The following is a 57,671-nucleotide window of genomic DNA, read 5'->3' on the forward strand; positions in this document are numbered from 1 at the left end:
CGAGCGAGACGGTCAGCGACTTGGTCGGCTCGATGACGATACCGGCACTGAAGGTTTTCGATTTTTCCGGGCCCACATCCGGATTGCCGCCCGAACGGATGTACTGCTGCGCGCCGCAGGCCACGTTGCTGTTGGCGCCAGGGATCGCTACGCCGCCTGGGCACAGGCGTGGATCGTCGTACTTGTTGGCAGTGAAGGTCTTGGTTTGCGGACCATGCAGGTCATACAGCGTTGGCGCACGGAAACCTGTGTTGTAGGAGCTGCGCAGCAGCACCTGGCTCGTTGGTTGCCAGCGTACGCCGACTTTCGGGTTGAAGCTGCCGCCGACGTCGTTGTAGTGATCATAACGGGCTGCCAGCGACAGTTCCAGGTCTTTTACGACAGGAATGCTCAGTTCCGAGAAGATGGCGGAGATGTTGCGGCTGCCCGACTGGTTCTGCGCTTCGGCGTAGCCGGAGCTCGATGCCTGGCCGGCCAGGTCGCGGTTTACGTTGTATTCGGCCTTGTCGTTGCGGAATTCCGTACCGACGGCGAAACCGACTGCGCCAGCCGGCAGGTTGAACAGCTCGCGGCTGATCTTCGCATCGACTGCGGTGCTGGTCATCTTCGCGCTCAGGTATTCGCCTTTCAGGACGGAATCCTTCAGGTACGCGGTGCCAGCGGCGCTCTGCTCGCCGAACGGATTCAGGATGCCATTGCCGATGCCGTCAATGATGCGCTGGTCATTCAGGTAGCCGCCCGTGAAGGCGCTGGTGGCCTTGCTGACGGAGTAGCTCAGGCCGACGTTGTAGTCCCACGCGCCCAGGACGCCTTCGGAAGCCAGTACCAGGCGGTCCGAGGTGCTGGTGTCGAAGCCGCTGCGCTGGCCCGACGCCACTGGACGCCAGCTGATGTCCAGCGGCTCGCCCGACAGGCCTGCCACGGCTGGCACGCCGCCGCTGCCGCCCGGGTAGTACGGCGAGCTCGACGACATGAGGATGCCGATGTTCGACATCGGCGGCGGCGAGATGCGCGCTTCGTTGGTGCTGCGCGAGTGCAAGTACTCGATGGTGGCCAGGTGATCCTGGTTCAGCTTGAAGCTGGCCTTGCCCAGGAAGGATTCCTGCTGGGTTTTCGGAATAGCCTGGATGAATGGCGTGACATCCATGGCGCAGGTGCTCTTGCCCGAGGTATTCTTGTACAGGTTTTCACCCACGCAACCGCCGGCGAAGGCCGGGTTGCCGATCAGGCCATTGCCCGTATCGTAGAAGTTGGCCGGGAAGGTGGTGCCGCTCAGGTTATCCACGCCCTTGCTCGGGATGTAGCCGCTCTTCGAGAAGGAACGGTCGGCCGTGCTCAGCGCCGACTGGCGATGCACGTCAACAACGCCGAAGACGTTGAAGCCATCTTTGTTCAGGTCGCCATAGCCGCCGGACAGGTTCAGGCGCGACTCGTCGCCGCCGCCCGCTTTTTGCGGCTCGTAATGTTCGACCGTGACGGAACCGCCTTTGACGGAACGCTTGGTGATGAAGTTGATCACGCCGCCGATGGCGTCCGTGCCGTAGATCGCGGAGGCGCCGTCACGCAGCACTTCGACACGTTCCAAAGCAGAAATAGGGATGATGTTCAGGTCGACGGACGAACCGTTGAACGGGTGGCTGGCGATGCGGCGGCCGTTCAGCAGGACCAGGGTCTTGTCGCCGCCGATGCCGCGCAGGTCGGCGACGGACTGGCCGCCCGTGCCCGAACCGACGGATTGCGAGCTGCTTTGCGAACTCTGATTCATGGAAATGGTGGACAGGACTTCCTGCGCCGTCGTCAAGCCTTGCTTGGCGAAATCGTCAGCCTTGATCGAGGTGATCGGCAGCGCTGTCTCCGATGCCAGGCGCTTGATGCTCGAACCCGTGACTTCCACGCGTTGCATGGTGCCATCTGTTGTTTCTTGTGCGTACGCGGCGTGCATACTCAGGGCCATGCCGCCTGCAAACATCAGGCGCAGCGACCGCGATATTACATTTTCTATCATCATCTGAAATTCCTTGTTATTGTGATAAAGGCGGCAATTATTTTGAAATAACTTGTTGCTTGCCAACAATTTATTTGCCTTTTTGAAAATCCACCAATGAAAATTCTGTAAATTTTCTGGGCCCTCATCAAAACATTCACGATTCAGATTGTCAATTTCACGCGGACTTTTTGGACGAAATGCAACATTTCCCTGTTTTTTTTGTAATCCTTCAGCAATAAAGTATCGTGAACCCTTGTCAGCCTTGCTCAGATGCGTAAAATAAAACGGCGCACATCATCGCTGATGGCGCCGCTTTTCTGTTGCTGGCACGCTGTTGCCAGCGCTGCCTGTTTTATCTATTGACCTGAAAATTCCCCTTAAAACGTATAGCTGCCGCGCAGGTACCAGGCGCGCCCGATCGGGTCCGTGTAACGCGGGTCGTAACCTTTCTGGAACAAGGTGCCCTGGTTCGAGAACGGCGGTTCCCTGTCGAACAGGTTTTTCACGCCGGCCGTCAGCAGCACGCCTTTCCACGCGTAGCTGCCCGACACGTTCAGCAGGCTGTACGACGGCACATCGTGGCGGAACTGCGGATCCACCAGATTCTGATCCGTGTAGCCGGACTTGAACGATTGCGACACGGTGGCGCCCCAGTTGCCCATGCGCCAGTTCAGCGCGGCCGTATGTTTCCAGCGGAACACGGGATTGTTGTCCGCGTAGCGGCCCACGTTGGCAATGAAGGCGCCGCTCCGTTCGTTCTGGTAGTCATACTTGTGGGTCCACGTGCCATCGACCGACACGCTGACATCGCCATACGCGCCACGGGCCAGGCGCGCATTGAGGCTGACGTCGATGCCGTCCGTTTTCACTTCGCCGAGATTGTCGTTCAAGTCCAGGATGGCGTAGGGCGAACCATCGGGATTGCGCAGGAACAAGGCCTTGTATTTCTCGTAGTTGCCGAAGATCGATTGCTCGGGCAAGGACGAAATCTTGTCCTTCAAATGGATGTTCCAGTAATCGATGGCGAGCGTGACTTCCTTGACGGGTTCGAGCACGAGGCCGAGGGCAAAGGTCGTGGATTTTTCCGGTTTCAGCTTTTCATTGCCGCCCTGTAGCTTGAACTGCTGCAAGTCGCAATCGCGCAAGGGGTTGGCACCGGGCTGCGGCACGCCGCCGGGGCACAAAATCGGGTCATCATAGGTATCGTTGGTATCGTTCTTCGACGGCGGCGCATTCTTTTCAAACAGGGTGGGCGCGCGGAAACCCGTACTGGCCGAGCCGCGCAGCACCAGCGCGCTGCTGGCCTGGTAGCGCAGGGCCAGCTTCGGATTGGTGGTGCTGCCCACGTCGCTGTAATGGTCGAAGCGGGCGGCAAGCTGTACTTCCAGGTCCTTGATCAGCGGCAAGTTGACTTCGCCGAAGACAGCTTCGATGGTCCGCGAACCGCTCTTCGACAGCGAGCCCGACAGACCGGAACTGGCAGCCTGGCCGGCGATGTCGCGGTTGACGTTGAAGTCGGCCTTTTCGCGCCGCGCCTCGCCGCCCAGCGCGATGGCCAGCGGGCCGCCGGCCAGCTGCATCAGTTCGCGGCTGCCCTTGATGTCGAAGCCCGTGTTGGTGACCTTGGCGCTTTGCACTTCGCCGCGCAGTGCCGTGCTGGCCAGGTAAGCCTTGCCGGCCGCATCCTGCTCGCCAAACGGGTTCAGAATGCCGTTCAGCACGCCAGCGGCAAAACCCGCATCCTGCACATAGCCGTTCGTGAATTTTTCCGACGACTTGCTGATGGCATGGCTCAGGCCCGTCTTGTAGTCCCAGCCGGCCAGCTCGCCTTCGAGGGCCAGCACCAGGCGGTCCGCCTTGCCGTCCGAATCGATCTGCCGCTGGCCCGCTTCCACAGGGCGCCAGTTGACGCTCAGCGGCTGGCCCGACAAGCCCGGCTGGGCCGGTACGCCGCCCGCATTGCCCGGATAATATTTGCTGCTGATGGGCAGAATCAGGCCCGTTTGCGGCGGCGGCGCCGTGCGTGCCTTCACCTTGTTTTCCGAATGCAGGTATTCCACCGTGGCCAGGTGGCCGCCGCCCAGCTTGAAGGCGCCCTTGCCGAAGAAGGCTATTTGCTGCTGTGCGGGCAAGTCGTCGATCTGGCGCGTGTAATCCTGGCGGCAGGTGCCGTTCGCCGGCAGGGCCGGCACCGACAGCGGCGGCAGGCAGCCGCTGGCCGCGTAGGGGTTGCCGGCCAGGCCATTGCCGCCGTTGGCCGCCGCATCGAAGTAGTTGCCAGGAAACGTCGTGCCGCTGGTAATGGACAGGCCGCGCGAGGGGACGATGCCGGTGGCTGAAAAGGCGCGGTCCTGCGACGTGAGCACGTTTTGCTTGTGGTAGTCGAGCACGCCGAAGATATTGTAGCCGTCCGTGTCGAGCTTGCCGAAACCCGTCGACAGGTTGATGCGGTGCTCGCCGCCGCCCTTGTGTTCGGGGGCGACCACTTCGGCCGTGATGTTCGTGACGTTGACCGAGCGCTTGGTGATGAAATTGATGACGCCGCCGATGGCGTCCGTGCCATAGATGGCCGAGGCGCCGTCGCGCAGCACTTCGACTCTTTCCAGGGCCGCGATGGGGATGATGTTCAGGTCGACGCTGGCGCCGTCATACGGATGGTTGGCGATGCGCCTGCCGTTGAGCAGGACCAGGGTCTTGTCGCCGCCCAGGCCACGCAAGTCGGCGCTGGCCTGGCCGCCCGTGGGCAAGCCGCTGGTATTGCCGCCGACGGCATTGCCGCTGCCCATGCTGGACGCATTCGAGGGGATCTTGCTGAGAACTTCCTGGGCTGTCGTCAGGCCCTGTTTGGCGAAATCCTCGGCCTTGAAGATGGACAGGGGCGTCGCCGTTTCCGAGACGAGGCGCTTGATCGAGGAACCGGTGACTTCGACGCGCTGCATGGCGGGAGGCTCGCCGGCGGCGCCGGTGTCCTGCGCCATGGCCGCATGGCCATACGCGCCGAGCAGGGCAGCGCACAACAGGCGCAAGGTAGGGGAGGGACTGCGGGTTTGCGTCATCTGACACTCCTGTGGCTTGGTCATGGGCCAAGTGGCCTGCAAGGGAGTTTTACAGGCGCACAGCAGGTAAGGTTTGCGCTGGCGCAATAGGCGTGTGGATGAGTGCCTTGCGCCACAGTCGCGGACGAAAAAAAGGCGGTGATTGCTCACCGCCTTGCGCCAGGATACGGGTGTCAGCTTAGAAGAACTTGTAGCTGGCGCCCAGTTTGAAGTAGCGGCCGATGGCGCCGCTGGCATCCATCGGGTTATAGCTCATGCCGCCGTAGGTCAGCGGGTCGAGCGGGGCGATCTTGTCTGTCACGTTGTTGATCGAGGCAAACAATTGCAACTGTTTGTTGACGTTCCAGCGGCTCGACAGGTCGAGCGTGGTGAACGAGGCGAGCTTGCAACCGTTCGGCGCCGGCGTGCCGTTCGCCAGTTTGGAGGCGCAAGGATCGCCTTCAAACTTGATATTTTTCATATCCGAACGGTAGTTCAGCACGCCGCTGACGTTCCAGTTGCCCAGGTCCCACGAGCCGGTCAGATTGATCTTGTCCTTCGGCGTGCCGGCACAGTTGGAGGTATCGCAATTGCCATGCGTGCCGGCGAACTGGTAGCGCACGGTGGCCGACTCGGCGCGCACCCACGAGGCGATGTGGGTCCAGGTCAGGCCGAACGTGGCGCGGCCGTAGTCGCCCAGGCGCACGCGCTGCTTGACGTCCAGGTCGATACCCTTGATCTCCGTGTAGCTGGAGTTGCGGTACGGTGCCGTGGTGATCAGCAAGGTGCCCGTGTTCGGCACCACTACGCCATTGATGGTCAGGTTATTGTCGGCGCGCACGGCCGTCGGCAGGGCGGCCGCTTCGTTGTACGGCAGCGGGTTGATCTCGTTTTCGCGCTTGATCTTCCAGGCATCGAGCGACAGGCTGGTATCGTTGAACGGATCCCACACGAGGCCCAGGGTGTAGCCCTTGGACTTTTCCGGCTTCAGGCTCGGGTCGCCGATCTTGACGGCCGCCACCTGCAGTTCGCAATCGCTGGCATTGGCGCCCGGCAGGCGGGTGCCGCCCGGGCAGCGCACGGGATCGCTGACGGTCGAGGTGCCCGTCGATTGCGAGTTGGCATTGCTTTCGGCCGGTCCTGGCGCGCGGAAGCCTTCCGAATACGTGCCGCGCACGGCGAAGGTTTTCACCGGTGTCCACTTGGCGCCCAGTTTCGGCGTGGTCGACGAGAAACGGTCATATTTGTCGTAACGCAAGGCGCCCGATAGCTCCACCGTCTTGATGACGGGCGCCAGCACTTCGAGGAACACGGCCGAGACCTTGCTGTCGCCCTTGGCCGCCACATAGCTGGAGTTGATGGAACCGTCCTGCGTGCCCGACAGCGAAGGATTGTCGAGCTTGTCGCGGCGGTGTTCCGCGCCCACGGCCAGGCCCAGGGCGCCGCCCGGCAACTGCATCAGCTCGCGCGAGGCCTTGAAGTCGATGATGTCGAGCTTGGTGGTGGAATCGGAGGTGGCGTTCGTCACCATGGCCGCGTACAGCGAGGCGGGATTCTTGCCCGCCTGCGCGCCGATGTAGTACGGGAAATATTGGCTGTTCGGATTGCCCAGGGCATCCTTGACGACGGCCATGTTCAGCATATTGCTGTAATCGAGGTGCAGCTTCGATTCCGAGTGCGTATAGCCGGCATCGTAGTCCCAGCCCATGGCGTTGCCCTTGACGCCGAGCACGATGCGGTTGAACTCATTGTTGGCCTGGCGCGTGCTGGCGCCCGCATCGAAAGCCTGGTAGCGCACGCGCACCGGCACGCCATACGGATTTTGCGGATGGTTGGCGGCCAGCACAATGGTGGTGCCGGCGCCGGAACCGTAGTTGACGACGCCAGTCGGGCTGGTGGCGTTCGGCGGGAAGGCGATGGTCGGCGTGATCGAGGGCGGGATCAGGGTGAAGGCCGTATCGCGCTTCGAGTAGCCCGCTTCCGCATACACCTGGGTGTCGGCATTGACTTGCCAGGTGCCGCGCGTGTACAGGTTGATCGATTCGATCTTCGGCTGCATCGAGCGGAACTGGTCGTGGTGCCACAGGCAGCCGCCCTTCGGATCTTGCGGCGAAGACACGGACAAGCTGGAGCAGCCGGGCAGGGACACATAGTTGTTGGTGACGGGGTCGCGGATCAGGCCCGTCGGCGCGGCATTCGCATCGTTGTTGCCATTGATGTAGCCGCCGGCGAACTGGGTGTTGATCGCATAGCCATACGGACGCAGGTCGGCCTTGCCTATCCATTTGCGGCCGGCGCGGTCATTGTTCATCAGCATGTCCGATTTGCTGTACTCGGCATTGAGGACGAAGTTGAATTTATCCGTATCCAGGTTGCCCTTGCCGAAGGTCAGCGAGGCGCGGTGCTGCTTGGCGTCGCTGTCGCCGGAGATGCCCGTGTCGCCTTTCAGGGTCAGGCCTTCGAAGTCCTTGCGCAGGATGATGTTGACGACGCCGGCGATGGCGTCCGCGCCGTAGGTCGACGAGGCGCCGTCCTTGAGGATTTCGATGCGCTCGACGATCTGCATCGGCACGGTGGACAGGTCGGTAAAGCTCTTCTGGCCGTCATCGGCGCGCGCGAACGGCGCCATGCGGCGGCCATTGAGCAAGACCAGGGTCGAGGTGGCGCCCAGGCCGCGCAGCGAGATGGCCGTGGAGCCGGCGGCAAAGCCGTTGCCGAAGCCCGTCGGCAGGGAGCCGGCGCCATCGGCGGTCAGGGTTTGCAGGTATTCGGCCACGGTGGCCTTGCCCGATTTCATCAAGTCGTCGCGGGTGATGAGCTGTACCGGCGACGCGGTCTCGGCCGTAGCCCGTTTGATGCTCGAGCCTGTAATTTCCACACGTTGTACATTGGCGTCTTGCGCCATTGCCGGCGCAGCCATCATGCCCAGGCTGAGCGCTGCTACGCTACCCGAAAAAATCAGGCGTACGGAGCGGGACATCACTGTTTCCATCATCATTCTCAGAACTCCGAAAGTATGCTCGGCCGGCCCTTGTGCGGCACAGCTTTGCCAGGGTGATAAAGATTGCTGCGTCGGCAATCGCTATGGATCAAACGGCATATCGTGTGAGCCGTCGTGATCGATAAGACCATTTGTCGAGAAACCTTGTCAACGCACACACACCCGCTTTCAGCATGGAAACAACAGTGTTTTTTATAATGTTGACGTGTTTCAATATTTGCAATTATTTTAATGTTGCACTGCGATGCGCATTTTCCGTACTGCGATAAAAACGGCTGTCATTCGAAGCCGTAAGGGTTACTGCCAGGCCGGTTTTTCATGGCGGCGACCTGTCTTTGTTGCGCTGCGCAAGATTCTCCCGGCGAGGCAGGTGAGCGTGGCGCCACGCCACGCCAGTGCTGCGGCTTTTCGCCCGGCGAACGGAATATGCGTTATCGTTACGCCTTTTTCCGGCTCGCCTGCTTGCAGGTCCGGCTGGCGATGAACAAGGCATAGATCTTGCGAGGATGGACTGGTTTTGGCGGTGGAATCCTGTATCCCAGGGGGAAGCCAGTACAAGCGCACCAATACGGTGCGACAGATAATCGAGATGAAGGGTATTACATGAAGTCACCATGGATGCGGCGCATGGCGCTGCTCGCCTGCCTGGCCACCCTGCCGCTGGCGGCCGTGGCCGTTGACGCTGCCCCCGCGGCCGCGCCGGTCAAAACCTTGCGCTATATCCTGCCGGCCGCCGAGACGGGCTTCGATCCGGCCACCGCGCGCGACCTGTATTCGAACCACATCACGCAGGCCGTCTTCGACACCCTGTACACCTATGACTACCTGGCGCGCCCCGTCAAGGTGGTGCCCGGCGCGGCGGCCGCCATGCCGGAAGTGTCGGCCGACGGCAAGACCTATACCATCCGCCTGAAAAAAGGCATCCTGTACACGCCTGACGCCGCGTTCGGCGGCAAGCGCCGCGAACTGACGATGGCCGACTACGTGTATTCGTGGAAGCGCCTGTTCGATCCGCGCCTGGCGTCGCCGCACAGCTGGCTGTTCGAAGGCAAGGTGGTGGGTCTGGACGACCTGGCCAAGGATGCGGCCAAGTCGAACAAGCTCGATTACAGCAAGAAGGTGGCGGGGCTGGAAATCCTCGACCCGTACACCCTGCGCATCTCGCTGACCAAGACCGATTTCAATTTCCCCATGATCCTCGCCTACGTGCCGACGGCCGCCGTGGCGCGCGAAGTGGTGGACAAATACGGCGACGTGAAGGGCGAAGTGGGCTCGAATCCCGTCGGCACCGGCTACTACACCCTGGGCGAATGGACGCGCGGCAACCGCATCGTCCTGAACCGTAACCCCCAGCATTTGCCCGAGACATGGAATTTCATGGCCGGCGACGACCCGGACGACCAGCGCATCGTGCGCCAGATGCAGGGCAAGCGCATTCCCGCCATCGACCGCATCGAAATTTCCGTGATGATCGAAGACCAGTCGCGCTGGCTGTCGTTCCAGAGCGGCGGCACGGACGTGTTCTGGCTCGACGGCCCGCTGGCGCCGAAGGCGTTGCTGAATGGCAAGCTGCGTCCCGAGCTGGCGGAGAAGGGCGTGCAACTGTCGCGCCTGCTGGACCCGGAAATCAGCTATTACTACTGGAACATGGAAGACCCCACCCTGGGCGGCTTCAGCAAGGAAAAGATCGCCCTGCGCCGCGCCATTGCCATGGCGCACAATATCGATGAGGAAATCCGCATCATCTGGAATGGCCAGGCCAAACGCCTCGACTATCCGATCCCGCCCGGCGTCGTCGGCTACGATCCGCACTATAAATCCCTGCTGCAATACGATCCCGTGCTGGCCAACAAGCTGCTCGATAAATTCGGCTACAAGAAGGGCGCCGATGGCTGGCGTACCTTGCCGGATGGCAAACCGCTCTTGATCCGCTACGCTTCGCGCAACGAAGCCAACGGCGTGCTGCAGGCGGAAATGTGGCGCAAGACGTACAACTCGCTGGGCATCCGCATGGAAAACGACCGCATGATCTTTTCCGATATCTTGAAGACGGAAAAGCAGTGCAAGATGCAGACGCGCACGGCGCCGTGGCTGGCCGACTATCCGGACGGCGACAACTTCATGCAGCTGTTCTACGGCCCCAACACGCACCAGAACAACAACGGCTGCTACCAGGACCCCGAGTACGACAAATGGTACGCGGCCAGCCAGGCCATGCCGGCCAGCCCCGAGCGCGACGAGCTGTTCCACAAGATGGCGCGCCGCCTGGAAGTCAATGCGGGCGCCCTGATCGGCTACGCGCGCTACCGCAACATGCTGGCGCAAAAGTCGGTGCTCGGTTACAAGAAGCACCCTATCCTGTTCCAGGAATGGGCGTATATGGATATCGACAGCACGGGCGCGCCGGTGGCACCTGCGGCTGACTCGGCTAAAAAATAAGCGCGGCCGCTTTTAACACCATATACGACAAGGAATCATTATGTTTGCTTATATCCTGCGCCGCTTGTGGCAGATGCTGCCCACCATGCTGGGCGTCGTCCTGCTGGTGTTTATATTGTTTAACTGGGTGGGCGGCGACCCCGCCTACATCCTGGCCGGCAAGATGTCGAGTGCGGAAAGCATCGCCAACATCCGCCGCCAGCTGGGCGTCGACCAGCCGTACTACGTGCAGCTGTGGATCTTCATCAAGCAGATCGTCACCTTTGATTTCGGTCAAAGCTGGGCCACGGGCGAGTCCGTGTCGCACATCATCACCTCGCGCCTGGGCCCGTCGATGATGGTGCTGATCCCGCTGACCGTGCTGGAAACCTTTTTCGGCGTGGCGCTGGCGCTGGCCATCGCGTTCGTGCGCGGTTCGCTGACGGACCGCATGGTGATGATCGCCTGCACGGTGGGCATGTCGATTTCCATCCTCGTCTACATCATCGTCTTCCAGTACGGCTTTGCCTACAAGCTGGGCCTGTTCCCCGTGCAGGGCTGGGGCGACAGCTTCTGGGAAAACCTGCTGCGCTATTCGACCCTGCCGATTCTGATTGGCCTGGCCGTGTCGATCGCGCCGACCCTGCGCCTGTTCCGCACCTTCGTGCTGGACGAGGCGAACCAGGATTACGTGCGCACGGCGCGCGCCAAGGGCCTCAAGGAAGGCCGCATCATGTGGGTCCACGTGCTGCGCAACGCCGGCATTCCCATCATTACCTATGTGATGTCGAACTTGCCGGCCCTGCTGATCGGCGCTTTCCTGCTCGAGCGCTTCTTCGGCATTCCCGGCATCGGGCGTGAAGTGATTTTGGCCGTCGAGCGCAGCGATTTTCCGGTGATCAAGGCGATCACCGTGTATGTTGCCGCCGCCACCATGCTCTTCAACCTGCTCACCGACCTGCTGTACCAGGCGGTCGATCCTCGCGTACAACTGAAGTAGAAAGAGACGATGTCGAAACCTCATACATCGCCCGGCCTGTGGGCCCTGGCGTGGCGCCGTTTGCGCGGCGACAAGATTGCAATGGTATCGCTGGCCGTGGTCGGCGCATTTTTCCTGCTGGTGCTGGCGTCTGCCAGCGGCCTGGTGGCGGCGAACTGGGAAGACGAAGTGGCCGTCAGCTATGCGCCGCCCACGTTTGTCGGTGCCGACAAGGATGCGGCCGGTGCCGCCGACGGCGCCATTCCCCTGGCCGACGAGCGCAGCGCGCCGACACCCGTCAACGTGCTCGACCCGCTGGCCGACGATATCGCTGAACTGCGCGCGCAGATGGGCAGCAATCCTTCTGCCGGCGTCGAGATGTACGGCGTCACCGACCCGCTGGCCGACGACTTGACGGCCTTGCGCGCCGGCATGGGCAAGACGAAGAAGCTGATCGCGCACAAGGCGGCAACCTTGCCTTTCGGCGCCGACAAGTGGGGCCACGATATCGTGCAGAAAACCATCAAGGGCGGCGAAACGTCGATCGTCGTCGGCCTGGTGGCGGCCTTGCTGGCCGTGGTGCTGGGCACGATCTTTGGCGCCGTGTCCGGCTACTTCGGCGGCATCGTCGATGATTTCTTCAACTGGTTCTACAGCATCTTCACGTCGATCCCGTCGATTTTGATGATCTTGACGGTGGCGGCCGTGCTGCAGCAGAAGGGCGTGCTGACCATCGTGCTGATCCTCGGTTTGACGGGCTGGACGGGGCCATACCGCCTGATCCGCGCCGAATACATCAAGCACAAGGCGCGCGAATACGTGATGGCGGCCGACGCCATCGGCGCCTCGCACTGGCGCAAGATGTTTTCGCACATTTTCCCGAACGTGAGTCACGTTGCTTTGGTGCAAATGTCGATTCTCGTGGTGGGCTTCATCAAGGCGGAAGTGATCTTGAGTTTCCTCGGCTTTGGCGTGCCGGTGGGCACCGTCTCGTGGGGCAGCATGCTCAATGAGGCACAAAATGAACTGATCCTGGGCAAATGGTGGCAGCTGACGGCCGCCGCCACGGCGATGGCCGTGCTGGTGACGGCGTTCTCGCTGTTTACCGATGCCTTGCGCGATGCGCTCGACCCCAAAGTGAAATAGGAGTTGCTCATGGACCAGAATAACCTGTTGGAAGTGCGCGACCTGCGCGTCACCTTCCGCCTGGACAAGAAGACCACGTTCGAAGCCGTCAAGGGCATCTCGTTCAACGTGCCGCGCAACAGCACCGTGGCCCTGGTGGGCGAATCGGGCAGCGGCAAGTCCGTCAGCTCGCTGGCCGTGATGGGCCTGCTGCCGCCTGACAGCACCATCATCGATCCGCAATCGCGCATCCATTTCGGCGGGCGCGATTTGCTGCAACTGTCGATCGCCGAGCGCCGTACCATGTGCGGCAAGGATATCTCGATGATCTTCCAGGAGCCGATGTCGTCGCTGAACCCCGTCTTCACGGTCGGCTTCCAGATCGCCGAGGTGTTGCGCCAGCACATGGGCATGAACCGCAAGCAGGCGCGCGCGCGTACCTTGGCGCTGCTCGAAGAAGTGGGCATACCCGATCCAAACACCAAGATCGACGCCTACCCGAGCCAGATGTCGGGCGGCCAGCAGCAGCGCGTGATGATCGCCATGGCGATCGCCTGCGAACCGAAACTGCTGATCGCGGACGAACCGACGACGGCGCTCGACGTGACGATCCAGAAGCAGATCATGGACCTGATCGCGGCGCTGCAAAAGAAACATCAAATGTCCGTGCTCTTCATTACCCACGACCTGGGCCTGGTGGGGGAGATCGCCGACCAGGTGATCGTCATGCGCCACGGCGAAGTGCGCGAGACGGGCGAGGTGCGCCAGGTATTCGAAGCGCCGCAAGACAGTTACACGAAAGCGCTGTTGCATTGCCGCCCCTCGCTGGACGAGCGCCCATGGCGCTTGCCCGTCATCGCCGATTATATGGAGGGCAAGGCCGGTCCCGGCGTTGAGGTGAAACAGCGCACGCGCGGCTATACGCCGGGCGACGAGCCGGTGCTGGTGGTGAATAACCTCAGTAAAAGCTTTTATACGCGCGAAGGCCTGTTCGGCAAGCGCGAATTCCAGGCCGTCAAGGATGTGTCGTTCACTTTGCCGCGCGGAAAAACCCTGGGCGTGGTGGGCGAATCCGGCTCCGGCAAGACGACGGTGGGCCTGACCCTGCTGCGCCTGCACCAGGCCACGGGCGGCACGGCCATGTTCCACGGCAAGGACCTGATTGCCATGCCGAACAAGGAATACCTGCCGTATAAACGCCGCATCCAGATCATCTTCCAGAATCCGTATGCGTCCTTGAATCCCCGCTTCACGGTGGGGCAGATTTTGCTCGAACCTATGCGCATCCACAAGATCGGCGCCGATGACAAGGAACGCATCGCCAAGGCCTACTGGCTGCTCGACAAAGTCGGCTTGCCGGAACAGGCTTTCCACCGCTATCCGCACGAGTTCTCGGGCGGCCAGCGCCAGCGCATCGCGATTGCCCGCTGCCTGACCATGCAGCCGGAGATTCTGGTGTGCGACGAATCCGTGTCGGCGCTGGACGTGTCGGTGCAGGCGCAGGTGCTCAACCTGCTGCAGGATTTGCAGGATGAATTCGGCCTGTCCTACATCTTCATTTCGCACGACTTATCAGTGGTGAAATACATCGCCGACCAGGTGATGGTGATGCACAAGGGGCAAGTGGTGGAACTGGCCGATTCGGATGAGCTGTACCGCAATCCCGTGCATCCGTACACGCGCACCTTATTGAGCGCCATACCGAAGGGCGTGCAAATCTAAACACGCTTTTACGGTAAGATAGCGCCCATGCCCAACCTCATTTACCTGCTCGAACATTACGGTGTCCTGATTGTCTTTGGCATCGTGCTGGTGGAGCAGCTCGGCCTGCCGATTCCCGCCTTTCCCATCCTCGTGGTGGCGGGGGCGCTGGCCGTCGATGGCGACATGAATGGGGGACTGGTGCTGGCCGCCGCGCTGGGCGCCTGCCTGATCAGCGACTTCACGTGGTTCCGCGCGGGCCGCCATTTCGGCAAGCGCATCCTGCGGCTGCTGTGCCGCATCTCGCTGTCGCCCGATTACTGCGTCAGCCAGACGGAAGACAAATTCAAGCGCTGGGGCCCGAAAGCCCTGATCGTCTCCAAGTTCGTGCCGGGATTCAATACCGTGGCCGCGCCCATGTCGGGTGCGCTGGGCACGCCGCCGCGCCTGTTCTTCCTGTATGCGGGCCTGGGCGCCTTGCTGTGGAGCGGCACCGGCATCGCCGTCGGCGTGATCTTTCACGCCAGCGTGCAGCAGGTGCTGGACTTGCTCAGCACCATGGGCAGTACGGCCTTGCTGATGCTGGCCGCCTTGCTGGGCTTGTTCCTGCTGTACAAATTCCTCGAACGCCGGCGTTTCCGCCAGGCCTTGCAGATCGAGCGCATCGGCATCGATGAATTGCTTGAACTCATAGAGCAGGGCGAGGAGCCGCTGATGGTTGACGCGCGCAGTGCCACGGCGCAAGCGCTGGAACCGGCCGTGCCGGGCGCCTTGTTCTTCAATGGCAAGGAGCCGGTGCCCGCCATGATCGCCATGGACAAGGACCGCCACATCATCGTGTATTGCAGCTGCCCCAACGACGTGACGGCCGCGCAAGTGGCCAAGCTGCTGCACCAGCACGGCTTTCACAGGGCCAAGCCCCTGCATGGCGGCCTCGACGCGTGGAATGCCGCCTACCGCTCGGACCAGCCGGCACCCGCCAGCCTGCTGGGCGAAGGCTTGCCCTCCTGAGCAGTAAAAACCGGTAGTAATAATACGAAAATACTGTCGCCGGGCCACCGGGACGGCGCCGCCACGCCTGGGCCGCCCCCTACAAAGCGGCTTTGCGCAAACTGCGGCATACTCTTGTTTTTACGCGATTCCTGCTGCTATGCAGCATGATTTTGGTGCGTCTGACGAGTGTAGGTACTTACTATAAATCATTGTTTTCGAGCAACTTTGGCCTTGCCTGTTGCATTTGGAGTGGAACTACCAATAAAGGCTTGTTTTGATGTACTTAAACTACAAACTTTGCTTGCCTCCGGGCGCATTCATCCTTTAAGCTTGGCGTCCCATGCGTCCCACTTCATCATTTAAAATCATGAGCGCTTCGTCTTCTCCCGTACTGCCGACTTCCGCCTTTGCCGATGGACCGCGCCTGCTGGCCGACGTGGGCGGCACCAATGCCCGTTTCGCCCTGGAAGTGGCCGCCGGCCACATCACCCTGGTCGAAGTGCTGCCCTGTGCCGATTACCCGAGTCTGTCCGCCGCCCTGCAAGCCTACCTGGCCCTGCCGCACATCGCTGCCGCAGGCGGGCAAGCCGTGCGCCATGCCGTGATCGCCATTGCCAACCCCGTCGACGGCGACTTCCTCAGCATGACGAACCACCACTGGTCGTTCTCGATCCGCGCCATGCGCGAAGAGTGCGGCTTCACGACCCTGGACGTGGTCAACGATTTCACGGCCCTGGCGCGTTCCTTGCCGCAGCTGTCGAGCGAACAGAAGCACCAGGTGGGCGCGGGCACGGCCCGTCCGAACACGGCCATCGGCCTGATCGGCGCCGGCACGGGCCTGGGCGTGTCGGGCCTGATTCCTTCGCACGGCGGCTGGATCGCCCTGCAAAGCGAAGGCGGCCACGTCAGCTTTGCGCCGTTCAATGAAACGGAAGTGAGCATCCTGCAATTTGCCTGGCGCGAATACGAGCACGTCTCGGCCGAGCGCCTGATTTCCGGCGATGGCCTGGAACTGATCTACCGCGCCCTGGCCGACCGCGCGGGCGTGCCCGCCGAAGCCTTGCCGGCGGCGGAAATCACGCGCCGCGCGCTGGCCGGCGAATCCCAGCTGTGCGACGATGTCATCGAAGCGTTCTGCTGCATGCTCGGCACGGTGGCGGGCAACGTCGCCGTCACCCTGGGCGCGCTCGGCGGCATTTATATCGGCGGCGGCATCGTGCCACGCTTGGGAGCGCGTTTCGACCGTTCCGGTTTCCGCGCCCGCTTTGAGCGCAAGGGCCGCTTCGCCAATTACGTGTCACAAGTGCCGACCTTCGTCATCACGGCGCAGTATCCAGCTTTCCTGGGTGCATCGGCCATTCTTTCGGAGAAACTCGCCTCCCTGTGATGCGCGAGGTACGGGCGATGTGTCGCGCCAGGGCCGGGTAAAACGCGTGTTTTGCCCGGTTTTGCGCTTTTCCGCTTTTTATCAGGTACAATTGGCATCGTTGGATGAAACGACGACTGTCGCTCTCCTGTCTGGCTGGTTCGCCGCCACGGGAAAAGCAGCTGCTCCGGAGATCGTTTCATTGCTGGTTACTTAGTGAAGGTTAATTAAGGCCAGCACCATGGATGGCAGGACTTTCACTGCATCCGCTTTAATCCCGCTTTGCGCGCATCGGCCAAGGCGTCGGAAAAACAGCCTCAACTAGTAACCCAGCACGGCGTCATTATCGATGTCTGCCATCTGTTACGTTGAAATGAACGTTTTTGATTTCTTTCTCTGCATACGAATTGCAACACACATCCGCACAGAATTGCTATGAATACAATTGAGGCTAAAAAAGTCCTCGAAACCGCGTTGCTGTGCGCTCGTGAATCGCTGACGATCCACAGCCTGAAAAAGCTGTTCGTCGATGCGGACGAGAATGGTCGTGTGCGCGGTGTCGGCGTTGGCGCCGACACGATCAAGCAATTGCTGGAAGAGTTGCGCGACGAGTGGGAAGGGCGCGGCATCGAGATCGTCAGTCTGGCTTCGGGCTGGCGCTTTCAAAGCCGCCCGGAAATGAAGATGTATCTCGACCGGTTGACGCCCGAGCGGCCGCCCAAGTATTCGCGGGCGACCCTGGAAACTCTGGCCATCATCGCCTACCGCCAGCCGGTGACGCGCGGCGATATCGAGGAAATTCGCGGCGTTGCCGTCAATTCGCAGACGATCAAGATGCTGGAAGACCGTGGCTGGGTCGATGCCATCGGCTACCGCGACGTGGTGGGGCGGCCGGCCTTGCTGGCCACCACCAAGCAGTTTTTGGATGATCTGGGTTTGCAATCGCTGTCCCAGCTGCCGCCTTTGCAGCAAATCAGCGAGATGCAGGGCAACGGGCTTGAAGCCCTGGAAGCGGCCCTGCAGGAAAATTTTGACAAGGCAAGCAATGAGCTTGTCCCCCAGCTTGGTGCAGGTAGCAATACGGCTGTGACAGATGTAGATGTGACAGCAAGCCTTGATGCCGGCCCCGATGCTTCGCCCATGGACGAAGCCTACACTCACGACCCTGCGCCAGAACTAACGGTTGACGCTGCGCCAGGTCAGCACAGCCAAGAAACGAAGAATGAATAATCCGAACACACCCGAGACAGTAACCGCCAGCGACGAAGCCATCGTTGCCAAGCCCAAGCGCCGCACCAAGGCCCAGATCGAAGCTGACGCGGCTGCTGCCGGCACGGCTGGCGACGCGGTCGCCGCCAAGCCGAAGCGCCGCACGAAAGCCGACGTGGCCGCCGATGCGCCCGTCGCTGAAGCTGTCGCTGCCGACGCTGCGCCCGCCGCCAAGAAAACCCGCGCCAAGCCGGCCCTGAAGGCCGTGGCCGACGCCGCTGAAGCGGCTGCCGAAGCCGTCGCTGCACCTGCGCCGCGTCCGCCGCGCGCCCGCGCCGCCGCCAAGGCCGCTGCCGCCGTCGCTGAAACGGCGCCGGAAGCCGTCGCTGACAAGCCGGCCGAAGCACGCCCGACCCGCGGTCCGCGCCAGATGCGCGGTGTGCAGGCGGAGCGCGCGTTGCGCCAGCCGCCGCGCGCCGAAGCGCCGCAGGCGGCCGATGCCGTTGCCGCAGCGCCTGCCGCAGAGCAAGCTGCCGCGCCTGTCGCCGACGTGTTCGATACCGAAGGCAACCTCGTGTCCGGCCCGCGCCTGCCGCGCGGTCCCCGCAACGACGTGCCGGGTGCCGGCAAGAATGCCGGCAAGAGCCGTAAAAAGGGCAAGGGCCGCCAGGCTGCGCCAGGCAAGCTCAGCGACGCTGATGCCGTCTTCTCGTTCGTTACTTCCGACGCCTTCGACAGCGAAGAAGGCGGCACGGGCCGTGTACAGAAAGCGGCCGTGCGCCGCGACCTGACGTCCGACGACGATGCGCCGAAGCTGCACAAGGTACTGGCCGAAGCCGGTCTCGGTTCGCGCCGCGACATGGAAGATCTGATCATTTCGGGCCGCGTGTCCGTGAATGGCGAGCCGGCCCACATCGGCCAGCGCATCTTGCCGAGCGATCATGTGCGCATCAACGGCAAGTTGATCCAGCGCCGCGTCAGCAAGAAGCCGCCGCGCGTGCTGGTCTATCACAAGCCGGCCGGCGAAATCGTCAGCCACAACGACCCGGACGGCCGTCCATCCGTCTTCGACCGCCTGCCGACCATGAAGGCGGGCAAGTGGCTGGCCGTTGGCCGCCTCGACTTCAACACGGAAGGCTTGCTGTTGTTTACCACGTCCGGTGACCTGGCCAACCGCCTGATGCACCCGCGCTACGGCATCGACCGCGAGTACGCCGTGCGTACCCTGGGCGAGCTGGAAGAGGGCATGCGCCAGAAACTGCTGGCCGGCGTCGAGCTGGAAGACGGCCTGGCGCAGTTCTCGAAGATCGCCGATGGCGGCGGCGAAGGCATCAACAAGTGGTACCGCGTGGTGATCGGCGAAGGCCGTAACCGCGAAGTGCGCCGCATGTTCGAAGCCATCGGCCTGACCGTTTCGCGCCTGATCCGTACCCGCTACGGCGCCATGACCCTGCCGAGCGGCCTGAAACGCGGCCGCTGGGAAGAGATGGATGAAAACACCGTGCGCGACCTGCTGACCGCCTACGGCATCGAAAAGAAAATGCCGGCATCGGGCGACCCCCGTGCCGCTGGCGCCGCCAAGGGCCGCGAAGCGCGCAAGGCCAGCCGCGATGACGAGCCGAATGGCAACCGCATCGATGTGAGCAACCGCAACGCCGATCCGTTCCCTGTCGCGCCGCGCCGTGGCCAGCCGCAAGGCCAGTTTGCCCGTCCGCAAGGCCAGGGCCGCCCGGGCGGCGCCGGCCGTCCAGGCGAAGCGCGTGGTCCGGGCCGCGGCCAGCCGCAAGGTCCGTTCCAGGGTGGTCAGCCCCGTTCGTCGGCATCGTTCGAAGGCGCGCAAGGCCAGGGCCGTCCGCCGCGTGCGGCAGGCCAGGGCCGTCCGGGTGGCGAAGGCCGCGCGCCGCAGCGCGGTCCGCGCCAGCCCGATCCGCTGCAAACGGCCTTCGGCTTCGCCAACACGGGTCCGCGCCGCAATGCCGGCGGTGGTGCCGGTGGGCAAGCACGTTCCGGCGGCCAGCCGCGCGGCGGCATGGATCGCGGCGGCATGGATGGCATGCCGCGCCGCCGCAGCAAAGGTTAATCGGGAAGAGTTTCTTCTTGCGCGCCCGCCGATCTGCCGCGGGTGCGCGCTCTTGTAACTGTTGTAAGCCGGGCCGCTCCTCGTGTGCGGCATTGCGGCGAAGTTAATAAGAGGTTATAATCTGCAGCCTAATAAAAGTTCTCCGCAGGGTTGTTTGGTGGGGAGTGCTTTCATCTGGTTGGGAAAATACAAGAAGATGGGCAGATGCCCATTTTTTTTTTGTTGAACCGTTTGTAATGGCTCCGCAAGGGGCCATATATGACTTGAATGCGTGTTTTTGCATGTTGTCGGCGCTTATTGCGGCGCTGTCATGCTGAAAACGGGCCTTATTTCTGGAGAATTTCTTGCAGCAGTTGGGATTAATTGAAAAGACAGTTACAGGTCTGGGCTATGAGCTCGTTGATGTCGAACGTGCCGAGCGCGGGCTGCTGCGCGTCTTTATTGATTTCAGCGCCGCCGATGCCGCTGAAAAAGGTCCGATCACGGTCGAAGACTGTGCCACGGTCAGTCACCAGTTATCGCATGTGTTGACGGTAGAGAACGTTCCTTACGAGCGTCTCGAGATTTCTTCCCCGGGTCTCGATCGTCCGGTGCGCAAGCTGGAAGACTTTGTCCGTTTCGCAGGCCAGGAAATCATCGTCAAGCTGATGGTGGCGATGCCGGGTACGAACAACCGGAAATCGTTCCAGGGGATCTTGCAAGAACCCGTGGGCGATAAATTGTCGTTGGAATTTGAAGGTAAGGATGGTCCGGCGATGTTGGAGTTTACGCTCGCCGATGTGGATAAGGCACGCTTGGTGCCGCAGGTGGTTTTTAAGGGACGCAAAGCATGAGCCGCGAAGTTTTATTATTGGTTGACGCGCTGGCGCGCGAAAAAAACGTCGATAAAGATGTCGTCTTCGGCGCCCTCGAATTCGCGTTGGCGCAAGCCACGAAGAAACGGTATGAGGGTGAAGTAGACATCCGCGTTTCGATCGACCGCGAAACGGGCGAATTCGAATCGTTCCGCCGCTGGCACGTGGTGCCCGATGAAGCGGGTCTGCAATTGCCGGATCAGGAGATCCTGCATTTCGAGGCAAAAGAACAGATTCCCGATATCGAAGTCGATGACCACATCGAAGAACCGATCGAATCCGTTGAATTCGGCCGCCGTTTCGCCCAGGATACCAAACAGGTCGTCCTGCAGCGCGTGCGTGACGCCGAACGCGAACAGATCCTGGTCGACTTCCTGGAGCGCGGCGATTCGCTCGTCACCGGCACCATCAAGCGCATGGAACGCGGCGACGCCATCGTCGAATCGGGCAAGATCGAGGCACGTCTGCCGCGCGACCAGATGATCCCGAAAGAGAATCTGCGTATCGGCGACCGCGTGCGTGCATACATCTTGCGCATCGACCGCAATATGCGCGGCCCGCAAGTGATCCTGTCGCGCACCGCGCCGGAATTCATCATGAAGCTGTTCGAGCTGGAAGTGCCGGAAATCGAGCAAGGCATGCTGGAAATCAAATCCGCAGCCCGCGATGCCGGCGTGCGCGCCAAGATCGCCGTCTACACGGCCGACAAGCGCATCGACCCGATCGGTACTTGCGTCGGCATGCGCGGTTCGCGCGTGCAGGCTGTCACCGGCGAGTTGGGCGGCGAACGCGTCGACATCGTGCTGTGGTCGGAAGATCCGGCGCAGTTCGTCATCGGCGCCCTGGCGCCGGCGAACGTGTCGTCGATCATGGTCGATGAAGAAAAACACGCGATGGATGTCGTCGTGGATGAAGAAAACCTGGCAATCGCGATCGGCCGTTCCGGCCAGAACGTGCGCCTGGCCTCGGACCTGACCGGCTGGAAGATCAACATCATGACGGCCGAAGAATCGGCCGACAAAGCTGCCCAGGAAACGGCTGCCGTGCGCATCCTGTTCATGGAAAAGCTCGATGTCGACCAGGAAGTGGCCGATATTCTGGTGGAAGAAGGTTTCGCCAGTCTGGAAGAAATCGCTTACGTGCCAATTTCCGAAATGCTGGAAATCGAATCGTTTGACGAAGATACCGTCAATGAACTCCGTACCCGTGCGCGTGATGCGCTCGTGACCGAAGCGATCGCTTCGGAAGAGGGTCTGGAAGGCATGGACGAGGCGTTGGTGAATCTGGAAGGCATGGATCGCATCACCGCCGGCAAGCTGGGTCTGGCTGGTATCAAGACCGTAGAAGCATTTGCAGCACTGGCATACGACGAATTTGGCGCAATCCTGGCCTTGTCTGCGGACCGTGCGCGTGAACTGATTACAAGTGAATTTAAAGATGTGACCGACGATGAGATGAAGTTGGTTGACTCGAAATACGACGATCGTGCCAAGGCGTTGCAAGCCAAGGCATGGAGTCTGGCCGAATCCGCAAAGGCTTAATTTGAGTATCTTTATCATCTCCGCGACACATAGAAAAGAGGACTGAATGGCGAGTAACAACGTAGCCCAATTTGCCACCGAACTGAAGATGCCTGCAGATTTGCTGCTGACGCAGCTGCGTTCTGCCGGCGTCGAGAAAAGTTCGACGTCAGATCCATTGTCGAAAGATGATAAGGACAAGCTTTTGGATCATCTGCGCCGCACACACGGCGCAGCGGCTGACACAGAAAAGAAAAAAATCACCGTGACCCGCAAGGAAACGACTGAGATTAAGCAAGCAGACGCCACCGGCAAATCGCGCACGATCCAGGTGGAAGTGCGCAAGAAACGCACTTTCGTCCAGCGTGACGAAGCTGCGCCGGTCGCGGCAGAACCGGTCGCGCCTGCCGCACCGGTGATCGATCCCGCCGACGTGGCGCGCCGTGAAGAAGAAGCCCGTAAACAGGCTGAACTGATCGCCCGCCAGGAAGCCGATCTGCGCGAAAAACAAGAACGTCTGGCCAAGCTCGACGCGGAAAAAGAAGCCCAGGCGAAAGCCACGCAACAGGCTGAATTGGCTGCGAAGAAAGAAGCGGAAGCGGAAGCGAAGAAAGCGGCAGCCAAAGCTGCCGCCGCGCCTGCCGCCAGCGCCGCTGCGCCTGTCGTTGACGACGCCGCCGCCGAAGCGAAAAAAGCCGCTGCCGCTGAAGAAGCGAAAAAGAAAGCCGCCGCCGCTGCTGTTGCCGCCAAGGAAGCCGCTGACAAAGCGGAAGCCACCGAGCGTGCACGCAAGGCCGTTGCCGACGAAGTCGCCCAGATCAAGGCCATGATGAACGCGCCACGCCGCGCCATCAAGGCACCGGAACCCGTACCGGTTCCCGTCAAGCCAAAGGCGCCGGAAGGCACGCTGCACAAGCCTGCTGACAAGAAACCTGGCGACAAGCCGGGCGACAAGAAGCCTGCTGTCGCAGACAAGAAATCCATCAAGTCGGCCAATGTGTCGTCCACCTGGTCCGATGACGCGAAAAAACGCGGCACCACCGGTGGTCCCAAGCCACGCGGCAATAGCGGCCCAGGCGGCCGTGACAGCTGGCGCGGTGGCGCGAAGGGCCGTCGCCCGACGCACCATGACGACCGTGAATCGAACTTCCAGGCACCGACGGAAGCCGTCGTCAAGGACGTGCACGTACCGGAAACGATCACCGTGGCCGAACTGGCGCACAAAATGTCCGTCAAGGCATCCGAAGTCATCAAGCATTTGATGAAATTGGGCCAGATGTGCACGATCAACCAGGTGCTGGATCAGGAAACCGCCATGATTCTGGTGGAAGAAATGGGCCACAAGGCGTTCGCCGCCGAACTGGACGATCCGGAAGCGCTGCTGGCCGATGTGGGCGAACACGCGCACTTCGAAACCAAGCCACGCGCACCGGTGGTCACCGTCATGGGTCACGTCGACCACGGCAAGACCTCGCTGCTCGATTACATCCGTCGCGCCAAGGTGGCATCCGGCGAAGCGGGCGGCATTACGCAGCATATCGGCGCTTACCACGTCGATACGCCACGCGGCATGATCACCTTCCTCGACACCCCGGGCCACGAAGCGTTTACCGCCATGCGTGCCCGTGGCGCCAAGGCAACCGACATCGTGATTCTGGTGGTGGCCGCCGACGATGGCGTGATGCCGCAAACGAAAGAAGCGATTGCCCATGCGAAAGCAGCCGGCGTACCGCTGGTGGTGGCGATCAACAAGGTCGACAAACCGGGCGGCAACGTGGACCGCGTGACGCAGGAACTGGTCGCCGAACAAGTCGTGCCGGAAGAATACGGTGGCGAATCGCCATTCGTACCGGTGTCGGCCAAAACGGGCCAGGGTATCGACGATCTGCTGGAACAAGTGCTGTTGCAAGCCGAAGTGCTGGAACTGACGGCACCGGTCGATGCGCCTGCACGCGGCCTGGTAGTCGAGGCGCGTCTGGACAAGGGCCGTGGTCCTGTCGCGACGATCCTGGTGCAGTCCGGTACCCTGAAGCGCGGCGACGTGATTCTGGCGGGCTCTTCGTATGGCCGTGTTCGCGCCATGCTGGATGAGAACGGCAAGTCCATCGCTGAAGCGGGTCCTTCGATTCCGGTCGAAATCCAGGGTCTGACGGAAGTGCCGGTTGCCGGTGAAGAAGTCGTCGTCATGGCTGACGAGCGCAAGGCGCGCGAAATCGGTCTGTTCCGTCAAGGTAAGTTCCGCGACGTGAAACTGGCGAAACAGCAAGCTGCGAAACTGGAAAACATGTTCGACCAGATGGCCGAAGGCGAAGTGAAAAACTTGCCGCTGATCATCAAAACCGACGTGCAAGGTTCGCAAGAAGCGCTGGTCGGTTCGCTGCAGAAACTGTCGACCTCCGAAGTGCGCGTACAAGTGGTTCACGCGGCAGTCGGCGGCATCACGGAATCGGACGTCAACCTGGCAGTTGCCTCGAAAGCGGTCATCATCGGCTTCAACGCCCGTGCTGATGCCCAGGCACGCAAGCTGGCCGAGTCGAATGGCGTGGACATTCGCTACTACAACATCATTTACGATGCGATCGACGAGATCAAATCGGCGTTGTCGGGCATGTTGGCACCAGAGAAACGCGAAACCGTCATCGGCCAGGTCGAGATCCGCCAGGTTATCCTGGTCTCGAAGGTCGGCGCGATTGCCGGTTGCCTGGTCACCGATGGCGTGGTCAAGCGTGCTTCTTCCGTCCGCCTGTTGCGCAACAACATCGTGGTGTGGAGTGGCGAGATCGACTCCCTGAAACGCTTCAAGGACGATGCGAAAGAAGTTCGCGCCGGTCTGGAGTGCGGCCTGTCGCTGAAGAACTACAACGACATTCAGGTTGGCGACACGCTGGAAGTATTCGAAGTCCAGGAAATCGCTCGTACCCTGTAATCGCAGCAGCAATGAAAACCGCGCGGACATACCGTTGTCCGCGCAAACACGTGGGGCGCATTGGTCAACGGGCAACCGTTTGACTCATGCGCCCTGCGGCACTTAGGACAGCATAAAATCATGGCTAAACATAGCAAAACCATGCCAGCGCGCGGCTTGCGCGTGGCCGACCAGATCCAGCGCGATCTGGCTGAAATCGTCGCCTACGAATTGAAAGACCCGCGCGTGGGCACGATGATCACCATCACCGAAGTGCAGATCACGCCCGATTACGCGCACGCCAAGGTGTTTTTCACGATGTTGAAAGACAGCAAAGAAGCCATCAAGAACACCACCGAAGGCCTGATGGCCGCGTCGGGCTTCATCCGTGGCTTGCTGGGCAAGCGCCTGCACATCCACACCCTGCCGATGCTGCATTTCGTGCACGACAGCTCGACCTCGCGCGGCATGGAAATGTCGCTCCTGATCGACAAGGCCAATGCCACGCGCGCGGCCGACGCCGAGCCGGATGTCAAACCAGAAGCGGACGAGCAATAACAGTGGCGGGTCCGAAGAAACCACCGGGCATGAAGCGGGTGCGCGACCTGGTCGACGGCGTCTTGTTGCTCGATAAGCCCGTGGGCTGGTCCAGCAACGACGCCCTGATCAAGGCCAAGCGCGTGCTGAACGCGAAAAAAGCCGGCCATACGGGCACCCTGGATCCGTTCGCCACGGGCTTGCTGCCGCTGTGCTTTGGCGAGGCGACGAAGTTCTCGCAGGACTTGCTGGAAGCCGACAAGACCTACGAAACCCTGGTGCACCTGGGGCAGACGACGGATACGGGCGACACGGAAGGCGCAGTGCTGGAAACGCGCGAGGTCAACGTCACGCAAGAGCAGATCGAAGCCGTGCTGGCGCGGTTCCGCGGGCCTATCCTGCAGACGCCGCCCATGTACTCGGCCTTGAAAAGGGACGGCAAGCCCCTATATGAGTATGCAAGGGCAGGCATCACCCTGGAGCGCGAAGCGCGCCCGGTGACCATCCACAAGCTCGAGTTCCTCGGCTATGAAGCCCCGTTCCTGAAATTGTCCGTGATGTGCAGCAAGGGCACGTATATCCGCGTGCTGGGCGAAGACATCGGCCATGCCCTCGGTTGCGGCGGCCATCTGAACGCCTTGCGCCGCACGCAGGTGGGCAACCTGACGCTTGACGGCGTCGTCACCCTCGATGAGTTGACGGCGCATGCCGCGCCGCTGAGTCTGCTGGCGCCCGTCGATGCATTATTGTCGAGCTTTCCGGCCGTCCAGCTGACGGAAGAATTGGCCAAGCGTTTCCTGCATGGCCAGCGCATCGCGCTGGGCAAGGAAGACGTCGCCGTACCAAACGAGCCGGGCAGGGTGCGCGTGTATCACGACAGCAAGCTGCTGGGCACGGGCCAGTTACAGGAGTACAGCATCCTGGCGCCCGAGCGCCTCATTGCCACGGCACATCAATAAAAGCTGGGGTCAGACCCCCTCGACCGTTGGCGCAAGCCTCTGAGTTGGCGGGATTGAGGGTCTGACCCCGGCATACACTCTTCAAACAGTGTCGCTTTTTTAAACAATCCGTCCCCGACTGCGGGAGCCGCCAGCATTTTTAGATAGCGTTGCAACGCAACATGCTATACTACGCGGTTCCGGAAATAGATTAGCATTCGGGTATCTCGTACACCTTGTACGCACTCCGCAGTTTTTCAGTAACTACTACGACCATGTCAAATACAAAACGCGCAATTCGTAATATCGCCATTATCGCCCACGTTGACCACGGCAAAACCACGCTGGTGGATCAGCTGCTGCGCCAGTCCGGCACCTTCCGTGAAAACCAAGCGGTCGACACCCGAGTCATGGACTCGAACGACCTGGAAAAGGAGCGCGGCATTACGATTCTGTCGAAGAACTGCGCTGTTGAGTACGAAGGCACCCACATCAACATCGTCGACACCCCAGGCCACGCCGACTTCGGCGGCGAAGTGGAACGTGTTCTGTCGATGGTGGACTCGGTTCTGCTGCTGATCGATGCACAGGAAGGCCCGATGCCGCAAACCCGTTTCGTCACGCGCAAGGCGCTGGCACTGGGTCTGAAGCCTATCGTGATCGTCAACAAGATCGACCGTCCAGGCGCACGTCCTGACTGGGCCATCAACCAGACGTTCGAACTGTTCGACAAGCTGGGCGCAACCGACGAGCAACTGGATTTCCCTATCGTTTACGCTTCCGGCCTGAACGGCTATGCCGGCCTGACCGAAGACGTGCGCGGCGGCGACATGAAGCCGATGTTCGACGCCATCCTGGAACACGTTCCAGTTCGTGACGACAATCCGGAAGGCCCGCTGCAAATGCAGATCACCTCGCTGGACTACTCGTCGTACGTCGGCAAGATCGGCATTGGCCGCGTCAACCGCGGTACCGTGAAAGTTGGTCAAGACGTGCTGGTCATCAATGGCCCTGGCGCCACGCCAATCAAAGGCCGCATCAACCAGGTGCTGAACTTCAAGGGCCTGGAGCGCGTGCTGGTGGACGAAGCCGTTGCCGGCGACATTTGCCTGATCAACGGTATCGACGAAATCGGCATCGGTTCGACCCTGTGCGCACTGGACACCCCGGAAGCGCTGCCGATGCTGACCGTCGACGAGCCGACCCTGACCATGAACTTCATGGTCAACAACTCGCCACTGGCTGGCCGCGAAGGCAAGTTCGTGACCTCGCGTCAACTGCGTGACCGTCTGGAAAAAGAATTGAAAGCCAACGTTGCTCTGCGCGTAGCGCCGACCGACGACGACACGATCTTCGAAGTATCGGGCCGCGGCGAGCTGCACCTGACGATTCTGATCGAAAACATGCGTCGCGAAGGCTTCGAGCTGGCCGTATCGCGTCCACGCGTGGTGTTCAAGATGGTCGATGGCGTGCGCCACGAGCCGTTTGAAAACCTGTCGGTCGACGTGGAAGAAGCCAACCAGGGCGGCGTCATGGAAGAACTGGGCCGTCGTCGCGGCGACCTGCAAAACATGGAATCGGATGGCAAGGGCCGCGTGCGTCTCGAGTACCTGATCCCGGCGCGTGGCCTGATCGGCTTCCAGGGCGAATTCATGACCCTGACCCGCGGCACCGGCCTGATGAGTCACGTATTCCACGAATACGCACCAGTCGACAACACCCGTGGCGAAATGGCTGGCCGTCGTAACGGCGTGCTGATCTCGCAAGATGACGGCGCCGCCGTTGCCTACGCTATCTGGAAACTGCAAGACCGCGGCCGCATGTTCGTGTCGCACAATGACCCGGTCTACGAAGGCATGGTCATCGGTATCCACTCGCGCGACAACGACCTGGTCGTCAACCCGATCAAGGGCAAGCAGCTGACCAACGTGCGTTCGTCGGGTACCGACGAAGCAGTGCGCCTGGTACCGCCAATTCAGATGTCGCTGGAATACGCAGTCGAATTCATCGAGGACGACGAACTGGTGGAAATCACGCCAAAATCGATCCGTCTGCGCAAGCGCTTCCTGAAAGAGCACGAGCGTAAAAAAGCGTCGCGCGACGCGTAATACCCGCGTGAGCATGGATTGACGTCCATGCCGCTTTCGGCCCGCTGCGCCGCATGACTTTAACCGGTGATGCGCGCAGCGGGTTTGTTGTTTGTAGAAGCTGTTGTGTATTGACCTGTTTTTATTGATCCTATGACTACGTCCTCCCTGCCTTCCCGCCGCCTGTCCGTCGCCCCCATGATGGACTGAATAGACAATATAGAAAAAATGCGGGCTGTAGAGCCGTCGTGTGCAATCTGTGTGCATGTAAAATTCGTAAGTCCTCGTAAGACCTCACATCTGGCATGCAATTTTCTATCTTGCAAGTTAGCATTTCCGCTTTACTTATAGTCAATAGATTGATATCTTTGCAATTCCCCACGGGGAAGGTCGAAGCGTCATCAATCGAATTTTCTAAGCACTCTACAAGGAGACTTACATGGGTATTGAAAACATCGGCAGTTACATTGATCGGGCGAGTGGCAAAATCTATCAAGTGCAGAAACGGACAGAGGCAGTAAATTTTTCTCCCGTGGCCGGACCAGCAGCAAGATTGAAGGGCGGTTCGGAAGACTTCATAACTACATGCGGGGTCAACCTGAACCCCAAGTCAGACGATGATTCCGTGTTTGAAATGATAGAGATTGACGGCACTCTCCACCGTCTGGAATAGACCAACGAAGCCTGAGAGCGTGCGTTAGGCTGCTTTCAGGATTCGATAGACGCTGGCGATACCCATTCCGGTAGCGTCCGCTATCTCTTGCTTGGTCAGGTTCTTAGCGGCTAGTTCTAAGACCTTGGCGGATTTGGCCTGTGCGGTAGGTGCCCGGCCCTTGTACTTGCCTTCGGCCTTGGCTGCTGCGATTCCGATGGCTTGTCTTTCCAGCATTTGTTCGCGTTCAAAGGTGGCGACGCTTGCAAATAAATTGAAGGTAAGGCGTCCGTTCGGGGTGGCTGTGTCACAGTTCAGATCAAGAATACGGATTGTTGCACCAGCCTTAGATACTTGGGCTTCAATCTCCATCATATGGATCATAGAGCGTGCGGCCCGGCTAAGTGATGTGAACACCAGCACATCGCCTTTGGTGAGCTTGGCGAGCACTTTGGAAAACTGTACGCGCTCTTCCATCTTCATACTGCTTACTTGCTCTTGGTAGATTGATTGATCGTCGCAACCTGCGGCCTTCAATTTTGCTATCTGGTCAGCCAAGCCTGCTAGTTGATCCGAAGTCGAAGTTCTTGCGTAGCCCCAAGTGGTTGCCATATCAATCCTTTTTACAAATAGAGTTTAGATGTAGTGATAATATATCACATGGGTCTGCTTTGCAATCTATTGATAGGTTTTTTGATGGTGCTGGAAGACAATCTTTACCCCCTGCCCTTGTGATAGAGAAGAGGATTAAGGGCGCAGCATTTCCCATAGTTCCATCCCTACAGCGCCAGCCAAACGTTCCATGTTGTCAATCGAGATGTTTCGCTCTCCGCGTTCTACTTGGCCTATGTAAGTTCGATGAAGCCCGGCCTTCTCCGCGAGGACTTCTTGAGAAAGCTTCAAATTTTCGCGGGCGTGGCGGAGTGTTAGCCCGAAGTGGACTTTAAGCGACGCTCTCTTAGTAGTGGTATCGGTATCTTTTTTCACCTTGCAAGGGTGAATTTTTGATGACTATAGGTCTACAGAGTTTGAGTAGCTATGTTAGTATTCTTTGCGAGAAATTTCTTAATAGCGCGTCATTATTCTTCACTATCTGAATGGTCTGGGAAAGTATGAAAAAAATTATAAAATTGATTCTCTTCGGCTTCTTATCTTTGCAGTTTTTATCTGCTTGGGGCGCATCTGCTCAACGATCTTTTGCGAGCATAAGAAGCGAAATAATAGAAAAAGAAGTCAAGGTAATCGACGGAAGTAGATACTCAAATGATAGCTGGGGAAAATGGAAAATTGCTTATCTTAGTGATCCTGGTCAATTTGAATTACACCACTCATTAGCGCCAATCGAACTACGAGGTAAAAGAGGAAAAGTTATTTTCTTTGGTGCAAACCCTGACGATCAAATGAAAAAATCGACCGATGTTTTTGGGTCGAATATTAAAACAACAGATATTTTCCCGAAGGAAATATTAATTGTGGTAAAAATGAACGATGAGAGTGAAACATTGATTGGAACTACTATTAGCGATGTTCGATTATTGAAAACTGTCTTGTTGATAGGAAATAAGGCAGACTTGATGAGAACGGAGATAAACAGTCGTCTATTGAAGCTCGTTGGGAGGACTATTTATAATGTAAGAGCTACCGAACTATTAAAGCCAGATTTAAGCATCAATGATATTATGAGTGAGAAGATAAGGAAGGCTAATACAGATTCGGATCAGAATAATTTGATGAAATTGGAAGTGATAGACGCAAGATATTTTGAGGATGAGAATTTAGTAGTTATTAAGGTTCGTCTTCCAAGTGATGAGCGTAGAATATTAGTGGGGTTTTTGGGAGACTATTTTTATCAGGAAGCTGGTTATAAGCCAACATTCTTTGAAAAGATAGACATATCCGCAATTGAATTTATCCCTTCAAATTTTACGAAAAAGGAAGTTCGTTCTATACTGGAAAGAGAAATTTTTAGAGGAATGTCTAGGGATGCGCTCGTTGCTTCGTGGGGATATCCAGGTAAAGAGAATTATTGGGGAAATGCTGGTTCGCAATTAATTTACCATGATCGTATATATGTGTATATAAGACAAAACCGCGTTGTTGAATGGCAAAATGCAAATTAATTGCTATTATATTATTATTCTGAGCTTTTGAAGAATACTCTATACGGATGGTGTCAGATACTTAGAGATTTCTGATAAATAGATGAAATTTAATCCTTTTTTCGTATATGAGATAGTCACGTCGTCGTGAAGGTGAATACCAAAAACCACGATGTAATTTTCACGGCCGAGTGTTTTTTGGATTAGCAGATGTTTTGCTAGGGAATGGTTGAATGCATGATCTAGGCAGTCTTTTTTCCATTTTGAGTTCCACAAAGCATTACTGATTTCGTGGTATTTCAGGCCGGTATCGTCGCCAAAGCGGTAACGGTACTGCGCACGAAGTTTGTTTTCGCATGCTGCGTGTGATTGCTTGGAATTCAAGGCTGCAAACTTGGTTTCAAAGAATGTAACTTTGCCGGTGGCAGGGCAAATGTGTTTGAAGTCCGGTAGATAGGTGCCAGTGAATCCAAGTTTATCCGTGAACTGTGTTTGAAAGTCTGGTGCGAAGGATTGGCAGGGAAGAACATTAAGTGTTGCGAGAAATTGGGCGGCGTCGCCTTCGGAAACAGATGCAAAGCGTTTAGACATAGGAATATCCTTCAAGTGATTTGAAATTGAGTTTTAAGGTTTGGGAAAGGGCCGAGATGGGCCGTGGGGTATTGCTGAGGAAGTGCTAAACTTCAGTACGGTAAAACATGTACTTCGTAGTTTAGAAAAGGTGCGTGCAACAGTGATACAAGCGATACAAGGAAGTCATGCAATAGATAACTACATGATTCCAAAGGGAAATTAATGTTTTTTGATTAGCTTAAAATCTGATACAAGGGTGATACAGTCTGATACAAGGGTGTTATAAGAATTTTAGATAGCCTGCGCTTCGGCTAGTGCAATGCTTTCAGCCTCGTCTTTAGTCAATGCACGGGAGCGTGCGCAATTCGGTTGCCACACCCATGGCTGCCTTTGACAGCCTTCTACCGGGCGGCGCTTAAGAACATATCCGAGGTCGGCAAGTTTCATCTTCAAAAGATCTGCGTCTGCGTGCCTTATACCGTAGCCTTCTAAGAGGTTTAGCAAAGTGGCATTGTGAAAAATTGGCTTCTCCATCACATAGTCGAGTAGTAGGTTTTCAAGTACCGACGTTGATAGGCCAACCATCTTGGAGTGCGTTTCAGTCTTGACCGTGAAACCCGGAGTGAAGTCTGTGAGGTCAACCATCATGAAAAAATGGTAAAGGATCGCTGGTGCTTCCGGGCTTTCCAACCACTCATTAAAAGTAACAAAAAACTTTGCTGTTTCTTCCGGGCTTTCCAGGTGCTTTGATGGTTCGGCACAATACAGGCGGCGGTCGCCTTCCTCAATACGCAACGGGCGCGGTGAATTTGAGCAAACTAGAATCCGGGCGTAGACTTCTCGGTGTACAGGTTTTTGAACGCCTTTTAGTTCAACCTGTGTCGAGGTACAAGTGATTGCCTGTTTCAGTTTTTGATATGTGTCGGGGCGGCCCGGCGCGTCATCAAAGGAGACTAGCAAATTATCAGGCAACACTTCGGAAAATTGCTTGAAGGCGGGGCCGTACTCGTTTTTTTCCCATGTGTGCCGGTTGCCAAGTGCGAGCGACACGAGGCGGAAGACTGAGCTTTTCCCTGAGCCTTGCTGACCTGTTAATACAACTGACCACATAGGGCGTCGGCTTGGGTTCTGAATGATGTCCGCCAACCATTGCACAACCATCTTCCTATCTTGAGCATTGGCAAAAATACGATCCAAATAATCTGTAAGAATGGACGGTGGCAAGGGACTCTCTAGGCGTGCAGGCTTGAATGGGACGTAAGTATTAGCCAAGAGTGCGCCGGATCGGGACTTGAAGAACTTGTCTCTAGTCGGGTCGTAATTTGAAGCAGGGTAAAACGATGAACCCAAGACGCGGGGAAGTAGTGGGGTAAGACGATTGTTTAAGTTGTTCAGGAAATCGCCGTATTTGTTGTCTTTGAGTTCAACACGCAAGTTGTTTTTGAGTGCCCAAGAGGTGAAGTCGTGGCGGAAAGATTCAAGCGCGGCGTTGTAGTTCGAGTCGGCGTGAAGGGCTTTTAATGGGAAGGTTGAAACGTCAACGCACCAAGAATCGGCGGCAAGATCGGCTGCGAATCTCTGAGTGATGAGTTTTGGGGAAAGAAGCGTTGGCGTGGTCTTAGTTACGAGGCTGGGAGCTTGCGTCATGTTTGGAATCCTTGGAGGTTGTACCGTCTGCGGTAGTAGTTAGAATGAGTGAGGCTAAGTATTCGGAAGCTGAGAGACTTTGTGTGCTGCTGAGGCTGTAGACGGTTGCCCATGCTTCGGGTGTCAGGTAGATATATCCTCGTTCAAGCAAGACGCCTGCGGCTGTTGTATGGGCCTTTCGTGAAGTGCCCCTGATAGTGTTTTGGTTCATTTAAAATTTAATTGCCTTTCTGCGGGTTGGCGTGATATGATATATCATTGTTAAAATTCGCTATGCGGTTTATATATATTAATTAATTTTATATGGTATCACGAAGTAGTGTATTTGTCAATACTGTGTTTTTGTACAGTAAATATGTTATTCCCCCACGCAGATTAAACCGTTGAGCTATCGGGCGCGATTTTCAAATAATTCAAAAGTTGGCTAGTGCTTTTATCTACTGGAAATAGCTCATAAAAGGTCATAAATATCTGCTTAGGGGTTGAGTAAGGGTTTGGAGAGATGTTGGCTTAAGGTACTGTTTTGTAAGGATAAACAGCACTTTCCAAGCCTATTTTGCTCACTGAGGCGTGGGCAATCAAACCCATGTAGTTGGCTGGGTGATATCCATATGGCAATATTTTAAAATATTGTACCTAGTTAATCAGAATGCTTTTCGGATCAACAATAGTACGTACCCTAACTAGGCGTGCGAGGTGGCTCTGTATGGATGGAATTGGGTAAAGATAGTTGCACCCGAGTAGAATGTACTCTGGCCCTTGACCTCGTTTCCGCCATGCCCCTAGTGTTGATAGTTTTACGCCTGCCAAGGTGGCGAACGATTCTTCATCGAAGCAATTTAGCCGGAGGGCAAGTTCGGAGATGTTGTACTGCTGTGGTTGATGTGGGTTAGTCGTTTGCTGCTGCATCTATGCTCCTTCTGTATTGTGAAGTAGCTATCTTACAGATGAAGTGAGAAGTAGCCCGGTTACTTGTTAATTCATTTGATGCGCTTATTTTCGAGCGTGATTTTATTGATAATGTTGCGAATTGTGGTTGTGCTTACGTTATAGTGACTCGCTAGAGCCTTTGTCAATCCATACCCCTCCCCATTTTCCTTGCCCTCTAGGTATTGGCGCGCAATCCGAGCATGTTGTTCCTCTGTTAGCTTACGGGGTTTGCTGGCGCGTGCTGCTTGGAGTTTTTGATGCTCTCTTTGGGCGTGAAGTGCGGGAAGTGCGCGGTGGATTAGGTCGACTTTTTCCCATATGAGTTGGGCCTTTTCCTTCTGAATGGTGTCAGCCTCTGTTAGTTTTCCAGTTGTGAAGGCAATTTCGTAATTATCAATTATTTGGCCAATTTCGATAACTAAGTGTCGAGTTTCATAAATAACCTCTTGCTCAATTATTGCAAGTGAAAGCCGCCCCGATTTTATCCAACCTTGCGGTGTCCTGAATGAGAATCCATTATTCACGAGATAGTCGGATGTGGTGACTTCCTCCGGAATGTTAAGAATCTGTCTAGTTCTTGCATCTTTGCCGTCTGGATCAAGATGATTATGACTTTTCTTCATGATTTTTCTTCGCATTTCTAATGCTTATTTCCTGCATGGCAGCATGGACTTCTTCCGGTTTGGTATGAGTGTATCGTTTCAACTGAGTCCATGTTTTATGGCCTGTAAGGAGTGCAACTTGCGGCATAGTGAGGCCAGTTCTAAACAGATCACTTGTTGCTTTGTGCCTGAGGTCGTGGAAGTGTAGATCGTCGATTTTGAGTTTCTTGCAGGCGCGGGTGAATGCTGTGCTGACGCTTGATGCCATGTATGGGAAGACGCGGCCAGCCTGGCGCACTTCTAAAATAGGGGCGATGATTTCCCATGCGCTATTTAATAGAGGGACAGTTTGATTGTTGCCGTCTTTCTTCCTCGGGTCTTTCCTGTCGCGGATGATGACGGTCTTTCTGCTTGTGTTGATATCTTCTATGGTGATTGAGCAAACCTCATCTTGCCTCATTGCTGTTGCTAAGGCAAACGCGCATATGGTTGCCATTGGAATGGTTTGTCGAGTGTTCTGGCTCCAATAGCGGTAAAGATTTTCAAGTTCAGAGTCTGTTGGTTCTCTATCGCGCTCTTGGCTGCGGGTGCTGACTTTGCGAGAGGTCAAATCGCGCCGGGCATCTCGGGCTAGATCGGTGGGTAAGTCCATCCTACGGGAGTGCTTGCCCCATTTTAGTATCGCGCCAAGGAATGACAGGTCGGCAGCAATGGTTACACCCCCGGCTCCAGCCTTCAAACGGGCATCAATGAAGTCCCGCAAGTTGATACTGTTGAGGCGCTTTAGCGGAATGCTCCCCATTTCCCGCCTTAGCATGGCATGGGTTGACTGCTTGGTGCGACCGCCCATGTTACACTCTAGGGCATAGCTATCTATCAGGTCGGCGAGGCTGTAGCCGTCCGGGACAGGCTGGTAACCACTCGCAACAACGTGTTCAACCTGTAACTCCACTTTGCGTGCCCATGCCTCTGCATCGCGCTTGAGTGTGAAGGTCTCGTTCTTATATATGCCGCCTTTTCGCACCTGTGCGCGCCATTTTCCGCTAGGAAGTTTAGTAAACGTAGCCATATTTATATAGTGTGTGCAATTTCTGCGTATTTAGTTATGCCCCGATTATGCACCTATCAACAACTTTGTGTGCATTACGTGTGCACTGAATGCTGCACATTGCCAAAATGAATGAAAATAAAGTGAATAAAAACAAGAGGTTACTGTCCGTCGCCCCGATGATGGACTGGACCGACCGCCATTGCCGCAAGTTCCACCGCGAAATCACGCGCCACACCTGGCTCTACACCGAGATGGTGACGACGGGCGCGCTCGTGTACGGCGACGTGGAGCGCCACCTGCGCTTCAACGAGGAAGAGCATCCGGTGGCGCTGCAGCTGGGCGGCAGCGACCCGAAGGACCTGGCCACCAGCGCCAAGCTCGGTGAGCAGTGGGGCTACGACGAGGTCAACCTCAATTGCGGCTGCCCGTCCGAGCGCGTGCAAAAAGGCGCGTTTGGCGCCTGCCTGATGGCCGAACCGCAACTGGTGGCCGACTGCGTGAAAGCCATGCGCGACGTGGTCGACATCGACGTCACGGTCAAGCACCGCATCGGCATTGACGACAGCGAATCGTACGACTTCGTGCGCGACTTCGTCGGTACCGTGGCCGATGCCGGCTGCAAGACGTTTATCGTGCATGCGCGCAATGCCATCCTGAAAGGCCTGAGCCCGAAGGAAAACCGCGAAGTGCCGCCCCTGAAATACGATTACGCCTACCGCCTGAAGCGCGATTTTCCCCAGTTCGAGTTCATCATCAACGGCGGCATTAAGACCCTGGACGAGATCGACCTGCATTTGCAGCACCTTGATGGCGTGATGCTGGGCCGCGAGGCGTACCACAACCCGTACGTGATGGCGCAGTTCGACCAGCGCTACTACGGCGACGAGACGCCCGTGAAAACGCGCGAACAGGTGCTCGAGGCGATGATTCCGTACATTAGCGCGCAGCTGGAGAAAGAAGCGGGGCGCTTGAAACTGAACAGCGTCACGCGCCACATGCTGGGCCTGATGCAAAACCTGCCCGGCGCGCGCGGCTTCCGCCAGACCCTGTCGGACTCGAAGAAGCTGGCCTCGGGCGACCCCCGTTTGCTGTTGGAAGCGGCGGCGCGTTTGTCGCTGCCTGCCTGATGAGCGGCGACTGCCACAGCCTTGCGCGCGTGATCGAGGGCTACTTGCTGGCCGTCGGCGCCCTGAAGGATGACGGCAGCTTGTTTCTTTGCGAGTATCTGGGACCCGTCGCGCCGCAGGCATCGCTCGACGCGCTGTGCCGCTCGCTGCGGATTGCGCCGGCGGGCTTATCCTTGCAGCCGCTCGAGAGCGTAGTGTGCAGCGGCATCGCCTGCACGCCGCGCCAGTGGTTGCTGGAGCGGTTTCGTCCCATGAGCGAGGCGGACCGCCAGCCGCTCGATGCGCGTTTATATGACGGTTTCGAGCGAGAACTGGCCGAACTGCTGCGCGGCGAGCCCCGCTGGTATCAATTGGTATCATCTGGCCAGATCAGCCTGACCGGGCAATTGGGCGCCATCTGGAGCGTCTTTGTCTTTGGCACAGAGTGCCACGCCTATGTGATGCATTGCAGCTGGGACAGCTGAGCCAACTTGTCTATACCGCTGCTTCTGCGCAGTGGTATTGTCCATACTCCCCCTTCCTCTGAGCACCTCTTCCAAAACGATGCAATATGGCTACGCCATGTGTTGTAAATGCGCCGTTTCGGCGCACGCCCGCACTGCCATGGGGCATTTCTAAGAGGCAAGAATCGGCGTTGTTGCCATTTCCCCGAAGAAAGTTAATCTGCCATTTATTCAGGTACTTATTGCTTGCTTTGAGGCAAAATTTACACCTATAATTGATTATAGACAAATATTTCTCATATGAATGTTTGATGTTGATCTCATATCATCAGTGTCAAAAATTCAGCGTGTGGAGCAAGTTTGCATTCGCAGTCACTGGCTGTTTCAGGGCTGGCGAAGGACCAGGAAGTACCCCAGGCTGCGTGCAGCCGGATACCGCCAGCATACCAATGGGTAAGGGCGGATACCGGTGTACCGCAGCCTTCGTCTTGTCGTGCCGGGCAAAAAATCCTTATCAATAGTTTCATTTACGAAGAGCCGAAATGAATTTAGCAAAAATGAAGGTTGGTACCCGCCTGGGCCTGGGTTTCGCCCTGGTACTGGTTCTGCTGGTGGCCGTGACCGTCCTCGGCATCGCGCGCATGGCGCAAATCCAGGAACGTCTCGATCACGTGATCAATGTCAACAACGTCGTCACCCGCCTGGTGATCGATATGCGTGGCAACGTCAGCGACCGCATCACCTCGCTGCGCATCCTCACCCTGATGACCGACGCGAGCGATATGGAGCCGGAAATGGCGCGTATCAAGACGCAGACGAGCACCTATCAGGAAACGCAGAAGAAGCTCGAAGAGAAATTCGCCGTCGAGTCGACTGCCGAAGAAAAAACCCTGCTCGCCTCGATCAAGGAATACGAAGCGGCCGCCATGCCGGCCATCGCCAAGGCATCCGCACTGTGGATGGCCAACGATGCGGAAGGCGCCACGCGCGTGATGATCAAGGAAATCCGCCCGGTGCAGAAAAAATGGATGGAAGCGCTGGAGCAGCTGGCCACCCTGGAAGACAAGCTCAATGAACAGATGCAGTCGGATGCCCGCAAGGCCTTCGACAGCGCGCGTTTGTTCATGATCATCCTCGGCGTGCTGGCCGTAGCGATGGGCGTGGCGGCGGCACTGGTGATTACCCGCGGCCTGCTGAAACAGCTGGGCGGCGAGCCTGACTACACGGCATCGATCGCCGGCAGCATTGCCAATGGCGACCTGTCGATCGGCATCCACACCCAGCCATCGGACAATTCCAGCCTGCTGGCGGAAATGAAGGAAATGCGCAACAGCCTGGTGGGCATCGTCGGCCAGGTGCGCGTCGGCACGGAAACCATCGGCACGGCCTCGCGCGAGATCGCCGACGGCAATATCGACCTGTCGTCGCGCACGGAAATGCAGGCCAGCGCGCTGGAAAAAACGGCGTCCGCGATGGAAGAGCTGACCTCGACCGTGAAACAGAATGCGGACAATGCACGGGAAGCGAACAAGCTGGCCGCGACCGCGTCGGACGTGGCCCTGAAGGGCGGCTCCGTGGTGTCGCAAGTGGTTGACACAATGAGCTCGATCAACGAGTCGGCGAAGAAGATTGTCGACATCATCGGCGTGATCGACGGCATCGCCTTCCAGACGAATATCCTGGCGCTGAACGCGGCCGTGGAAGCGGCACGTGCCGGCGAGCAAGGCCGCGGCTTTGCCGTGGTGGCGTCCGAAGTGCGCAACCTGGCCCAGCGCTCCGCTGGCGCCGCGAAGGAAATCAAGATCCTCATCGACGATTCGGCCGAGAAGACGGAACGCGGTACGCGTCTGGTCGGCCAGGCTGGTGTGACGATGGGCGAAGTGGTCGACAGCGTGCGCCGCGTGACCGACATCATGAGCGAGATCGCCAGTGCCAGCCAGGAACAAAGCGCCGGCATCGAACAGGTCAACCTGTCGATCATCGAGATGGACGGCATGACGCAGCAAAATGCGGCCCTGGTGGAGCAGGCCGCCGCTGCGGCGCAAAGCCTGCAGGACCAGGCGGCCGAACTGTCCCACGTGGTCAGCATTTTCAAACTGGTCGAAGGCGAACAGAAACCGGCAGCGGCGTCTGTGCCGGCACCCGTGGCTGCCGCACCAGCGGCCGTGCGCAAGCCGGCGCCCGCATTACGTCCGGTGAAATCGCTGACCCGCAAGACCGAAGCGGCCGCGCCCGTGGCTGCCGCGGCACCACGCAAGGCGGCAGGGGCCGGCAGCACCAGCAATGACGAGTGGGAAGAGTTTTAAGCGCGGTCAACAGCGCACAGGAAGTTGTAATTACCGTATCTGATAATCATGGGGAAGCACATGTTTGAGAATAAGCGTTTGATGAGTGTTGCAGCAGCCTTGCTGGTGTCCGTTTCTTCCGCAGCCTTCGCTGCCGAGGTACCCGCGTCGTTCGATGCCAAGAACTGCAAGGCCGACTATCCGAAAGCCTCGTTGATGAACGAAGAGCAGGGCACCGTGTCGATGTCCTTCCTGGTCAATGCCGATGGCAGCGTTGCCGATTCGAAAGTCGAGAAGAGCAGCGGCTTCAAGAACCTGGACAAGGCCGCCATCAAGGCCCTGTCCGCATGCAAGTTCAAGCCGGGCACCAAGGATGGTTCCCCTGCGCAAACCTGGACCAAGGTCGACTACGCCTGGAAGCTGGACTGATCCAGGCACTGCCGGGAGCGCGGCTCCCGGCATGACCGTATCCGCTACGGGCGGCGCCTGCGAGGGTGCCGCCCGTATTGTTATGTGCGGCAGCCAACGGCGCTGCCGCCGCGGATTCTGTTACCCTCGAAACATACCTTCGGGATATCCCACCACAAGAGGCCTACCATGCAGCGCATCCTGACACTTTCTTCCCTGGCGGCCACCGGCTTGCTGCTTTCCGCCTGCGCTTCCCTGGGCACGCCTGTGGGCTTGCAGGCGGGGCAGACCGTCGCCGTCGTCAACAGCTTGAGCTGGGACAATCCGCTGACGGGCAAGCGCGACGGTGTACGCACCAGCTGGCCCATCAAGGACGGCAAGATTGCCCCTGAATATTTTCCGCTGGCGCAATTGAAGCAATGCGACGCCGGCGGTAAGGCTTGCAGCTGGGGTGTGATGCGGGCGCAGCGCAGCGCGCCGAAGCTGGCCTATGCGGACGGCGGCGTCGACCTGGCCGTGAACGTTGCGATCGACGTGGCGCGGCGCCAGGATGTGCGCCAGGGCGAGACGCAAACGGCGATGGCGATACCGCAGGACGTGCCGGCCCTGGCGGGCATGCAGCGTGTGCAGCCCAGCTGGAAATTGAAGTATGGCAAGGTCGAGCAGGTCGAGCTCGATTACGGCGTGCGCTACCAGGTGTGCGTGCAGCGCTATGATGCGGCAGGCAAGGCCATCGACACGTGCGACATTCCATTTATCTGAGGAAACATGGCGCATGGGCCGCTTGTGGCGCCATTGCCACATTTCATGTTGCGGCGTGCGTCGGGGTGTAACAATCGGTAAAAGCACAGCAAAGCACGGCGTAATTTCTTATAGTACTTACTTGAGGTAGTACATATTAGGAGAATTGCGATGAAAACCCTGTTGGCAGTAATTTCGCTGGCCGCTCTGGGTGGCTGCGTCGTGGCCCCGCCAGGGCCCGCGTATTACGGTTCGCGCGCGCCACAGGGGGCCTACAATCCCTATGAATGGCATACGGTCTCGTCCGAACCGGTGCAATCGGGCCGCGTGATGAGCGCGCCGCGCGTGGAATACACGAATGAGCCCGTCTACGTGCAGCAGTCGCCTGTCTACGTGCAGCAGCCCGTGTATGTGCCGGCGCCCGTGTACGCGCCGCAACCGTATTATTACAATCCGCCCGTATCGATCGGCCTGGATTTCATGTTTGGCTTTGGGCGCTATGGCGGACACCGTGGCGGCTGGGGCGGGCATGGACGTTACCACGGTCGCCGCTAGACGCGGGACGTAGTCCTGCTGGCGTGAGAAAGCGCGCCGTGCTTTACGAAGCACGGCGCGCTTTCTCATTGGCGATGACGAGCAGCGCCGCGAAGCTGAATCAGTGGAAATATACCGAACTCTGGTGCAGCACGTCCGCCGAGCACAGGATATACATCGCCGCCGCTGCCAGACCTATTTGCAAGGCGCCAAAGCTGATCGGGATGAGGCGGGACATGTCGTACTCCTGAATGGTGTGAGGTGGGTTGTCAGGCTTTCATCATAGGTCGAATAAATGCTCTCGGGCATCGGATGAATGTCCGCCACGATGTAGGACAACACCTCGTCGCTGAGGCCCCGCCTCGCTCTCCGGCGGCCTAAGTAACCCCCAATAAATTATTGCGATTTCTGACTTCTATAACCGGCGCTCTGCGGTGTTGCCCACTGCTAGCAGTGTTCGCACTGCGTCGCAGCGGGCGCCTTGCATAGCATCGGGTTCTATTCGTCATAACTTCACAATAATTTCCTGAGGATTACTTAGCGGTTTTTCCAGCGCAGCACCGGCTCTTCCGGCGCCGTGTCCGGCACGTTCGAAATCGCCAGCCAGTGCGTCAGGCGTTCCGGATGCTTGAGATTGATGCCCATGCCATCGATGATGCCGACCTGTTCCAGCATGCGCGCGTCGATCTTCGCCTTCGACACCGTGGGTGCGCCCATGACCATGCGGTCATATGCCTTGCGCGCCTTGTGTTCCCATTTGTGCAGATTGCTTTCGTCGAAGCGGTTCGCTTCGAAGTACACGGTCAGGGTGCCGTCGAGGTTGCCGAAGCCGACAATGCCCGCGCCCTTGCGGATGGTGGTGGTGTTGTTGATGTCGAATTCCGCCGTGGGCACGAAAATGCCGGCGCGGCCATCGATGTCGGGACGTCCCACGGGTGTTTCCTTGCCGTAGGAACTCGTTTCGGTAATGGTTTTTTCTGCGGACATGGTGCGTGTGTGGTGGCCGTGCCGGGAGCGCAATCGGGTCCGGCAGCGCCAGTCATCCTGTTCAAAAAATGCGTGCTGATGATCAGGGCGGGGTAGGGGCCCTGGCGGAGCGATGCTTGGCATTGCTTGATACCCCGCCATTGTAGCGCCAATTTAATTCTTTTGGGCAACATTTAATGCTGCAGTGCACGCTTCTTCGGACGAGAAAAAGCCGCCCGGCCAAACGGCGGGACGGCTGTTGCGTGGCGTCTGTCCGGACTCAGGCGGCTGTCTTGCGGCGTGCCATGAAACCCAGCAAGCCCAGGCCCAGCAGCATCATGGCGTAGGTTTCAGGTTCCGGCACGGCGGCCGTCACCGAGACGTTGTCCAGGTAGGAACCATAGGTCGGTGCGGAGACGGGGCCGATCGATTCGAAACGCAGCAGGCTCGAAGAGCCGAGTGCGGTCACGTTCTGGCTGTAGGTTTGCCACACGCCGCTCGTGTTGCCGATCAATGCCGTTGGCGTCAGCAGGGTCGAACCCCAGTAGACATTCATCAGGCTGTTCGCGCCGCCCGCCGTATCGGGACGGCCCGAGTAGGCAAACGACAGCGCATAGGTGCTGCCGGCCGTGGTGGCGATCGCTTGCGATACCGACGTCAGGCGGTCCGTATTGAGTTCCAGGTATTGCGTGCCGCTGGCGGCGACGGGGTTGAATCCGCCCTGGCCGCCTTGCGTGGCGCCTTTCTGGATTTCAAAGGCCGAATTGCCGCTGGCCGATGAAGTCCAGCCTGTCACGCTGCTGAGCGGAGCCCAGGCTGAGGCGATGACATTGTTTTCGAAACTGCCATTGACCACCAGTTCGGTCGCGGCGTTGGCGGCGCCAGCGGTGACCAGGGTGGCCAGTGCGGCGATCTTCAGGAGGGTGGCTGGCGTTTTCATGGGCTCTCGTTTGATTGATTAAAAGATAATTTGATTTCTTAAATGACATTTAAATAATATCACCAAAACTCACAAAAAGAACACGTGCTCGCTAAAATTATTTGCAATTGTGAAATCATTTGTATTCATGTGGAAATTAATTTCCTCGATGAATGAATTGCTCTAGCGGTCCAGGGCGAACGCGACGTTGAACTTGCTTGCGTCACGGTATTTTTGTGACATCGGGACGTAAAAAAACCTGCATCGTAACAACAACGATGCAGGTTTTTTTCAGGTAACTGCCGTGCGCAGCGGCATATCGATTTGATAGGCACCTGCGTGCGCAGGCATCAGAACGCCAGGCGGCCCTGCAGGTAGACCATGCGCGGCGCGCCCACCAGCTTGCCCAGGTTGCCATCCGAGGTGCGCGTGAAGTAGCGCTTGTCGGCGAGGTTGTTGACGCCGGCCACCAGTTCCAGGCCCTTCTGGCCCGGCACTGTCCATTTCACCTGCGTGTTCCAGGTACGGAAGCCGGGAATGACGCCCAGGCTGCCGGCCGTGTTTTCCGCCACGGTATTCGCCTCGTCGGCGAACTGGCGGCTCTGGTGGCTGCTCGACAGGTCGAAGCCCCAAGCGCCCAGCTGATAGTGGGCGCCGACGGTATCCGTGGTGCGCGAATAGAAGGGCACGTCGTTGCCCGCGTTCGCACCATCCTGCAAGGTTGCCTTGGTGTAGGTGTAGGTTGCATAGGCGTTCAAGCCGGCCAGCGGGCCGGACTTGTCGAAGCGGTAGTCGACGGCCGTTTCCAGGCCGCGGTGGTGCGTGGCGCCCACGTTGTAGAAGACGACGTTCTCGCCGCTGCCCACGGACTGGATCTGGTTGTCGAATTTGATGTTGAACAAGGTCGCTTCGGCCGACAGCTGGCCGCTCTTCCAGCGCGCGCCCAGCTCGGCTGTTTTCGCCAGTTCCGGTTGCAGCGGGTTCTTGCTCGACTGCGCATTGAGCTGCGTATTTTGCACGGCGCCAAACGAGCTGTTGTAGTTGCCGAACAGGGTCACGTTGTTATTGAGCAAGTAGGCGACGTTCAGCGAGGGCAGGGCCTTGTTGTTGAGCAGTTCGATCTTCTGGTCGACCGGCAAATGGTTGAAGCGTTCCGTCTTGATGTGCTCGTAGCGTACGCCCGGCGTGATGCGCCAGGCGTCGATGGCGATCTTGTCGTCGATATACACGGCCTGCGCATCGGTGGCATTGTCGGCAAAGCGCGTCGGCGCCTGCCGCACGCCGCTGGCGATGACGACGTTGTAGATGGCCTCGTCGGCGCGCTCGGCCAGGTAGCGGTAGCCGACGGTGACGTCCTGTGTGACCTTGCCGGTGATAAAGCGCTGCGTGTAGCGCGGCTCGATGGCCGTCGTTTCATAGTTGCGCGGCTGGTGGCCCAGGTTTTTTCCGCTGATCAGGGTACTTTCGCGCGAGCTCTTGTTGTAGTAGGCGCGTACCTCGAATTCCTGTGTGCCGGACAGGGCATTCAGGTAGCCGATGTCGAAGGCCTTGCGCTCGCCGCTCCAGAAGTCGGTGGGGCGCGTGTTCTGGAACGGGTCCTGCTTGTATTGTGCCGCGGTCAGGCCGCCCGGCGTGCGCGACGTTACGTCGTAGTAGGACAGCTTGCCGTACACCTCGGCCGTGGGGCTCAGGTCGTAGCGGAACTTCAGGGCGAAGTCGTTGACTTTTTCATCGCTGCCCACGCGCCAGTCGCTGCCGCGGATGCCGGAATACAGCACGGCCAGTCCCAGGCCGCTGTCGAGCTGGGTACCGGCAAACACGCTGGCCTGCGTGTTGTGGCCCACTTCGCTGTACGTGTTGTAGCGCACCGTGGCGTCGCCCGTGATGCCTGGCGTGGTGGGCACGCGGCGCGTCTTGAAGTTGATGATGCCGCCCACGTTTTGCGGGCCGAAGCGCACGGCGCCGCCGCCGCGCACCACGTCGACCGTCTCGACATTGGCCAGGCTGACGGGCGCGAACGACAGTTGCGGCTGGCCATACGGCGCGACCGACATCGGAATGCCGTCAAGTAACACCGTGCTGCGCGGCGAATAGCGTCCGGCCAGTCCGCGCACGCCGATGTTGAGCGAAATGGCGCTGCCCGCGCTGCCCGAATTGTCGCTGATCTGCACGCCGGGAATGCGGCGCATCACGTCGCTGAGGCTGGTTGCACCCGAGTTCTCGATGTCATCCTTCTGCACCACGGTGCGGGCGCCCGCGAAATTCTTCGTGCTGGCGGCCATGCTGGTGCCCAGCAAGTTGCTGCTGACCTGAATCGATTCGAGGATGGGACCGGCATTCTCAGCGCTATTGGTGTCCTGCGCCTGCGCGGCAAGCGGGGCGCCCAGGCAGGCGAGGGCGATGGCCAGCGCGCACGGGCGCAGCGAAAAGGGCAGTGTGACAGGTGTGGCAGCCATGCATGGATCTCCGTAATGACAATGTTTGCGCGGGCAATCGGGCGGCGCGACAACATTGTGGCGTGGACATCCGGCGCAAGGGGATAAGAATGATAATGATTCTCATTTTATCCGTCAATTGCGCAAACTGCGTAGGATGAGCTTTGCCTGGAGAAAGGCGGGAAGTGTTGCTGGCGCGGTACAGGGAGGAGTTTGGATTGCCGCTTGGCACCATTGCTGGGGTGCGGCGGCATTCTGCGTGCTCTTGTATACTGCCGCTTTTGCAGCCGTCAGACGTGAACGTACAATGAGCCAGACAACTGAAACGACACCAGGCGATTCCTCCGTGGAACGCCGCCAGGGCGACCAGCCGGCAAGTGCTGCGCGCAAATTGAATCTGCTGGTGGTCGACGACAACCAGGAAGTGGGCGAATCGCTGGCCATGCTGCTCGAAGCGCTGGGCCACCATGCGGTGGTGGTGCGCAACTGGCAGATGGCCGTCGAGCAAGTCAAGCTGTGCGTGCCCGACGCCGTCTACCTCGACATCGAAATGCCCGGCATCAGCGGCATCGAAATCGGCCGCCGCCTGCACCACAATCCCGAGACGGCCAACGCCGTGCTGATTGCCGTCACCGGCCACAGCCTGCCCATGTACATGGACGACGCGCTGGCCGTGGGCTTCCGCCACTTCCTCGTCAAGCCCGTGCGCCTGGACGACCTGGCGACGACGGTGCAGTCGGTGCTGGCGGGATAGGTGTCCTGCAGTAAAAGACGAAGAGAGCCGGCTGCATGCCGGCTTTTTTGCAAGAATGCGCCTGGGATTGGAAAAACAGTTGTGCTTGCTTAAAAGCGCCGTCCCTGATCCGGCATAGAGTGGCATGACATCTATCTCAAGGAGATGATTCATGCCCTATATTTATTCCAATGTCGCCGAGTTGAAAGGCAGGCCCGTTGTCGGTAGTCGCCACTGCGTCGCTTTGGTGCAGTACTATGCTCGCGCGCCAGTCACGGCAAACTGGCACGAGGGCGAAGCGGTGTTGGGGAACGCCATCATCAAACCGGGAACCGCTATCGCCACATTTGTCAGGGGGCGTTACCCGAACCGACCACATGGCAATCATGCCGCCTTGTTCATCGGCCAGGCGATAGGCGGGATCTATATTGCAGACCAATGGAAAGCCGACGGCAAGACCGAAATTTCGGTGCGGCTGATACGCTCGCAAGGCAAGGACAAGCGCGGTAATTACATCCACGCCAGCGATAACGCCGATGCATTTTCCGTGATTGAATGAGGTTGGTCATGGCATACTCAAAAACGACAATGGCAGCACGGATCTGCTGGCCTGCAATGGCACTGCTGGCCATATCGTGCCTGCAATCGACAGCCAGCGCCGCGCCCGTTGCCTGCCCAGTGTCGATTTCCCAGGGCTCGCTGCAGCTTGCCGATGTACCGCAAGGCTGGACCAGCTATGTCGGTTCGCCACTTTACCTGCATGCGGCGGCGCCGATGAACGGGCCACCGGAGCAGTTGGGCGAGCTGTCGGACTTCCGGCAAAAGCGCTTGAAAAAAGGTTGGGTAGATACTTATCGGCTCGATGGCAAGTTTCCGGAGGGGAAATGGCTGGCCTGTCGTTACGGCGGCACGGGTCAGCTGACTTTGGCGATGCGGCTCGACGACAGTATCGACAGCTGTACTTTTACTTATCGGCAAGGTGAGCATGTCGGTGAGCGCAACATCGCCATCCTGTGCAGATAGTCATGGTGTTTGATTTACGCCATAAAAACCTGCTCTGAAATAGAAAAAGCCCGGTTCGAAAACCGGGCTCTTCTTTATTCTGTGGGGTGGCTGATGGGGCTCGAACCCACGACAACAGGAATCACAATCCTGGACTCTACCAACTGAGCTACAGCCACCACTGTCTTACTTACCTGTTTAGCTGTTTTGCTGAACAGGTGCCGAATTATACAAAGAACTCGGCGAAGTGGCAAATCTAAATGCAGTCTTTTTGAAAGAATCGAAAGATTGCATGAAAATGGTCGCTTTTGCTCGCATCGTTCACACGGACAGGTGTGCGACGGGTGGCTGCAAGTCCAGCAAACCGGCGAAGGCTTGCGCCAATGCTTCGACCTTGGCCGTCGTGTAGCCCTGCAGCCGTGGCGCGTCGTTGTCGATGCGACGCAGGCTTGCCGCGTCCAGCAGGCGGGCCAGCTGGCGCGCCACGGCGTCGCCTGTGTCCACCAATGTGATCGTTTCCTGCGTGTGCGCGCGTACCGTGCGTTCGATGGCGTCCTGCACGAACGGGTAGTGCGTGCAGCCGAGCACCAGGGTGTCGACGCCTTGTTCCAGCATGGGCGCGATGTAGCGTTCCAGCATGGCGCTGGTGGCGTCCTGCGGGTCGTTGCCCAGCTCGCACTGCTCGATGCGGTCGGCCAGGCCGATGCAGGGCTGCAAGATGAAGGTGGCGCCCGTGGCGGCGCTCACCTGTTCGCGCAGGGCCAGCAGCTTGTCGCCGCGCAAGGCGCGTTCCGTGGCCAGCACGGCGATCTTGCCGTTGCGGCTGATGGCGGCTGCCGGTTTCAGGCCCGGCTCGACGCCGACGATGGGCAGGTCCGGGTAGCGCGCGCGCAGCGCCTTGATGGCGGCGATGGTGGCCGTGTTGCACGCCACCACCAGTGCTTTCGCGCCTTGCTGCAATAGAAAGGCGGTGATCGCCAGCGAACGGGCGATGACTTGTTCTTCCGTCTTGTCGCCATACGGGGCGTAGGCGGAATCGGCAAAGTACATCAAATCTTCCTGCGGCAGCTGCGCGCGGATATGGCGCAGCACCGACAGGCCGCCCACGCCGGAATCAAAAATGCCGATAGGCGCGTCTGGGCGGGCAGTGCTTGCAGTAAAAGTCATAGGGAGCCGTTGAAGATAAAAAAACGCCGCGCTATGTTGCCGCGCGGCGTCTATGGTAGAGCTTGTTTAAGCGACCGTCACGGGAATCTTGCTGACGCTATTGAGTTGCTCGATCTTCGCCTGCCATTCTTTCGGGCCCGTGTTGTGCACCGACGTACCCTTCGCATCCACGGCGACAGTCACCGGCATGTCGACGACGTCGAATTCGTAGATCGCTTCCATGCCCATGTCGGCAAAGCCCAGCACCTTGGCGTGCTTGATGGCTTTCGACACCAGGTAGGCGGCGCCGCCCACGGCCATCAGGTAAGCCGACTGGTGCTTCTGGATCGATTCGATGGCGACGGGGCCACGTTCGGCCTTGCCGATCATGGCGATCAGGCCCGTTTTTTCCAGCATCATGTCGGTGAACTTGTCCATGCGCGTGGCGGTCGTCGGACCGGCCGGGCCGACGGCTTCGTCGCGCACCGGGTCGACCGGGCCGACGTAATAGATCACGCGGTTCTTGAAATCGACCGGCAATTCTTCGCCACGGGCCAGCATGTCCTGGATACGTTTATGGGCGGCGTCGCGGCCCGTCAGCATCTTGCCGTTCAACAGCAAGGTCTGGCCCGGCGTCCACGAAGCGACTTCTTCTTTCGTCAGGGTGTTCAGGTCGACGCGTTTGGATTTTTCCGTGTCCGGCGTCCAGTGCACTTCCGGCCACGACGACAGCGATGGCGGCGTCATGTAGGCAGGGCCCGAGCCGTCGAGCACGAAGTGGCCGTGGCGCGTGGCGGCGCAGTTCGGGATCATGGCGACAGGCTTCGACGCGGCATGTGTCGGGTGCATCATGATTTTCACGTCGAGCACGGTCGTCAGGCCGCCCAGGCCTTGCGCGCCGATGCCCAGCGAGTTGATCTTGTCGCACAGCTCGATACGCAGTTCTTCCAGCTTGTTCTGCGGGCCGCGTTGTTTCAGCTCAAACATGTCGATGTCTTCCATCAACACCTCTTTTGCCATCAGCATGGCTTTCTCGGCCGTGCCGCCGATGCCGATGCCCAGCATGCCAGGCGGGCACCAGCCGGCGCCCATGGTCGGCACCGTCTTCATGACCCAGTCCACCAGCGAGTCGGACGGGTTCATCATGATCATCTTGGATTTGTTTTCCGAACCGCCGCCCTTGGCAGCGACTTTCACGTCGACGGTATTGCCTTCGACCAGTTCCATGTGTACCACGGCTGGCGTGTTGTCCTTGGTGTTCTTGCGGTCGAAATGCGGGTCGGCCACGATGGAGGCGCGCAGCTTGTTGTCGTCGAAGTTGTACGCGCGGCGCACGCCTTCATTGACGGCGTCGGTGACGGTGCCGCTGAAACCTTCGAAGCGCACGCCCATGCCGATTTTCAGGAAGACGTTGACGATACCCGTGTCCTGGCAGATAGGACGCTTGCCTTCCGCGCACATGCGCGAGTTGGTCAGGATTTGCGCGATCGCATCTTTTGCCGCCGGGCTTTGCTCGGCCGCGTAGGCGCGCGCCAGGTGCTCGATGTAATCAGCAGGGTGGTAGTAGCTAATGTACTGTAACGCTGCGGCGACGGATTCGATCAGGTCTTCTTGCTTTATGACAGTCATGGTGTTCTCGCGGTGGATAAGAAGGGTAGGACTCTTTGCTAAAAGCCCATGGCCGCCGCTGGCAGCCATGGGCTTCTTTCTTTAGTGTGGTGCTCTGGCTTGATTTTGCGTCACCGTCATGATGCGGTCCGTGTACGCAATCGCCATCGCCGACAGGATGAAGACCATGTGTATCACCGTTTGCGCGATGATCACTTCGATCTTGTACGAGTTGGCGTTGATGAAGGTCTTCAGCAGGTGGATGGACGAGATGCCGATGATGGCCATCGCCAGCTTCGTCTTCAGCACGGACGCATTCACATGCGACAGCCATTCCGGCTGGTCCGGATGGTCGTCCAGGTGCATGCGCGAGACAAACGTTTCATAGCCGCCGATGATGACCATGATCAACAGATTCGAGATCATGACCACGTCGATCAAGCCCAGTACCACCAGCATGATGGTCGCTTCATTGAGCTTGGTCGGCAGGGCGCCGCCCGGTACGGCCACGGCCGTCAAGACGTGCTGCAGGGCCGCGTCATTGCCGAACACGGCGCCGATCAGGTCCGACAGTTCCACCCAGAAATGAAATACGTACACGCATTGGGCAAGGATCAAACCCAGGTACAGCGGCAGCTGCAGCCAGCGCGACATGAAGATGAAGGCGGACAGGGGATGCAGTTTGCTATGTTTGGGTTTTTGTGAATGGTCGATCATCTGGAGTTTCCTGGGGGTAAATACCAATTTTTGGTATGCCCGACATTTTACACTTGCTGCTGATCACTGCGCATGCCCTCGATCTGGATTCTTGGCCTTGATGAAACACAAAGCGAGCTCATTTAATTGACTTGTTATCAGTTTTTCCATCCAGAATGCTGGGCGGCGCGCGCTTGACGCCCGTCGCCGGTGGCGATTATGGTTAGAATGGATCGAGGAAAACGCTGCATGTAAGGCGTCCGTAAGACAGCAGGAATATTGTGTTAATAAACAATTACTACACTGGAGACTAGCATGGCCGCTATAGAGAACCAAGGGCAGGGCACTGAGCAGCAGGGACCGGAAGAGTCGCGCGTATTTCAACCGTCGGCAGCATTTGCCGCACAGGCAACGATTTCCGGCATGGACGCCTACCGCGCCATGGTGGCCGATGCCGAACGCGACTACGAAGGCTTCTGGGCCAAGCTGGCGCGCGAAAACCTGAGCTGGAAAAAGCCGTTTACCCGCACCCTGAACGAAGACAACGCCCCGTTCTACAAATGGTTCGAAGACGGCCAGCTGAACGTGTCGTACAACTGCCTGGACCGCAACATTGAAAATGGCCTGGGCGACAAGACGGCCATCATCTTCGAAGCGGATGACGGCACCGTCACCAAGGCAACATATAAAGAGCTGCACGAAAAAGTCTGCAAGTTCGCCAACGGCCTGAAAGCCAAGGGCATCTCCAAGGGCCACCGCGTGATCATCTATATGTCGATGTCCGTCGAAGGCGTTGCAGCCATGCAAGCCTGCGCACGCATCGGCGCCACGCATTCCGTCGTCTTCGGCGGCTTCTCGGCGAAATCCTTGCAGGAACGCATCATCGACGCGGGCGCCGTAGCCGTCATCACGGGTGACGAGCAATTGCGCGGCGGCAAAAAGCTGCCATTGAAATCCATCGTCGACGAAGCGCTGGCGCTGGGCGGCTGCGAGTTCGTGAAAAACGTCATCGTGTACAAACGCACCGGCAGCGATCTGCCGATGGTGGCTGGCCGCGACACGTGGCTGCACGACCTGGTCGAAGGCCAGAGCGCGCAATGCGAGCCGGAATGGGTCGATGCCGAGCATCCACTGTTTATCTTGTACACCTCGGGTTCCACCGGCACGCCGAAGGGCGTGCAGCATTCGAGCGGCGGCTACCTGCTGTGGGCCGCGCTGACGATGAAGTGGAGTTTCGACATCAAGCCGGACGACGTGTTCTGGTGCACGGCCGACATCGGCTGGGTGACGGGCCACAGCTACATCGCGTATGGCCCGATGGCCGTGGGCGCCACGCAAGTGGTGTTCGAAGGCATCCCGACCTACCCGAACGCGGGCCGTTTCTGGGAAACCATCAAAAAGCACAACGTCAGCATCTTCTACACGGCGCCTACGGCCATCCGTTCGCTGATCAAGGCGGCCGACGTGGACCCGAAAGTCCATCCAGGCAACTACGACCTGACCAGCCTGCGCCTGCTGGGCACGGTCGGCGAGCCGATCAATCCGGAAGCGTGGATGTGGTACTACAAGCACATCGGCGGCGAGAAATGCCCGATTGTCGATACTTTCTGGCAAACGGAAACGGGTGGTCACATGATCACCCCGCTGCCAGGCGCCACGCCGATGGTCCCCGGTTCCTGCACCCTGCCATTGCCGGGCATTATGGCCGCCATCGTCGACGAAGCGGGCCACGACGTGCCGAACGGCCAGGGCGGTATCCTGGTGGTAAAACGTCCATGGCCATCGATGATTCGCACGATCTGGAACAACCCCGAGCGTTTCAAGTCCAGCTATTTCCCGGAAGAACTGGGCGGCAAGATGTACCTGGCAGGCGACGGCGCCATCCGCAACAAGGAAACGGGCTACTTCACCATCACGGGCCGCATCGATGACGTCTTGAACGTGTCGGGCCACCGCATGGGCACGATGGAAATCGAATCGGCCCTGGTGGCCAACCCGCTGGTGGCCGAAGCGGCCGTGGTGGGCCGCCCGGACGACACGACAGGCGAATCGATCTGCGCCTTCGTGGTGCTCAAGCAAGCGCGTCCGACGGGCGAGGAAGCGAAGAAGCTGGCCCTGGAGCTGCGCAACTGGGTCGGCAAGGAAATCGGTCCGATTGCCAAACCGAAGGAAATCCGTTTCGGCGACAACCTGCCAAAAACCCGCTCCGGCAAAATCATGCGCCGCCTGCTGCGCGTGCTGGCCAAGGGCGAGACGATCACGCAAGACGTGTCGACCCTGGAAAACCCGGCCATCTTGGATCAGTTGAAAGAAACGTCTTAATAGCACCAAGCAACATCCGGGGTCAGACCCGCCGGGTCTGACCCCAGCAGTTACTGGGCTGGGTGTTTCAAACTTTTACCCCTGGGTAAATAACTTTGGCAGTCCGTAGAATCTTTGCTATAATCTGCGGCTTCGCGACAAGCGATATGCAGTACACAATGTGAGCAAGCAAGACGCGCGCATTGCCTTCAGGAGAGATGGCTGAGCGGCTGAAGGCGCACGCCTGGAAAGCGTGTATAGGGTAATACTCTATCGGGGGTTCGAATCCCCCTCTCTCCGCCAAAGACGAAAAAGAAAAAGCTACCCTCGGGTAGCTTTTTTTTCGTCTGTAGGCGGAGAGAAGCACGCCCCCTGCGGGGCGTGCGCGGGGGATTCGAAGGGTCGGGCCTACCGGCCCGGCCCTCTCCGAATCTACTGGCTGCTGCCGCTGCGCGGCAGCCTCGCGCGCCGCAGGCGCGCGTTCGTGGTTCTAATTAGGTTTTCGACTGAGCAAGCTTTTACTGCGCCTATGCCTCAGTCCGTGTCCGAATGCCGGACCTGACCCCGACACTTGACCCCGACACTCTCGTGGTTCTAATTAGGTATTGACTGAGCATGCTTTTACGGTGTCCAATGCATCAGTCTGTGTCCGAATGGCGGACCTGACCCTGGCGGTCCTACAAGGCATTTGCTGCCTTTCTTGGCGTCACTCCTCGTCAGCGCAATTCAGGCGCCTCAGTGAAGGGACGCACGATGATCAGTCGTACCGGCAATACCTCGCTGCGCGCCGCGCTTTACATGCCCAGCTTGGTCGCACGTCGCTACAATCCCCTTCTCTGCCGTTTTGCAGAACGCTTGTCTGCAACGGGCATGGCGAAAAAAGCCGTAATTGGCGCGATCATGCACAAACTAGCACATCTGATCTATGGAGTGATCCACACTAACAGGCCCTTTGATGCGCATTATTTGGCAAAAGGACTTGTCATTCAAGACGGTATCTGACCCCGCGCGCGTGCTCAATGCGCGCCTCGAGTTCCTGTATTCGCTGCTGGTCCGGCGTGATTGCCTTGCCCTGAGGCGTGATACCTTGTCGCTCCAACTGAAGCTGCTGCACCCAGCGGCGCATCAGCGATTCGCCGACGCCGACCGACTGGCTTGCCTCCGTATGGCTGTATCCTTGATCCAGTACCAGGCATGCCGCCTGCTGTTTGAACTCAGGGGAAAACGTACGTCTTTGCTTGCTCATCAAACACCTCTCTGTGGCGAGCATTCTCGCCTAAATCAGTGTCCGGGTACATTAAACCACTACACTTTTCATAAGCAGGCCTTTGGTAATCTAAGCCCAGACTATATACTGGTAAGTTAAGTCAAATTTGTGCAATCACACAAATAATTACTTTATTGCAATTTCTGAGGGCATATTGTGTTAAACGAAGGCGATATCAAGGCTGCGGTCATCGACAAGTTGTTTGCGTCGGATGCGCTTGCTGATGCAGTTTTGATAAATGAAATGGTAGTTGCGAACTGGAGTCGGCGCGCTGATTTGGTAGTGGCCAATGGAAAGTTGCATGCATTCGAAATCAAAAGCGACCTGGACACTCTTCGTCGCCTTGATGGGCAAGTTGAAACATACTTGCAGCGCTTTGACAAGGTCACGGTAGTGTGTACTGCAAAATTTGCTTATTTGATCAAAGATTGCATAGATTCACGTGTTGAAATTTGGTGCGCAGCACCAACAGACCAAGGTGTCAAATTGACAGTATTTCGACGAGGGCAATCTTCTCTCGTATCGAACAAGCGCATTCTTTGTGGCTTTCTGCACAAAGCCGAGCTGATCACGTTGCTAAAACGTGAGGGTAGAAATGTAAGTGCAGAGACCCCCAGAACACACTTGGAATGTGAGTTAGATGCGCTGTCGGTACGTCAAATCCGAGACTTTGTTTTGCAGTCCCTTAAAGAAAGATACAAAAGTACCTTTGAGCAGTTTTGTGCAAGTAGGCAGAGTCAAACCTGCCCTGAAGACCTCGCAAGACTAAGTAAGTTCAAGAATCAGTTCCGCGAAGGGGATAGAAGCGGTGAAGAAATTTTTACCGCTAATCCTGAAAATGCTGCGCAATTAGACTTGCTGGCGTTGGCAGCAAAGTTCGGTCCGTTACCATCAGATATGCCAACCTACGTTCGCCGTCGGGCCTAACTAGTCATCTTCGCTACTAAACTCTTGGTGTGAAAGTTCAAATTGGCGCGTGAGGTGTAAGTTCACTCGCACGGCAATCCAATGACTGCGAGATTTCATCCCGGTTACATCACCTCCTGCCGCTTTGCGAATCATTTCAGCTCCCCAGGTATCGTCTGTTGCACCGTCATCCCAGCGCGTCAAAATCGATCGTGCAGCATCGACATATCCCTCGCCATCAGAATTCGGACGTCTTTCGAAAAGCCAAGCATCATACAAAGAGCAATCAATTTGGGGTGTATACTTTCCACCCGTGGCCGCTTTGGTGCGTGCGTGAATTGAACCATGGTCGCCATAGATCACCACATCAGACCCAATTGCTTCGTATAGCTCCCTCTCAAGAATGCTAACAATTCCTGCTGTCGCTTGGCCTGGCGGTTGAAGGAATGAGGTAACTGAAGCTGGATAGCTTGTAGAAATAACTGCAATCTCAGCGCTAGGTATCTCATCACGAATGTCGTTTACAGACGAAATGCAGGCCGCGATACTTGCTGCCATTGTTTCTCGTATGTAGCCAGCATCAATGACTATTAATGCATTCTTGGGGTCATCCATCGCCGACATGGCGGTAATAACTTTGCTCGTGTCGGCTTGGAAATCAGATATGCGGAAGGCTATCCTGCGCCCCAAAGCTTCCAGGTGACGGGTTTGTCGAATAATTTGTGGAAGCCGAGCTATTTGCGAGAACTGGACAGTTGGAATCGCTTGATCGAAGGATTTCACGAAGTCTCGCCAAGTCTTGAAGTCATCAGTGGGATTGAGCAATCCATGTACAGAGCTGTTCTGATACATGACTTCACGGGTCACATCTAGGATAAAGGGATTGCCTTCTGAGGCCTTCACCAATTCATTCATAGACTCAGACAAATCGTCACACCGTGGCCACGCGCCAGCTCTCATGATGGGGACTAAGGCCTTCTTGACATGCGGCCGCAAGTTCGCGTATCCGGCTATTTCGGCCGGCCGTGTACGAAGGCTTGGAAAGTAAGGGTAATCGCCAAATTCGATTGTCATGAATTTACTCCTGAGTAGGTTGATCAGTTTGCGCTTGGGTCTGCTTGCGACGGGCGGTTTTAGTAGATTGGGATGCCAAGTATTCCCCGATAACCATGATACGGTCCTTCTCCGCCTTGAGCTCGGCGACCTCCATGGACAAGGCAGCGACACGATCACAAAGAGCTGCAGCCAGGCGCACCAAGCGCTTTCCTACCCAGCCACATACCACCGCAGTCAGCAGGGCTGCGACCCAGCCGGATGCAGTAAGCACTACAGTGTCGGGCTGCGCACGATAAAAGGAATAGAGTGTAAGAGCAATAGCTGCGAAGCCGAGAAAGAAGCTCGCGATACCAACCCACAAACTGACCATCGTTGCAGTGTCTGTGTCCACCCGATTCATACTTCCTCCGCAACGCCGCTGTGTTGTAGTTACAAATTTTTTTCGAAAAGTAGCTTGCCAGTTTAGCATGGGTATCACAGGTGAATATTCCTCAGGTCAACTATTTTGAGACTGTGGACCACCCTAGGGCGAATAGGTCTAAATTTATTACTTACAACATCCAGATTTCGTCGACTGGAGAAGACAGAGGATTATGTGCGTGGTTGTTCAGTAATCTAGCAATCCCCATTGCAGATATGTCCTGTTATTAATTCAGTTTCCAACGGCCGATATGCTGTGCTATTTAATGGTTGCCTTGAGCTAGTGATTATCGGGGCGGGTACACTTATAGATGAGCTCGTGTCAATGCGACGTGGCATTCAATCGGTGGCTCTTTTTGATGAAAGCCTCGGATAATTCGGCTTATTGA

44 protein-coding genes, 2 tRNA genes and 2 pseudogenes (1 of these 48 only partly in view) are annotated in these 57,671 nt (G+C 58.1%); 29 read left to right on the forward strand and 19 right to left on the reverse strand.

The genetic code is table 11. The features are described 5' to 3' along the window. From JAB4_RS06980 to JAB4_RS06990, 3 genes are all read right to left on the reverse strand, one after another. Positions 1–1,903, reverse strand: partial view of a TonB-dependent receptor gene (locus tag JAB4_RS06980; protein ID WP_227742109.1) — the 5' portion only. The gene continues 644 nt to the left of window position 1, outside the view; the window shows 1,903 of its 2,547 coding nt (coding positions 1–1,903); the start codon lies at positions 1,901–1,903; its stop codon lies off the left edge, out of view. A 461-nt stretch (positions 1,904–2,364) separates the two neighbouring features. After that, entirely contained in the window at positions 2,365–5,043 is a 2,679-nt protein-coding gene (locus JAB4_RS06985) for a TonB-dependent receptor (RefSeq protein ID WP_083287268.1), read from the reverse strand. Positions 5,044–5,221: 178 nt separating this feature from the next. After that, positions 5,222–8,002: a TonB-dependent receptor gene (locus JAB4_RS06990; protein ID WP_083287267.1), complete on the reverse strand. Its 2,781-nt coding sequence runs from the start codon at positions 8,000–8,002 to the stop codon at positions 5,222–5,224. Positions 8,003–8,626: 624 nt separating this feature from the next. Between JAB4_RS06990 and JAB4_RS06995 the strand changes: the two genes are divergently transcribed. From JAB4_RS06995 to JAB4_RS07065, 15 genes are all read left to right on the forward strand, one after another. Continuing rightward, positions 8,627–10,462: an ABC transporter substrate-binding protein gene (locus JAB4_RS06995; RefSeq protein WP_070219241.1), complete on the forward strand. Its 1,836-nt coding sequence runs from the start codon at positions 8,627–8,629 to the stop codon at positions 10,460–10,462. Between the two features lie 40 nt (positions 10,463–10,502). Beyond that, positions 10,503–11,441, forward strand: coding sequence for an ABC transporter permease (locus JAB4_RS07000; protein WP_070219240.1), 939 nt, complete (start codon positions 10,503–10,505; stop codon positions 11,439–11,441). A 9-nt stretch (positions 11,442–11,450) separates the two neighbouring features. Then, positions 11,451–12,566, forward strand: a complete 1,116-nt coding sequence (locus tag JAB4_RS07005) for an ABC transporter permease (protein ID WP_070219239.1) — start codon at positions 11,451–11,453, stop codon at positions 12,564–12,566. Positions 12,567–12,575: 9 nt separating this feature from the next. Continuing rightward, on the forward strand, positions 12,576–14,267 hold the full coding sequence (locus tag JAB4_RS07010) for an ABC transporter ATP-binding protein (protein ID WP_070219238.1): 1,692 nt from the start codon (positions 12,576–12,578) through the stop codon (positions 14,265–14,267). 27 nt (positions 14,268–14,294) lie between these two features. Further along, complete coding sequence (locus tag JAB4_RS07015; protein WP_070219237.1) at positions 14,295–15,257, forward strand: VTT domain-containing protein; 963 nt, start codon at positions 14,295–14,297, stop codon at positions 15,255–15,257. A 349-nt stretch (positions 15,258–15,606) separates the two neighbouring features. Continuing rightward, on the forward strand, positions 15,607–16,626 hold the full coding sequence (locus JAB4_RS07020) for a glucokinase (protein ID WP_070219236.1): 1,020 nt from the start codon (positions 15,607–15,609) through the stop codon (positions 16,624–16,626). 414 nt (positions 16,627–17,040) lie between these two features. Continuing rightward, positions 17,041–17,835, forward strand: coding sequence for an SMC-Scp complex subunit ScpB (gene scpB / locus JAB4_RS07025; RefSeq protein WP_070219235.1), 795 nt, complete (start codon positions 17,041–17,043; stop codon positions 17,833–17,835). Beyond that, positions 17,828–19,894 (forward strand): 23S rRNA pseudouridine(2605) synthase RluB, encoded by a 2,067-nt coding sequence (gene rluB, locus JAB4_RS07030; protein WP_070308468.1) that lies wholly within the window; start codon positions 17,828–17,830, stop codon positions 19,892–19,894. Before scpB ends, rluB begins: the two co-directional genes overlap by 8 nt. Positions 19,895–20,238: 344 nt before the next feature. Next, entirely contained in the window at positions 20,239–20,727 is a 489-nt protein-coding gene (gene rimP, locus JAB4_RS07035; RefSeq protein ID WP_035828693.1) for a ribosome maturation factor RimP, read from the forward strand. Next, positions 20,724–22,289 carry a transcription termination factor NusA gene (gene nusA / locus JAB4_RS07040; protein WP_070222358.1) on the forward strand — a complete coding sequence of 522 codons (1,566 nt, stop codon included), beginning with the start codon at positions 20,724–20,726 and terminating at the stop codon, positions 22,287–22,289. The genes rimP and nusA overlap by 4 nt, the downstream gene beginning before the upstream one ends. 46 nt (positions 22,290–22,335) lie before the next feature. Then, complete coding sequence (gene infB, locus JAB4_RS07045) at positions 22,336–25,194, forward strand: translation initiation factor IF-2 (RefSeq protein WP_034760145.1); 2,859 nt, start codon at positions 22,336–22,338, stop codon at positions 25,192–25,194. A gap of 120 nt (positions 25,195–25,314) precedes the next feature. Then, positions 25,315–25,731 (forward strand): 30S ribosome-binding factor RbfA, encoded by a 417-nt coding sequence (gene rbfA, locus JAB4_RS07050; protein ID WP_035825200.1) that lies wholly within the window; start codon positions 25,315–25,317, stop codon positions 25,729–25,731. A 29-nt stretch (positions 25,732–25,760) separates the two neighbouring features. Further along, positions 25,761–26,669, forward strand: coding sequence for a tRNA pseudouridine(55) synthase TruB (truB, locus tag JAB4_RS07055; RefSeq protein ID WP_070223678.1), 909 nt, complete (start codon positions 25,761–25,763; stop codon positions 26,667–26,669). A gap of 254 nt (positions 26,670–26,923) precedes the next feature. After that, the gene (gene typA / locus JAB4_RS07060; protein WP_070223676.1) at positions 26,924–28,756 is read left to right on the forward strand and encodes a translational GTPase TypA; all 1,833 of its coding nucleotides are present in this window, start codon (positions 26,924–26,926) and stop codon (positions 28,754–28,756) included. A 418-nt stretch (positions 28,757–29,174) separates the two neighbouring features. Beyond that, complete coding sequence (locus tag JAB4_RS07065; protein WP_070223674.1) at positions 29,175–29,408, forward strand: hypothetical protein; 234 nt, start codon at positions 29,175–29,177, stop codon at positions 29,406–29,408. 24 nt (positions 29,409–29,432) lie between these two features. Here JAB4_RS07065 and JAB4_RS07070 read toward each other — a convergent pair whose 3' ends face one another. Together JAB4_RS07070 and JAB4_RS07075 are read right to left on the reverse strand one after the other, a co-directional pair. Next, complete coding sequence (locus JAB4_RS07070; RefSeq protein WP_070223672.1) at positions 29,433–29,999, reverse strand: recombinase family protein; 567 nt, start codon at positions 29,997–29,999, stop codon at positions 29,433–29,435. A gap of 135 nt (positions 30,000–30,134) precedes the next feature. After that, a complete protein-coding gene (locus tag JAB4_RS07075; RefSeq protein WP_071650256.1) occupies positions 30,135–30,374 on the reverse strand; it encodes a helix-turn-helix transcriptional regulator in 240 nt (79 codons plus the stop codon). Between the two features lie 125 nt (positions 30,375–30,499). Between JAB4_RS07075 and JAB4_RS07080 the strand changes: the two genes are divergently transcribed. Then, entirely contained in the window at positions 30,500–31,507 is a 1,008-nt protein-coding gene (locus JAB4_RS07080; protein ID WP_139143723.1) for a hypothetical protein, read from the forward strand. A 39-nt stretch (positions 31,508–31,546) separates the two neighbouring features. On the opposite strand, the gene JAB4_RS07085 is transcribed toward JAB4_RS07080, so the two are convergent. From JAB4_RS07085 to JAB4_RS07100, 4 genes are all read right to left on the reverse strand, one after another. After that, positions 31,547–32,077: a hypothetical protein gene (locus JAB4_RS07085; RefSeq protein ID WP_139143722.1), complete on the reverse strand. Its 531-nt coding sequence runs from the start codon at positions 32,075–32,077 to the stop codon at positions 31,547–31,549. Between the two features lie 273 nt (positions 32,078–32,350). Then, positions 32,351–33,706 (reverse strand): primase-helicase family protein, encoded by a 1,356-nt coding sequence (locus tag JAB4_RS07090; RefSeq protein ID WP_139143721.1) that lies wholly within the window; start codon positions 33,704–33,706, stop codon positions 32,351–32,353. 980 nt (positions 33,707–34,686) lie between these two features. Then, complete coding sequence (locus JAB4_RS07095) at positions 34,687–35,259, reverse strand: hypothetical protein (RefSeq protein WP_070308465.1); 573 nt, start codon at positions 35,257–35,259, stop codon at positions 34,687–34,689. After that, entirely contained in the window at positions 35,243–36,307 is a 1,065-nt protein-coding gene (locus tag JAB4_RS07100) for a site-specific integrase (protein ID WP_070223668.1), read from the reverse strand. The genes JAB4_RS07095 and JAB4_RS07100 overlap by 17 nt, the downstream gene beginning before the upstream one ends. 107 nt (positions 36,308–36,414) lie before the next feature. Between JAB4_RS07100 and dusA the strand changes: the two genes are divergently transcribed. The 6 genes from dusA (at position 36,415) to JAB4_RS07130 (ending at position 41,848) form a co-directional block, all read left to right on the forward strand. Continuing rightward, a complete protein-coding gene (dusA, locus tag JAB4_RS07105; protein ID WP_070223693.1) occupies positions 36,415–37,416 on the forward strand; it encodes a tRNA dihydrouridine(20/20a) synthase DusA in 1,002 nt (333 codons plus the stop codon). Then, positions 37,416–37,880 carry a hypothetical protein gene (locus JAB4_RS07110; RefSeq protein ID WP_070223666.1) on the forward strand — a complete coding sequence of 155 codons (465 nt, stop codon included), beginning with the start codon at positions 37,416–37,418 and terminating at the stop codon, positions 37,878–37,880. Before dusA ends, JAB4_RS07110 begins: the two co-directional genes overlap by 1 nt. A 521-nt stretch (positions 37,881–38,401) precedes the next feature. Next, the gene (locus tag JAB4_RS07115; protein WP_227742110.1) at positions 38,402–40,165 is read left to right on the forward strand and encodes a methyl-accepting chemotaxis protein; all 1,764 of its coding nucleotides are present in this window, start codon (positions 38,402–38,404) and stop codon (positions 40,163–40,165) included. Between the two features lie 60 nt (positions 40,166–40,225). Continuing rightward, entirely contained in the window at positions 40,226–40,573 is a 348-nt protein-coding gene (locus JAB4_RS07120) for an energy transducer TonB (protein WP_070218202.1), read from the forward strand. Positions 40,574–40,741: 168 nt separating this feature from the next. Next, a complete protein-coding gene (locus JAB4_RS07125; RefSeq protein ID WP_070218196.1) occupies positions 40,742–41,314 on the forward strand; it encodes a hypothetical protein in 573 nt (190 codons plus the stop codon). A 150-nt stretch (positions 41,315–41,464) separates the two neighbouring features. Continuing rightward, positions 41,465–41,848 carry a hypothetical protein gene (locus tag JAB4_RS07130; RefSeq protein WP_070218195.1) on the forward strand — a complete coding sequence of 128 codons (384 nt, stop codon included), beginning with the start codon at positions 41,465–41,467 and terminating at the stop codon, positions 41,846–41,848. Positions 41,849–42,364: 516 nt separating this feature from the next. Here JAB4_RS07130 and JAB4_RS07135 read toward each other — a convergent pair. From JAB4_RS07135 to JAB4_RS07145, 3 genes are all read right to left on the reverse strand, one after another. Further along, positions 42,365–42,814, reverse strand: coding sequence for a hypothetical protein (locus tag JAB4_RS07135; protein ID WP_070218194.1), 450 nt, complete (start codon positions 42,812–42,814; stop codon positions 42,365–42,367). Between the two features lie 259 nt (positions 42,815–43,073). Next, a complete protein-coding gene (locus JAB4_RS07140) occupies positions 43,074–43,733 on the reverse strand; it encodes an FxDxF family PEP-CTERM protein (protein WP_070218193.1) in 660 nt (219 codons plus the stop codon). A 329-nt stretch (positions 43,734–44,062) separates the two neighbouring features. Further along, positions 44,063–46,168, reverse strand: coding sequence for a TonB-dependent siderophore receptor (locus JAB4_RS07145; protein WP_070218192.1), 2,106 nt, complete (start codon positions 46,166–46,168; stop codon positions 44,063–44,065). Between the two features lie 286 nt (positions 46,169–46,454). On the opposite strand from JAB4_RS07145, the gene JAB4_RS07150 reads away from it, so the two are divergent. From JAB4_RS07150 to JAB4_RS07160, 3 genes are all read left to right on the forward strand, one after another. Then, on the forward strand, positions 46,455–46,901 hold the full coding sequence (locus tag JAB4_RS07150; RefSeq protein ID WP_162995554.1) for a response regulator: 447 nt from the start codon (positions 46,455–46,457) through the stop codon (positions 46,899–46,901). Positions 46,902–47,052: 151 nt separating this feature from the next. Beyond that, a complete protein-coding gene (locus tag JAB4_RS07155; RefSeq protein WP_070218191.1) occupies positions 47,053–47,439 on the forward strand; it encodes a BPSL0067 family protein in 387 nt (128 codons plus the stop codon). Between the two features lie 8 nt (positions 47,440–47,447). After that, a complete protein-coding gene (locus tag JAB4_RS07160; RefSeq protein ID WP_139143720.1) occupies positions 47,448–47,903 on the forward strand; it encodes an STY0301 family protein in 456 nt (151 codons plus the stop codon). Between the two features lie 82 nt (positions 47,904–47,985). Here the strand turns inward: JAB4_RS07160 and JAB4_RS07165 are convergent. From JAB4_RS07165 to JAB4_RS07180, 4 genes are all read right to left on the reverse strand, one after another. Beyond that, positions 47,986–48,061, reverse strand: a tRNA-His gene (locus JAB4_RS07165). A gap of 142 nt (positions 48,062–48,203) precedes the next feature. After that, complete coding sequence (murI, locus tag JAB4_RS07170; RefSeq protein WP_070218189.1) at positions 48,204–49,049, reverse strand: glutamate racemase; 846 nt, start codon at positions 49,047–49,049, stop codon at positions 48,204–48,206. 66 nt (positions 49,050–49,115) lie between these two features. After that, positions 49,116–50,657: a fumarate hydratase gene (locus JAB4_RS07175; protein WP_070218188.1), complete on the reverse strand. Its 1,542-nt coding sequence runs from the start codon at positions 50,655–50,657 to the stop codon at positions 49,116–49,118. A gap of 81 nt (positions 50,658–50,738) precedes the next feature. Next, positions 50,739–51,353, reverse strand: coding sequence for a YqhA family protein (locus JAB4_RS07180; protein ID WP_070218187.1), 615 nt, complete (start codon positions 51,351–51,353; stop codon positions 50,739–50,741). Between the two features lie 294 nt (positions 51,354–51,647). Here JAB4_RS07180 and acs point away from each other — a divergent pair, with 294 nt between their 5' ends. From acs to JAB4_RS07195, 3 genes and pseudogenes are all read left to right on the forward strand, one after another. Continuing rightward, positions 51,648–53,654 (forward strand): acetate--CoA ligase, encoded by a 2,007-nt coding sequence (gene acs / locus JAB4_RS07185; RefSeq protein ID WP_070218186.1) that lies wholly within the window; start codon positions 51,648–51,650, stop codon positions 53,652–53,654. A 191-nt stretch (positions 53,655–53,845) separates the two neighbouring features. Next, positions 53,846–53,936 (forward strand) — tRNA-Ser (locus JAB4_RS07190). A 381-nt stretch (positions 53,937–54,317) separates the two neighbouring features. Then, a pseudogene (locus tag JAB4_RS07195) lies at positions 54,318–54,635 on the forward strand (transposase); the annotation flags it as partial. A gap of 16 nt (positions 54,636–54,651) precedes the next feature. Here JAB4_RS07195 and JAB4_RS07200 read toward each other — a convergent pair. Then, positions 54,652–54,879: pseudogene (locus JAB4_RS07200) on the reverse strand (transposase); the annotation flags it as partial. 177 nt (positions 54,880–55,056) lie between these two features. Between JAB4_RS07200 and JAB4_RS07205 the strand changes: the two are divergent. Continuing rightward, on the forward strand, positions 55,057–55,827 hold the full coding sequence (locus tag JAB4_RS07205) for a sce7726 family protein (protein ID WP_175444781.1): 771 nt from the start codon (positions 55,057–55,059) through the stop codon (positions 55,825–55,827). Here JAB4_RS07205 and JAB4_RS07210 read toward each other — a convergent pair whose 3' ends face one another. Next, on the reverse strand, positions 55,828–56,880 hold the full coding sequence (locus JAB4_RS07210) for a beta family protein (RefSeq protein ID WP_070308461.1): 1,053 nt from the start codon (positions 56,878–56,880) through the stop codon (positions 55,828–55,830). Positions 56,881–56,884: 4 nt separating this feature from the next. After that, positions 56,885–57,262 carry a hypothetical protein gene (locus JAB4_RS07215; protein WP_139143989.1) on the reverse strand — a complete coding sequence of 126 codons (378 nt, stop codon included), beginning with the start codon at positions 57,260–57,262 and terminating at the stop codon, positions 56,885–56,887. Positions 57,263–57,671 lie beyond the last annotated feature (409 nt).

It is taken from the genome of Janthinobacterium sp. HH102 (genome assembly GCF_001758625.2).
Classification (GTDB): domain Bacteria; phylum Pseudomonadota; class Gammaproteobacteria; order Burkholderiales; family Burkholderiaceae_D; genus Janthinobacterium.

Bases quoted from the DNA above. Each gene is read 5' to 3' on its own strand.
- JAB4_RS07100 (WP_070223668.1), bottom strand. From the start codon at position 36,307: ATGGCTACGTTTACTAAACTTCCTAGCGGAAAATGGCGCGCACAGGTG.
- rbfA (WP_035825200.1), top strand. From the start codon at position 25,315: ATGGCTAAACATAGCAAAACCATGCCAGCGCGCGGCTTGCGCGTGGCC.
- JAB4_RS06985 (WP_083287268.1), bottom strand. From the start codon at position 5,043: ATGACGCAAACCCGCAGTCCCTCCCCTACCTTGCGCCTGTTGTGCGCT.
- JAB4_RS07000 (WP_070219240.1), top strand. From the start codon at position 10,503: ATGTTTGCTTATATCCTGCGCCGCTTGTGGCAGATGCTGCCCACCATG.
- JAB4_RS06990 (WP_083287267.1), bottom strand. From the start codon at position 8,002: ATGTCCCGCTCCGTACGCCTGATTTTTTCGGGTAGCGTAGCAGCGCTC.
- JAB4_RS07005 (WP_070219239.1), top strand. From the start codon at position 11,451: ATGTCGAAACCTCATACATCGCCCGGCCTGTGGGCCCTGGCGTGGCGC.
- dusA (WP_070223693.1), top strand. From the start codon at position 36,415: ATGAATGAAAATAAAGTGAATAAAAACAAGAGGTTACTGTCCGTCGCC.
- JAB4_RS07160 (WP_139143720.1), top strand. From the start codon at position 47,448: ATGGCATACTCAAAAACGACAATGGCAGCACGGATCTGCTGGCCTGCA.
- JAB4_RS07130 (WP_070218195.1), top strand. From the start codon at position 41,465: ATGAAAACCCTGTTGGCAGTAATTTCGCTGGCCGCTCTGGGTGGCTGC.
- JAB4_RS07140 (WP_070218193.1), bottom strand. From the start codon at position 43,733: ATGAAAACGCCAGCCACCCTCCTGAAGATCGCCGCACTGGCCACCCTG.
- JAB4_RS07010 (WP_070219238.1), top strand. From the start codon at position 12,576: ATGGACCAGAATAACCTGTTGGAAGTGCGCGACCTGCGCGTCACCTTC.
- JAB4_RS07065 (WP_070223674.1), top strand. From the start codon at position 29,175: ATGGGTATTGAAAACATCGGCAGTTACATTGATCGGGCGAGTGGCAAA.
- JAB4_RS07110 (WP_070223666.1), top strand. From the start codon at position 37,416: ATGAGCGGCGACTGCCACAGCCTTGCGCGCGTGATCGAGGGCTACTTG.
- JAB4_RS07175 (WP_070218188.1), bottom strand. From the start codon at position 50,657: ATGACTGTCATAAAGCAAGAAGACCTGATCGAATCCGTCGCCGCAGCG.
- JAB4_RS07150 (WP_162995554.1), top strand. From the start codon at position 46,455: ATGAGCCAGACAACTGAAACGACACCAGGCGATTCCTCCGTGGAACGC.
- JAB4_RS07155 (WP_070218191.1), top strand. From the start codon at position 47,053: ATGCCCTATATTTATTCCAATGTCGCCGAGTTGAAAGGCAGGCCCGTT.
- acs (WP_070218186.1), top strand. From the start codon at position 51,648: ATGGCCGCTATAGAGAACCAAGGGCAGGGCACTGAGCAGCAGGGACCG.
- JAB4_RS07120 (WP_070218202.1), top strand. From the start codon at position 40,226: ATGTTTGAGAATAAGCGTTTGATGAGTGTTGCAGCAGCCTTGCTGGTG.
- JAB4_RS07145 (WP_070218192.1), bottom strand. From the start codon at position 46,168: ATGGCTGCCACACCTGTCACACTGCCCTTTTCGCTGCGCCCGTGCGCG.
- JAB4_RS07210 (WP_070308461.1), bottom strand. From the start codon at position 56,880: ATGACAATCGAATTTGGCGATTACCCTTACTTTCCAAGCCTTCGTACA.
- JAB4_RS07015 (WP_070219237.1), top strand. From the start codon at position 14,295: ATGCCCAACCTCATTTACCTGCTCGAACATTACGGTGTCCTGATTGTC.
- truB (WP_070223678.1), top strand. From the start codon at position 25,761: ATGAAGCGGGTGCGCGACCTGGTCGACGGCGTCTTGTTGCTCGATAAG.
- JAB4_RS07090 (WP_139143721.1), bottom strand. From the start codon at position 33,706: ATGACGCAAGCTCCCAGCCTCGTAACTAAGACCACGCCAACGCTTCTT.
- infB (WP_034760145.1), top strand. From the start codon at position 22,336: ATGGCGAGTAACAACGTAGCCCAATTTGCCACCGAACTGAAGATGCCT.
- murI (WP_070218189.1), bottom strand. From the start codon at position 49,049: ATGACTTTTACTGCAAGCACTGCCCGCCCAGACGCGCCTATCGGCATT.
- JAB4_RS07180 (WP_070218187.1), bottom strand. From the start codon at position 51,353: ATGATCGACCATTCACAAAAACCCAAACATAGCAAACTGCATCCCCTG.
- scpB (WP_070219235.1), top strand. From the start codon at position 17,041: ATGAATACAATTGAGGCTAAAAAAGTCCTCGAAACCGCGTTGCTGTGC.
- JAB4_RS07135 (WP_070218194.1), bottom strand. From the start codon at position 42,814: ATGTCCGCAGAAAAAACCATTACCGAAACGAGTTCCTACGGCAAGGAA.
- JAB4_RS06995 (WP_070219241.1), top strand. From the start codon at position 8,627: ATGAAGTCACCATGGATGCGGCGCATGGCGCTGCTCGCCTGCCTGGCC.
- typA (WP_070223676.1), top strand. From the start codon at position 26,924: ATGTCAAATACAAAACGCGCAATTCGTAATATCGCCATTATCGCCCAC.
- JAB4_RS07125 (WP_070218196.1), top strand. From the start codon at position 40,742: ATGCAGCGCATCCTGACACTTTCTTCCCTGGCGGCCACCGGCTTGCTG.
- JAB4_RS07020 (WP_070219236.1), top strand. From the start codon at position 15,607: ATGAGCGCTTCGTCTTCTCCCGTACTGCCGACTTCCGCCTTTGCCGAT.
- JAB4_RS07070 (WP_070223672.1), bottom strand. From the start codon at position 29,999: ATGGCAACCACTTGGGGCTACGCAAGAACTTCGACTTCGGATCAACTA.
- JAB4_RS07085 (WP_139143722.1), bottom strand. From the start codon at position 32,077: ATGTCTAAACGCTTTGCATCTGTTTCCGAAGGCGACGCCGCCCAATTT.
- rluB (WP_070308468.1), top strand. From the start codon at position 17,828: ATGAATAATCCGAACACACCCGAGACAGTAACCGCCAGCGACGAAGCC.
- JAB4_RS07115 (WP_227742110.1), top strand. From the start codon at position 38,402: ATGAATTTAGCAAAAATGAAGGTTGGTACCCGCCTGGGCCTGGGTTTC.
- nusA (WP_070222358.1), top strand. From the start codon at position 20,724: ATGAGCCGCGAAGTTTTATTATTGGTTGACGCGCTGGCGCGCGAAAAA.
- JAB4_RS07080 (WP_139143723.1), top strand. From the start codon at position 30,500: ATGAAAAAAATTATAAAATTGATTCTCTTCGGCTTCTTATCTTTGCAG.
- JAB4_RS07215 (WP_139143989.1), bottom strand. From the start codon at position 57,262: ATGAATCGGGTGGACACAGACACTGCAACGATGGTCAGTTTGTGGGTT.
- JAB4_RS07095 (WP_070308465.1), bottom strand. From the start codon at position 35,259: ATGAAGAAAAGTCATAATCATCTTGATCCAGACGGCAAAGATGCAAGA.